The following is a 56797-nucleotide window of genomic DNA, read 5'->3' as shown; positions in this document are numbered from 1 at the left end:
GATGATGGGTGTGGACAGCCAGACCGCGGCCGATGTGCTGATGACCTACGCACGCTGATACAGCGGGCTGTTACACCAGGAACCCCGGCCAAGTGCCGGGGTTTTTTTATGCCTGTAATGGCCCTATCGCCGGCAAGCCGGCTCCCACAGTTACTGCGCACTCTTGGGGACTTGCGCGATACCTGTGGGAGCCGGCTTGCCGGCGATAGGGCAGGGCCTGAAAATATAAATCTAGAATTTTCGAGTGAACGATCTGAAATGATCTAACTAAACAGGATTTTATCCTTTACAAAATACATATTTCGGCACTATCTTCTGTTTCGGCCGCCTAAGCGGCCAGCGTCGCTCGGACGGTTCCGGGCGCTTACGTCTCCAGAGGAAACCATGGCCAATCCAGGTTCGCCGCGCCGTTTCGCGCGCATCGATCGTCTGCCCCCTTACGTCTTCAACATCACCGCCGAACTCAAGATGGCCGCCCGCCGCCGTGGCGAGGACATCATCGACCTGAGCATGGGCAACCCCGATGGCGCCACCCCGCCGCACATCGTCGAGAAGCTGGTGCAGGTCGCCCAGCGTGAAGACACTCATGGCTATTCCACCTCGCGCGGCATCCCGCGCCTGCGCCGGGCCATCTCCAACTGGTACAAGGACCGCTACGAGGTCGAGATCGACCCGGAAAGCGAAGCCATCGTCACCATCGGCTCGAAAGAGGGCCTGGCGCACCTGATGCTCGCCACCCTCGACCAGGGCGACACCGTGCTGGTGCCCAACCCCAGCTACCCGATCCACATCTACGGCGCGGTGATCGCCGGCGCCCAGGTGCGTTCGGTGCCGCTGGTGCCGGGCGTGGACTTCTTCAACGAGCTGGAGCGGGCGATCCGCGAGTCGATCCCAAAGCCGAAGATGATGATCCTTGGCTTTCCGTCCAACCCCACGGCCCAGTGCGTCGAGCTGGACTTCTTCGAGCGCGTGGTAGCGCTGGCCAAGCAGTACGACGTGCTGGTGGTGCACGACCTGGCCTACGCCGATATCGTCTATGACGGCTGGAAGGCGCCGTCGATCATGCAGGTACCGGGGGCCAAGGACATCGCGGTGGAGTTCTTCACCCTGTCCAAGAGCTACAACATGGCCGGCTGGCGGATCGGCTTCATGGTCGGCAACCCGGAGCTGGTCAGTGCCCTGGCCCGCATCAAGAGCTACCACGACTACGGCACCTTCACCCCCTTGCAGGTGGCGGCCATCGCCGCCCTGGAAGGTGACCAGCAGTGCGTGCGCGACATCGCCGAGCAATACCGCCAGCGCCGCAACCTGCTGGTCAAGGGCCTGCACGAGATGGGCTGGATGGTCGAGAACCCCAAGGCGTCGATGTACGTCTGGGCCAAGATCCCCGAGCAATACGCACACCTGGGGTCACTGGAGTTTGCCAAGAAGCTGCTGGCCGAGGCCAAGGTCTGCGTATCGCCGGGCGTTGGTTTCGGTGATTACGGCGATGACCACGTGCGCTTCGCCCTGATCGAGAACCAGGACCGTATTCGCCAGGCCATTCGCGGCATCCGCCAGATGTTCCGCGCCGATGGTTTGACCAACAAGTAAGCTGGCCGGGCCCTATCGCCGGCAAGCCGGCTCCCACAGGGATTGCTCTGTACCTTGTGGGAGCCGGCTTGCCGGCGATGAGGCCAGTACAGGCAACACCGATCACCTTCTTCAGACGCCGATCAGCGGCGATCTTTTTTTCATTCCCCCCCTTCTCAGCCAGTCGCGCCTGGATTACAAATAGCGCCGCGGGCGCTCGCCCCGATAACAACAACCTCCCTCCCTGGTCATCATGTCCGAACAGAACCCTTGCCTGACCTGCGGCGCCTGCTGCGGCTACTTTCGTGTGTCTTTCTTCTGGGGTGAATGCCAATCGGCCGGCGGCCTGGTGCCTGACGACCTGGTGGTGCAGATCAACCCGACCCGCGTCGCCATGATCGGCACCGACGCCAAGCCTTGCCGCTGTACCAGCCTGGGTGGCGAGATCGGCAAGCAGGTCGCCTGCGGCATCTACGAGAACCGCTCCAGCCCCTGCCGCGAGTTCGACGCCTCGTGGGAGAACGGTGTGCACAACCCCAGTTGCGACGATGCCCGTGCGGCCTATGGCCTGCCACCACTCACCCCGCCCGGCGCGAACGAACCCCACTGGCCGGAGGAAGGCGCCGAGGTTGCCTGAGGCGCAAGCGCAACGGTAAGGCCGTCACATTCTGGCGATAGGCCATGACCGTCTGTCGGCTGGATCCAATTCCGTGAGGCCTGTAACCCGCGAATCACGTGGCGCTTTGAAAAAGTATTAACACCATTTGACCGCCCCACACGGCGCGCTGCCTGGCCCTGAGCGGCTACACATTCCCTCAAAGGAACTTGTAGCCAGGGTCAGGCCGTTCGGTCGTCGCGTGTTTTCATCCTAGCAACGCCGCTGCACACGCATTCAGGGACTGAGTGACCTGATCCACGAAGGAGCTCTCCGTGGACAGAAGTGTTGCCGCCCGTTTTCCCGCTCGTTTCCATCAACTCTCCCTGGCCGTCAGCCTGGCCGTCGGTGCCATGGCGTTCGGCGTGCCAGGGGGGCAGGCGCTGGCCGCCTGTACCACTGCCGGAGCGACGGTCACCTGCAACGGCGCGGCCAACCCGCTCGCGCCGAGCTATTCCAACAGCGGCAACGGCCTCACGGTCAACGTCAACCCAGGCGCCACCCTGGGCACGCTGCTGGGCGTGGGCGGCACCTCGTTGTCGCTGGCCGGCAACAACAACACCTTGAACAACAACGGCACCATCGACCCGACCTTGCTGGGGCTGCTGAGCATCCAGTCCAGTGCCGTGCTGATCGGCAACACCGGCACCGGCAGCACCCTCACCCTCAACAACAACGCAACGGGCGTGATCAAGGGCACGGGCGCTTTGCTCGGCGCGAACCTGCTCAACCTCACGGGCATGGCGCTGGATGCGCGCAACGGTGCCTCGGGCACCACCACCATTACCAACGCCGGCAGCATCGGCTCCTCGGCTTTGGCCAGCCTCACCCTGGTGAGCGAGGACACCCCGGTCATCGCCGTGACCGGCGGCAGCACGGTGAACTTCACCAACACCGGCACCATCCTCGGCCGTGCAGCCTTCGAAGCGTCTGCGGCGGGCAATACCTTCACCAACGCCGGGACCCTCACCGGCAGCCTGTCGATGGGCGCCAACAGTACCAACCGCTTCAACGCCATCACCGGTTCCAATGTCGGCGCGGGGTTGGGCATCGGCGTGGCCCTGCTGGTCACCAGCAACCCCAACCTGGCCTTCGCGGCGGCGGGCAAGATCGATGGCGGCGCCGGCGGCACCAACACCCTGGCCCTGCAGAACGCCATCGGCGGCGGCAGCGGCACCAGTGGCAGCGGCACCATCAACGCCAGCAACTACATCAACTTCAGCCGGCTGATCGTCGACAGCGGCACCTGGAGCCTGATCGGCCAGGTGCTCAACGGCACCACCCAGACCACCCTCAACGGTGGCCAGCTCAACTTCGACAACGCCAGCGCGTTCGGCACTGGCGGTATCACCGTCAACGGCGGTGGCCTGGCAGGCACTGTTGGCGGGCTGAGCTTGAGCAACGCGCTGACCCTGAACGCCGGCCTTAACGTCGGTGGCGCCACCGACATGACCCTCAACGGCGTGATCGCAGGTGTCGGCGGGCTGACCAAGACCGGCGCCGGCCTGCTCACCCTGGGCGGCACCAATACCTACAGCGGCGGCACCACATTGGCCGCCGGCGGCCTCAACCTCACCAGCGCTGCGGCGCTGGGCAGTGGCGGGCTCACCGTCAATGGCGCCGGCAGCCTGCAAGGTAGCGTGCCGCTGGTGCTGAACAACGCCGTGGCACTCAACGCTGCCCTCAGCCTGCCTGGCAGCAACGCCTTGACCCTGGGCGGCGTGCTCAGCGGCACCGGTTCGCTGGTCAAGAGCGGCAGCGGCAACCTGACCCTCAACGGCATCAACACCTTCAGCGGCGGCACCACCCTGGCCACCGGCACCCTCACCCTGGGCAACAGCAACGCCCTGGGCACGGGGGCCCTGGGCCTCACCGGCAACGCCAGCCTGGACACCACGGCGGCGATGACCCTGGGCAACGCCATCAACCTGGGCAGCAGTGCCCTGACCTTGACGGGCAACAACGCACTCACCCTCGGTGGCGTGATCGGCGGTACCGGCAGCCTGGTCAAAAACGGCACCGCAGATCTCACCCTCAACGGCGTTAACACGTACAGCGGCGGTACCAGCCTGGCCGCAGGCACGCTCACCGTCGGCAATAGCGCCGCGCTGGGCACCGGTGCCCTGGCCCTGACCGGCAACGCCAGCCTCGATGCCAGTTCCGCGGTCAGCCTGGGCAATGCGATCAGCCTGGGCGCCAACACCCTCAACCTGCTGGGCACCAGCGCCACCACCCTGGGCGGCGTGATCAGCGGCACCGGCGCAGTGGTCAAGAACGGCGCCGCCGACCTGGCGCTCAATGGCAACAACACCTTCAGCGGCGGCCTGACGCTGAACACCGGTAATCTCACCGTCGGCCACAACAACGCCCTGGGTACCGGCGCGCTGACCCTGGGTGGCAATGCCAGCGTCGATGCCAGCACTGCGGTCAGCCTGGGCAACGCGATCAACCTGGGCGCGAACAGCCTCAACCTGCTGGGCACCAGCGCCACCACCCTGGGTGGGGTGATCAGCGGCACCGGCGCACTGGTGAAAAACGGCAGCGCCGGGCTGACCCTCAACGGCGCCAACACCTTCAGCGGCGGCACCACCCTCAATGCTGGCGTGCTGACCGTCGGTAACAACAATGCCCTGGGGACCGGCGCGCTGACCCTGGGCGGCACTGCAAGCCTCGATGCGGGCGTGACCGTCAACCTGGGCAACGCCATCAACCTCGGCGGTAACACCCTGACCCTGCCGGGCAGCAATGCCGCGACCCTGGGCGGGGTGATCAGCGGCACCGGCGCGCTGGTCAAGAATGGCAGCAGCAACCTCACCCTGGCGGGCAGCAACACCTTCAGCGGTGGCCTGACCCTCAACGCCGGCACCCTGACCCTGGCCAGCGCGGCGGCACTTGGCACCGGTGCGTTGACCGTCGGCGGCGCATCGACGCTGGCCAACACGACGGCGTTCTCCCTGGGCAACGCGGTCAACCTTGGCGGCAACCTGACGCTGGCTGGCGCCAACAACCTGGTGCTGGCTGGCAACCTCAGTGGCACCGGCGGCTTGACCAAGAATGGCAGCGCCAGCCTGACGCTGAGCGGCAACAACACCCACAGTGGCAACACCGCGCTCAACGCCGGCACCTTGGTGCTGGGCAGCAACACCGCACTGGGGAGCGGCGTGCTCAACGCTGTCGCCAACACCACCCTGGATACCAGCGTGGCCGGTTTGAACGTCGGCAACGCCATCAACCTGGCTGGCAACCTCAACCTGGCCGGCAGCAATGACCTGACCCTCAGCGGTGTCATCGCCGGTGCCGGCGGCCTGACAAAGGCCGGCAACACCATCCTGACCCTGACCGGCGCCAACACCAACAGCGGCGCCACGTTCCTCAATGCCGGCACGCTGGTTGTCGGCAGCAACACTGCCTTGGGCACTGGCATGCTCAATACCGCCGCCGGCACTCACCTGGATGCCAGCTCCCCGGTCAGTCTCGCCAACGGGGTGCTACTGGCTGGCGCGCTGACCGTCGATGGCAGTGCCAACCTCGGCCTGAGCGGTGTGCTCAGCGGTACCGGCTCGTTGGTCAAGAACGGCAACGCCAGCCTGACTCTCAGCGGCAACAACCTCTACACCAACGGCACCCAGCTCAATGCCGGCACGCTGATCACTGGCAGCGATACGGCACTCGGTACCGGGGCCCTGACATTGGGCGGCAATGCCAACCTCGACGCCACTACCGCAGTGAGCCTGGCCAACGCGGTCAACCTGGGTGCCAATACCCTCAACCTGCTGGGCAGCAACGCCACCACCCTGGGTGGCGTGATCAGTGGCACGGGCGCGCTGGTCAAGAACGGCAGCGCCGGCCTGACCCTCAATGGCAACAACAGCTTCAGCGGCGGCACCACCCTCAACGCTGGTGTGCTCACCGTGGGCAACAACAACGCCCTGGGTACCGGCGCACTGGGCCTGGGCGGCAATGCCAGCCTCGATGCCGGCGTGGCGGTCAACCTGGGCAACGCCATCAACCTGGGCGGCAATACCCTGACCCTTCCCGGCACCAGCAATGCCACCCTGGGCGGCGTGATCAGCGGTACCGGCGCACTGGTCAAGAACGGCGCCACCAACCTCACCCTGGGCACCGCCAACACCTTCAGCGGTGGCCTGACGCTCAATGCCGGCACCCTGACCCTGGCCGATGCCGCTGCGCTGGGTACTGGCGCGCTGACCGTCGGCGGCGCCGCAAGCCTGGCCAACACCGGGGCGTTCACCCTGAACAACAGCGTCAACCTGGGCGCCAGCCTGACCCTGGCCGGCGCCAACAACCTGACCCTCGGCGGCACCATCAGTGGCAGCGGCGGGCTGATCAAGAACGGCGCCGCAAGCCTGACCCTCAGCGGCAACAACACCCACAGCGGCAACACCGCGCTCAACGCCGGTACCCTGGTACTGGGCAGCAACACGGCGTTGGGGACCGGCGCGCTCAACGCTGCCGCCAACACCACCCTGGATACCAGCGTGGCCGGTTTGAACGTCGGCAACGCCATCAACCTGGCCGGCAACCTCAACCTGGCCGGCAGCAATGACCTGACCCTCGGCGGTGTCATCGCCGGTGCCGGCGGCCTGACCAAGAACGGCGCCAGCACACTGACCCTCAACGGCGCCAACACCAACGTGGGCAACACCAACCTCAACGCCGGACGCATCGTGGTCGGCAGCAACACCGCGTTGGGCGCGGGTGCGCTCAACGCCGCCGCCGGCACCAGCCTGGATGCCAGCACCGCCGTTACCCTCGGCAACACGGTCAACCTGGCTGGCGCCCTGACCCTCGGTGGCAGCGCCAACCTCGGCCTTGGCGGGTTGATCAGCGGCGTTGGCAGCCTGGTCAAGAACGGCAGCGCGACCCTGACCCTGTCCGGTGCCAACGCCTACCTCGGCGGCACCACCCTCAACGCCGGTGGCCTGGTGCTGGGCAACGGCAACGCCCTGGGTGTAGGCACGCTGACCGTGGCGGGTGCGGGCAGCCTTGATACCAGCGCCGCGCTCAGCGTCGGCAACGCCATCACCCTGGATGCCGACCTGACCCTGGCCGGCAGCAACAACCTCAACCTCAACGGCGCGATCGACGGCACCGGCCGCCTGATCAAGAACGGTGCAGCCACGCTCACCCTCGATGGGCTCAACACCTACGCCGGTGGCACCTTGCTCAACGCCGGCAGCCTGGTGCTCGGCAACAGCAGTGCGCTCGGCACGGGTGCCCTGACCGTGGCCGGCGTCGCCAGCCTGGACAACAGCAATACCATCAACCTGGGCAACGCCGTCGCCCTCAACGCCAACCTCACCGTGGCGGGCAGCAATGACCTGATCCTGGGTGGCGTCGTCAGCGGGGCAGGGCAACTGGTCAAGAACGGCGCAGCGACCTTGACGCTCAACGGCATCAACACCTACTCCGGCGGTACCAGCCTCAATGCCGGTGGGTTGGTCGTCGGCAACAGCAGCGCCCTGGGTAGCGGCACGCTCGCCGTGACCGGGGCCGCCAGCCTCGACAACAGTGCGCCGCTTGCCCTGGCCAACGATGTCAGCCTGGGTGCCAACTTGACCCTGGGCGGCAGCAACGACCTGGTCTTGGCTGGTGTGCTCAGCGGCACCGGTGGCCTGATCAAGAATGGCCTCGCCGACCTGACGCTCACTGGCAACAACACCTTCAGCGGCGCCATCGATCTGCTGGCAGGCAGCCTCAGCACCCTGAGCAGCACGGCGCTGGGCAACACCTCGGGGGTCAATGTCGGCGCCGGCGCAAGCCTTAACCTCGGCGCCAATGCCAGTGTCGGCGGCCTGACCGGCGCCGGTGCGGTCAACGTTGCCGGCGGCAGCAACCTGACCGTGGGCGGCAACAACCTCAACAACGTGTTCAGCGGCGTGCTGGCGGGCGCGGGCGGCCTGGTGAAGAACGGCACCGGCAGCCTGGAGCTGTCGGGCGTCAACGTGCTGGCGGGCAACACCACGGTCAACGCCGGCCTGCTCAATGTCACCGGTACCCTGGCCAGCGCCAACGTGCAGGTCAATACGGGCGCCAGCCTCGGCGGCAGCGGCAGCCTGCTCGGTGCGGTGGACATCGCCGACGGCGCGCACCTGCTGGCCAACAGCGGCGCGACCTTGGCCACCGGCGCACTGACCCTGCACAACGGCTCGATCCTCGATTTCGGCCTGGGGTCGCCGTCCACCGGCGGTACCGCGTTGGTCAACGTCAACGGCAACCTGACCCTCGACGGCACCTTGAACGTCACCGATATCGGCGGCTTCGGCACCGGTATCTATCGCCTGTTCGACTACACCGGCGCCCTGGTCGACAACGGTGTGCTGTTCGGTTCGATTCCCGGCAGCGTGCTGCCGGGCGACCTGCAGGTGCAGACGTCGATCGGCTCCCAGATCAACCTGCTGGTCGGCGGCGCCAGTGGCACCGTGCAGTTCTGGGATGGTGCCCAGTCCGTGCCCAACGGCGTCATCGACGGTGGCACCGGCACCTGGAATGCCGGCAACACCAACTGGACCGATATCAACGGTGTGCTCAACAACACTTGGGCCAGCGACTTCGCCGTGTTCCAGGGCACCGCGGGCGACGTGACCCTGGTCGGCACCCAGAGCGCCAGCGGCCTGCAGTTCGTCACCAACGGCTACCGCCTGATCGGTGCCGGCGGGTTGAACCTGGTCAATGGCAGCAACGGCGCCTTCGCTGTGCGTGTCGACCCAGGCGCCACCGCCACGCTCAACGTTGGCCTGTCCGGCAGCGGCCAGCTGGCCAAGATGGACAGCGGCACCCTGGTGCTCAACGGCGCCAACAGCTACACCGGCGGCACCCTGCTCAACGGCGGGGCGCTGGTGGTCGGCAGCAACACCGCCTTGGGCACAGGCGCAATCAGCACCGCGGCGGGCACCAGCCTGGATAGCAACACGGCCGTCACCCTGGGCAACGCCTTCGCCCTGAACGGCGCGCTGACCGTGGCCGGCAGTGCCGACCTTGGCCTGGCCGGTATCGTCTCGGGCAATGGCAGCCTGAGCAAGAACGGTGGCGCCAACCTCACCCTGGGCGGTGCCAACACCTACAGCGGCGGCACCACGCTCGGCGCCGGCACCCTGACCCTGGGCAATGCCCAGGCACTGGGCACCGGTGGCCTCACGGTCAACGGGGCTGCCAGCCTGACCAGCACGGGCGACTTCAGCCTGGCCAACAGCGTTGCCCTGAATGCCAGCCTCACCCTGCCGGGCAGCAGCAACCTGACCCTCAACGGCGCGGTGAGCGGCAACGGCGGGCTGATCAAGGCCGGCAGCGGCGTGCTCACCCTCAACGCCAGCAACAGCTACCAGGGCAACACCAGCCTCAACGGCGGCACCCTGGTGGTGGGCAGCAACACCGCGCTGGGCACGGGCGCGCTGAATGCCGCAGGCGGCACCACCCTGAGCAGCAACGCCGACGTGATCCTGGCCAACCAGATCACCCTGGCCGGCAACCTGACCCTTGCCGGTGCCCAGAACCTGACCTTGGGCGGCAACATCACCGGCGTCGGCGGCCTGACCAAGACCGGCAGCGGCACCCTGACCCTGAACGGGACCAATGGCAACCTGGGCAACACCAACCTCAATGCCGGCACCCTGGTGCTCGGCAGCGCCAGCGCGCTTGGCCTGGGCCAGCTCAACGCGGCCGCCGGCACCACGCTGGACAGCAACACCGGGTTGAACATCGGCAACACCGTCAACCTCGGCGGCAACCTGACCATCGCCGGCAGCAACGACCTGGGCCTGGGCGGCCTGGTTACCGGCGCCGGCAGCCTGACCAAGAACGGCGCCAGCAACCTGACCCTCAGTGGTGCCAACACCTTCATCGGCGGAGTGACCCTCAACGGCGGCACCCTGACCCTGGGCAACAACCAGTCGCTGGGCATTGGCAACCTGACCGTCGGCGCCGCCGCCAACCTGGCCACCCTCGGCCCGCTGACCCTGGCCAACCAGCTGTTGCTCAACGACACCCTCAGCCTGACCGGCAACAATGACCTGGCACTGAACGGCGTGATCAGCGGCACCGGTGGCCTGAGCAAGGCCGGCAGCGGCAACCTCACCCTTGGCGCCGCCAACACCTACCAGGGCACCACCACCCTGGGCGGGGGCACCCTGACCCTGGGTAACAACACCGCACTGGGCCTGGGCAACCTGTCGGTAACCGGCAACAGCACCCTGGCTACCACCGGCGTGCTGCAGGTGGCCAACGCCATCGGCCTTGGCACCGGCAACACCCTGAGCATCACCAACAGCCAGGCCCTGACGCTCGGCGGCGTGATCAGCGGCGCCGGTGCCTTGGGCAAGCTCGGCAGCGGCCAGTTGATCCTCAATGGCAACAACACCTACAGCGGCGGCACCACCCTGCAGGCCGGCAGCCTGCTGCTGGGCAATGCCGGCGCCCTGGGCAGCGGTGCGCTGACCGTCAACGGCGCCGCAGGCCTCGACAGCAGCCTGGCGCTGGCGCTGGCCAACGCCGTCAACCTGGCCGGGGGCAACCTCACCCTCGGCGGCAGCCAGGCGCTCACCCTCAATGGCGTGGTCAGCGGCAACAACGCCCTGGTCAAGAACGGCGCGGCCAGCCTGACCCTCAACGGCAACAACACCTACAGCGGCGGCACCACGCTCAACGGCGGCACCCTGGTGGTGGGCAGCAACACCGCCCTGGGCAGCGGTGCCCTGAGCACCGGCGCCAATACCAGCCTGGACGCCAGCGGTGCCGGTGTCACCCTGGCCAACGCCGTGCACCTGGGCGGCGCGCTCAATGTGCCGGGCAGCGCCGACCTCACCCTCGACGGCGTGCTCGACGGCGTGGGTGGGCTTGCCAAGTCCGGCGCCGCCACCCTGACCCTCAATGGCGCCAACAGCTACTTGGGCGGCACCACCCTGAACGCCGGCCGGCTAGTGGTCGGCAACGACAATGCCTTGGGGCAGGGCGGCCTGACCGTGGCTGGGGCCTCGACCCTGAGCGCCGGCAGCAACGCCACCCTGGCCAACAACCTCACCCTCAATGCCGGCCTGACCGTCGACGGCAGCAATGACCTCACCCTCAACGGTGTGATCAACGGCACCGCCGGCCTGAGCAAAAGCGGCAGCGGCAACCTGACCCTCAACGGCAACAATGGCTACCAGGGCGGCACCCAGCTCAGTGCCGGGCGCCTGACCCTGGGCAGCAGCGGCGCCCTGGGCACCGGCACGCTCGCAGTCACCGCCGATGCCACCCTGGCCAACAGCTCGCCGATGGCCCTGGGCAATACCATCGCCCTGAGCAACAACGCCAACCTGACCTTCGACGCCGCCAACGCGCTGATCCTCAGCGGTGACCTCAGCGGCACCGGCAACCTGATCAAGACCGGCGTGGACGACCTGACCCTGGTCGGGGTCAAGACCTTCACCGGCGACATCGACATCCAGGCCGGCTCCCTCACCACCCTGGGCAGCGGTGTGCTGGCCAACGTCGACACCCTCAATGTCGGCGCCAGCGGCCAGCTCAACCTCAATGGCAACGCGAGCCTGGGCAGCCTGACCGGCAGCGGCCTGGTCGATGTCGGTATCGGCAGCGTCCTGAGCCTGGGCGGCAACAACCTCAGCAACACCTTCGCCGGCGGCCTCAACGGCCTCGGCGGCCTGACCAAGGTCGGCACCGGTACCTTGACCCTGACCGGCACCAGCAACCTGGCCGACAACACCCAGGTCAACGCTGGCACCCTGAAGGTCGACGGCACCCTGGGCAGCAACCTGCTGACCGTCGGCAACGGCGCCACCCTGACCGGTGGCGGCAACGTCAACGCCACCGTCATCGTCAGCAATGGCGGGCACCTGGCCGGGCAGAGCGGGAGCACCCTGGGCCTGGGCGCGCTGGTGTTGAACAGCGGTTCGGTGGTCGATGCCGGCCTCGGCGCGCCTTCCACCGGCAGCAACGCGCTGTTCAACGTCGGCGGCAACCTGACCCTCGACGGCACGCTCAATGTCAGCAATATCGGCGGCTTCGGCAACGGCGTGTACCGGATCTTCGACTACACCGGTGCCCTCACCGACAATGGCCTGGACTTTGGCAGCCTGCCACTGGGCGTCGGCCTGGGTGACGTGAGCCTGCAGACTGCCCTGGCCAACCAGGTCAACCTGCTGGTCAGCGCCGCCGGGCTGAACATCCAGTTCTGGGACGGCAGCCAAAGCGTGCCCAACGGCACTGTCGATGGCGGTGCCGGGGTATGGAACGGCGCCAACACCAACTGGACCGACCTCAATGGCCTGACCAACGGCACGTGGGGCAGCACCTTCGCCGTGTTCCAGGGCACTGCCGGTGACGTCACCGTCGACGGCAGCCAAAGCCTTACCGGCATGCAGTTCGTCAGCAACGGCTACCGCTTGCTGGCCGGCACCGCCGGGGCACTCAACCTGGTCAATGGCAGCAGCGGCGACACCAGCGTGCGTGTCGACCCGGGCGTGATCGCCACCCTCGACCTCGGCCTGACCGGCAGTGGCAAACTCAACAAGCTCGACAGCGGCACCCTGGTGCTCAACGGCAGCAACAGCTACAGCGGCGGCACCGCCCTGAGCGGCGGCACCCTGGTGTTGGGCAATGACAGTGCCCTGGGCAGCGGCGTGCTCGATGCCGCCAGCGGCACCACCCTGGATACCAACCAGAGCGTGACCCTGGGCAACGCCATCACCCTGGCCGGCCCGTTGAACCTCAGTGGCAGCAACGACCTGGCGTTGGACGGTGATATCAGCGGCAGCGGTGGCCTGGTCAAGGCCGGTAACGCGCGCCTGGCGCTGGCCGGCAACAACACCTTCGCCGGCAACACCGCACTCAATGGCGGCACCCTGGTGGTCGGCTCCGACAGCGCCCTGGGCAGCGGCGCACTCAACGCCGCCGCTGGCACCCGCCTGGACAGCAGCCAGGCGGTGACCCTTGGCAACAACGTCAACCTGGCGGGCGCCTTCAACGTGCTGGGCAGTAACGACCTTATCCTGGGCGGGACCGTCGCCGGTTCCGGCCGCCTGCTCAAGTCCGGTGCCGCGCGCTTTGCCTTGATGGGGGCCAACACTTACAGCGGTGGCACCGAACTGCAATCCGGCACCTTGGTGGTGGGCAACAACGCCGCCCTCGGCAGCGGCGGGCTGGATGTCACCGGCAACGCCAGCCTCGACAGCAGCAGCGCCGTGACCCTGGCCAACCCGGTCAATGTCGGCGGCGTCCTCAACGTACTGGGCAGCAACGACCTGCACCTGGCCGGTGTGCTCAGTGGCGCCGGCACCCTGAACAAGAGCGGCCTGGCCGACCTGACGCTGTCGGGCAACAACACCTTCAGCGGTATCCTCAACCTCCTCAGCGGCAGCCTCAGCACCATTGGCACCACCGCCCTGGGCACCCAGAGCCAGCTCAACGTCAGCAGCGGCGCCAGCCTCAACCTCGACGGCAACACCAGCCTGGGCGATATCGGCGGCACCGGCGCGATCCAGATCGCCGCAGGCAACAGCCTCAACGTCGAAGGCGGCGTGTTCGACGGCAGCATCAGCGGCACCGGTACCCTCAACAAACTGGGCAGCAGCCTGCTGGCCCTCAACGGCACCAACAGCCACAGCGGCAGCACCAACGTGCAGGCCGGGGGGCTCAAGGTCGACGGCAGCCTGGCCAGCAGCACGGTCAACGTCGCCAGCGGCGCCACCCTGAGCGGTGGTGGCAGCCTGGGTGGTGCGGTGACTGTCGCCAGTGGCGGTAGCCTGGCCGCCATCAGCGGCGCCACCCTCGATGCCGGCAACCTGGCGCTGGACAACGGCTCCAGCTTCAATGCCGCCCTTGGCGCAGCGAGCAGCAGTGCCGGGGCGCTGGTCAATGTGGCCAACAACCTGACCCTTGGCGGCACCCTCAACGTCACCGACATCGGCGGCTTTGGCGCCGGCGTGTACCGCCTGTTCGCCTACGGCGGCAACCTGGTCAACAACGGCATGGCCATCGGCAGCACACCGTTGCCGCCCAGCGACCTGACCGTGCAGACCGCCGTTGCCAACCAGGTCAACCTGGTGGTCGGCGGCGCCAGCAACGTGCTGTTCTGGGATGGCAGCCAAACCGTCGCCAACGGCCTGATCGAGGGCGGCAGCGGCGTGTGGGATGCCACCAACACCAACTGGACCGACGTCAACGGTGTGCTCAACACGCCGTGGAACGACACCTTCGCCGTGTTCCAGGGCACCGCGGGGACCGTCACCGTGAACGGCAGCCACAGCACCACCGGCCTGCAGTTCGTCACCGATGGCTACGTGCTCAATGCCGGCAGTGCGGGCGAGCTGCTCACCGCCAGCAGCGGTACCACCAACCTGCGGGTCGACAGCGGCGTCACCGCCACCCTCAACGTGGCCCTCAATGGCACCGGCACCGTGGCCAAGTACGACACTGGCACCCTGGTGCTCAACGCCGCCAACGGCTACAGCGGTGGCACCGCGCTCAACGGCGGCACCCTGGTGGTGGGCAACGACAGCGCCCTGGGCAGCGGCAGCCTGACCGCCGCCGCCGGCACCACGCTGGACAGCAACACCGCGGTGACCCTGGCCAACAACGCTGTGCTCAACGGCGCCCTGGCCATCGGCGGCAGCAACGCCCTGGCCCTCAACGGGGTCATCAGCGGCAGCGGCGGCCTGGTCAAGAACGGTGCCGGCCAACTGACCCTGGGCGGTGCCAACAGCTACAGCGGTGGCACTCAGATCAACGCTGGCAGCGTGGTGGGCAACACCAGCAGCCTGCAAGGGGCGATCCTCAACAACGCGGCGCTGACTTTCGAGCAGAACAGCAACGGCAGCTACACCGGCAACCTCACCGGCAGCGGCAGCCTGACCAAGAACGGCAGCGGCGAGCTGCTGCTGACCGGGGTCAATGGCCTGACCGGCGCCACCGTCGTCAACGCCGGCAGCCTGCAAGTCAACGGCCGCCTCGACAGTGCCACCGTGCAGGTTGCCACCGGCGCCCGCCTGGGGGGCAGCGGCACGCTCTCCGGTGCGGTGCAGATCGCCAACGGCGCCACCCTGGCCGCCGGCCAGAGCAGCACGCCGCTGACCCTGGGCAGCCTCGGCCTGAGTTCGGGCAGCGCCCTGGACTTCAGCCTGGGCGCACCCGCCGCCTCCACCACCGTGGTACGGGTGAATGGCAATCTGGTCCTCGACGGTACGCTGAACATCACCGACGCCGGCGGCTTCGGCACCGGGGTCTACCAACTGTTCAGCTACGGCGGCACGCTCACCGACAATGGCCTGATCCTTGGCGCCATCCCTGGCAGCGTGGCCCTGGCCGACCTCAGCCTGCAGAGCGCCATCGCCAACCAGATCAACCTGGTGGTGCAAGGCGCGGGCGACACCCTGCAGTTCTGGAACGGCGGCAAGACCAACCCCGATGGCAGCATCGGCGGCGGCAGCGGTACGTGGGGCCCAGGCACCAACTGGACCAACGCCGGCGGTACCAGCGGCGACAACTGGGGCAACCAGTTCGCCGTGTTCGGCGGCGCGCCGGGCACCGTCACCGTGGTCGGTAACCAGTCCTTCACCGGCATGCAGTTCCTCAGCGATGGCTACCAGGTAGTGGCAGGTACAGGCGGCAGCCTGACGCCGGTCAATGGCGCCGGGGGCAGCCTGGCCCCGGTACGCGTCAATGCCGGTGCCACCACCGTGGTCAGCGCGCCACTGGTGGGCAGCGGTGGGATCGAGAAGCTCGATGCCGGCACCCTGGTGCTCAGTGGCGCCAACACCTACAGCGGCGGCACCACGGTCAGCGGCGGTACCCTGGTGGGCAACACCACCAGCCTGCAAGGCAACATCCTCAACAACGCCAGCCTGGTGTTCGCCCAAGGCAGCAATGGCACCTTCAACGGCACCCTCAGCGGTACCGGCACCACCACCAAGCAAGGTGCCGGCAGCCTGCTGCTGACCGGCAACCAGCCGTTCAGTGGCGCGTTCAACGTCAACCAGGGCGTGTTGCAAGTGGGCGATGCCGCCCACCCTGGCACCAACCTCGCCGCCCAGGTGACCGTGGCCAACGGTGCCGCGCTCACCGGCAACGGCACCGTCGCCAGCCTGAGCAACAGCGGCACCGTGCTGCCAGGGCCGGGCGGTAACCTCAACGTCACCGGCAACTTCACCAACACCCCCAGCGGCACCCTGGTGATCGACCTGGGCACGGCGCCGGTGAACTACCTCAATGTGGGCGGCACCGCCAACCTTGGCGGCAGCCTGCAGGTGCTCAACCTCGACGGCGACAACGGCCAGTACACCGTGGTCAATGCCGCCGGTGGGGTGAACGGCACCTTTGCCAGCACCAACCTGAGCAATTCGGCGTTCCTCAACAGCTCGCTGGACTACGGCGCCAACCAGGTCACCCTGTCGGTCAGCCGCAATGCCACGGGCTTCACCGACGTGGCGGCCACCAGCAATCAGCGTGGCGTGGCGGCGGCGCTGAGCAGCGCGGGCGCGCCGGCAGCATTGAGCAACAACGTCCTGGCGATGAACCAGCAGCAGGCGCGCGAAGCCTTCGACAGCCTGTCCGGCGAGATCCACGCCAGCACCGCCAGTGTGCTGATCGAGGATTCGCGCTACATCCGCGACGCGGTCAACGACCGCCTGCGCCAGGCCGACTGCAGCCGCCAGGACGACCCACGCCGCACCTTGGCACCGACCGCCAACCAGCAGCTGACCAGCGAAGGTTGCCAGGGCCAGGCGGTGGGCTGGATCCGCGCTATCGGCGGCTGGGGCGACTACGACGGCAGCAGCGGCCACGCCAGTGTCGACCGCGACCTGTCCGGTTTCATGCTCGGTGTGGACCGTGCCTTGGATGATGAGTGGAAGGTCGGTATCGCCGCGGGCTACACCCGCGACAGCATCGACGCCCACCGTCGCCGCTCCGATGCCACGGTCGACAGCTACCACCTGACCACTTACCTGGGTTACCAGCTGGACGCCTTCGCCGCCCGTATGGGCGTGGCCTACAGCTGGCACGACATCGACACCAAGCGCGATGTTTCGGTGGGCAGCTATGACGACCGCCTGAAGGCCAAGTACAAGGCGCGCAGTGCCCAGGTGTTCGGTGAGGTGGGGTATGCCATCGATGCCGGCGGCATTGCCCTGGAGCCGTTCGCCGGGCTGGCCTACGTCAACTACGACAGCGACACCGCCCACGAGAAGGGCGGGGCAGGGCGGCTGGAGGGCAAGGTCGATCAGGACGTGACCTACTCCACCCTGGGCGTGCGCGCCGGCAAGCGCATCGTGCTGGACAACGGCAGTGCGATCACGCCACGGCTGTCCGTGGGCTGGCGGCATGCCTTCGGCGATGACAAACCGGATGCCGACCTGCGCTTTGTCGGTGGGGGGGCCGGGTTCAGCACCGAGGGCGTGCCGATTGCCAAGGATGCGGCGGTGGTCGAGGCCGGGCTGGACCTGGCGGTGGGCGAGAGCGGCAAGCTGGGGGTTGGGTATTCCGGGCAGCTGTCCAACGAGGCTCGGGATCATGGGGTGACGCTGAGCTTCAGCATGGGGTTCTGAGGTAGATCGTCGGGGCCGCGTCGCGGCCCTTTCGTTGGCGAGGCGCAGCGGCAACTGGATACCGCGCCTTGTTGGCATGACGCGGTTTCGGTGTGGGCGTTGCCGCCGCTCCACATGACTCAAGACATGCACCAAGGCAGGCGCCGGTACTTTCACAGGAGTAACTGGCCCGAAACAAACTGTGGGACCTGGCTTGCCAGCGATGCGCCGCGCGGGCGGCGCTCGATCTGATAGGCGCTGCAAGGCTATCGTCGAACACCTGGTGGCCGTGATGCGGTCCTGTGCCAGGCTGTGTGCTCTGGCCAGGTGCCCCATATCGTCCAGGGATCGTGTCGGGGCCGCCTGGTGCTTGGCAGTCGATTGCATCAGGGCATGCAGGTGCCTGCCACAGCCCTTGCAGCGCCTATGAGATCGAGCGCCGCCCGCGCGGCGCATCGCTGGCAAGCCAGCTCCCACAGTTTGTTTCGGGCCAGTTATGCCTGTGAGGTCTCCACTGTCCGCCTTGTTGGCATGACGCGAAATCGCGTTGGCGCAGTAAGGCTGGGAGCAGGCCCGAGGGCGTAAGACATTTCCGAATCTGAAACCAAATACTTCAATCGGCCAGTGCTTGGGACCTATCCTACGCGCCTGTCGGAAGGCTCTGCATTGGCTGGGAAATACCTCGGGGGTAACGTCGCTGGGTCGTCACGAATGGCGACCGGGTGTGAGAAGCCCGCCGTGTTTTCAGTAGCAGGCCGCCTGTCATGGCAGCCGTGCGCGTGCAGACTACGGTCTGGCCGTGGTGCTCTGAACACGGTCTTCTCACCTCGCGTACGGCTGCCACCCTTGTCTGTGAGAAGGATGTCGGTGGTCGCTCATGAAAACTACTTTCAGAGAGTGACAACTATGAAAAAGATCGTCCCAGATCCTCCGTATCCGATTCCTTTCATCACCATCATCCACGACCTCACCGCCGACCAGGCCATGGCCCATGTCGCCACGCTGATGGACACCCTCGTCGATACCGTCCACGCCTACGCCGATTGCCCACCCGACCTACGCTCGGACATCCTGCTGGACAACGCCTCGGTTCTATCGCAACTGGTGATCGCCCTGATCAACCATGCCAAGTCCAAGAGGGCCACGTCATGACCGAAGCCGAACTGGGTACGACCAAAGGCAAAACCACCTGCCTCGAAATCTTCCGCATCCAGCCGGGCATCCCGTTTGAGCACGCTTTCAGTGAGCTGTCGGTGCTGCTGGGCTGTGTACGGCACCTGACTACTGAAGCCGTGATGGAGGGTGACCTGCTGGCCGGCAGCGCCGCGCGGATTCTGAGCGGGCTGGCCAAGGGGTTGATTGACGATATGGAACTGGGGATGAGCCAAGGCTGATGAGGTACGCGCTATTGGGGCTGAAAATCAGCACCGATAGCGCCGTTTGGCTACAAGGCAATCCCAACATGTGGTGCTGCCCGGGTTCGCATCTGAGTTACTGAAAGCGACGATGAAGGTCCGGGAATATGTCCTGTGCGAACCAGGCTGGAAGCCCCGGCTCCACGATTCGAGATTTGGGGGTTGGGCTTACCACTACGCCCGTTTTGATGAGCCGGGAAAGCTCGTCTGTGGCAAGGCGTGATGACAGCCCTGTGAACGTTTTGAATTCCGCACGTGGAATCGCACCTTGCATGATCAGGGCAAGCACCGCAGGTGCGGACTCCGGGCGGATACCGGCTTCCAACAGACGTTCATTGGTTTTGAATGCCCTGATCACGCGTTCACGCAGCTTGTCACGGTCCAATGCCTGAATCATGTAATCCACCTGGTCGTGGCAAACATCCAACATGAATTCGATAAAGGCAAAATAGTGCTTCTGTGACATCTGCCCCCGTCCATCCAAATCCCCCTCTCTAGGCCGATCGGCCATGGCCAGGACTCTGTAGTAGTCCACATGCTTGCGGGCCAATCCGCGAGAGAGTGACCAAAGCGAAGGTTGTAGCCCAAGCTGTACCAATTGCAGGTGGGTAACCATACGGGCGACGCGGCCATTGCCATCTAGAAACGGGTGTACCCACGCCAGACGGTGATGGTAGGCCAAGGTAGAAATGAGTCGTCTGCGGGGGTCGTTGTTGACACCGAAACCCGTCTGGAGGTGTTCAAGCATGGGCACAACAGCCATAGCCGCTGGCGCTGCGTGGTTGCCGACCATGACTTCTTCATCAGGAGCTATCCGCAGTGCGCCAGGCACCAGCAGCCGCCCATCCGAAAGTCGTCGGCTATTTTCATCCGCGCCTTCAAAAAGGCGCTCGTGCACGGCGCTGATGAATCGAGGCGAAAACATGTCGCGAAAATCTATGGGATATCGGCTAAGTACGCGCTCGAACAGACGCTGGACTTCCATATGCTTGAAAGCCAAGTCGCGCAGTAGCTCGCGCTCCTTCTTCGGCGCATTTTGAGCCCGCTGCATGGCTGCAGGCTCGGTGTACTGGCCTTCGATCAGGTTCGAGTAGTACGTATTGGTGATCCGCAGCAATTTACCCAAGCGTGCTGCGGTTTCAGGCGCAAGACGTCCAGCGAGAAAAGCCGCCTTTGCGGGGAGAGTGTCAGCCTTCTGCAGCATTGAGTGCGGCAATGCCTCAGTCAGAATCGGGTTGAGCCAGTTTCTATCGGTGATCAATGGCATAGGAATGAGTACGTCGTTGAGTCATGGCTGCAGCGTAGAACATTCACCGCAAAGAAGTTGCGTATTTTTTTTCACATTTTATTGCTCTGTAGCCTGCATGAATTCTGGGTTTTATGATTTGTAAGATACTTTTTTTGCGCATTTTATTTCTTGTTTTTTTGCGTGTTTCTGGCCTTTTTGTACATGGCCGTCGTCGAAGGATGGGATGGCCTCTGTAGCCTTAGTCTCAAATGTCAGTTAGGCAATTCAGTGTTCAACGCGTTCTTCTGCTTTTGGCTGACGTGCGTTGCAGCACTCACTGTCGCTAGACTGTCACTTCCCCACCACCGGACAGGAGTCCCGGCGTGCCCGACCCCCGCAGTTTCCCCAGCGACCTGAGCCTGCAAAGCCCACGCCTGCAGCTGCGCCCCATGCGCCATGGCGATGCGCAGCAGTGGCTGACCATCATGGCCGACCCCGAAGTGATGCGTTACTGGTACCACGCCCCCTGGCAAACCCTGGCCGAGGCCGAGAGCGCCCTGGCCGCCGACCGTGAAGCCTATGCCGCCGGCCAGTTGCTCAAGTTGGGCATGTACCGTCGCGACAACGGCGAGCTGATCGGCATGGTCCAGCTGTTCAACCTTGAAGAGGGCTCGCGCCGCGGCGAGATCGGCTACTGCCTGGCCAAGTCGGTGCAGGGCCGCGGTTACATGGACGAAGCGCTGACCTGCTTCATCGACTACCTGGCCCACACCCTGCACCTGCGCCGCCTGGAGGCGGAAATCGACCCTCGCAACCACGGTTCGGCACGCACCCTGGAGCGCCAGGGCTTCGTGCTGGAAGGCACGCTGCGCGCGCGCTGGTGCGTGGCCGGCGAGTTGTCCGATTCGGGGCTTTACGGGTTGCTGCTCGAGCCGCCTGTCGCCTGATATTCGTTAGCGCCTTCGGATGGAGCCTGCGGTTGCCTGCTTTCTATGTGAGTTTCACCCTGCTGTTGTTCTTGCTGAGCTTGTGTTTCGACGGCCTGTCGATGGGTGTCGACGGGCATATGCCGGCGCTGCAGATCCTGATCATGGGCCCGTGGGGCATTGCCTTCGGGCTCTACCAGTGGTTTGCCAACCCGCTGCTGGGCCTGGCGATACTCGCCCGCCGACGCTTTCCCCGGGTGGCGCTTGGCGCAGGGCTGATCGCCCTGGGCCTGGCGCTCAGTTGCCTGGGCATCGAGCGGCTGCCGGACAACCGCAGCTATGACTTCCTGCCACTGACCGGCTTTGGTGCCGGTTATTACCTGTGGGCGCTGGCGGTTCTGCTGTTCTGCCTGGGGCAGGGCTGGTGGTGCCGCAAGGCGCGTTCGGCGCAAGGCATGCCGGCTTGGCGCTGGTTCGATGGGCTGCTGATTGCGGTGCTGGTGGCTTTGATCATTGTTGCGACCCAGATGCCGAGCCTGGGCGTACAGATCAGCCCATCGGCCGAGGTTGTCGAACCTGCATCCGGTTTGGAATGACGCCGAGGGCTGGGTTAAGGTCGCACTTCGTCCCGCTGCCACCAGGTGCCTTACTTGCCCGCTTTTTACCTGACCACAAGCCTGGCCCTGTACCTGCTGAGCCTGGCGTTCGACGGTGCCTTGACCGGTGCCGGGCGGCATTTGCCGGCGTTGCAGATGCTGCTGTACGGGCCGTGGGGGATCCCCTTCGGGTTGTACCAGTGGTTTGCCAACCCCTTGCTGGCCTTGGCGGTCCTTGCCCATCGCCGGTTCCGCAGGCTGGCGCTGGCGTGCGGCCTGCTGGCGCTGTACCTGGCGGCCAGCAGTTTCGCGGTCGAACGGCTGCCGGATAACCAAAGCTATGCCTTCCACGACCTCAGCGGGTTTGGTGCCGGGTTTTACTTGTGGCTGCTGGCCATCCTGGTCTTTACCCTAGGGCAGGCATGGTGGTGCTGGAAGGCGAAGTCCGCAGCGGACGTGCCGGGCTGGCGCTGGCTGGATGTGGCGTTGATGGCGGCGCTTGGGGCAACGTTCTGTTACGCCACGCAGATGCCCGAGCTGCAGTTCGAAGCGCACAAGGTGCTCATGCCGCCCGAGCTACCGCAGGCCTTTTGAACCTATGAAAGGGAATGTGCGATCCCTGTAGGAGCGGCCTTGTGCCGCGAAAGGGCTGCATAGCAGCCCCGGCAATCTTGTGGTGTGGCTCAGATCCTGGGGCCGCTTCGCAGCCCTTTCGCGGCGCAAGGCCGCTCCTACAACGCCTGTGCAAGCCCCGCGATTCAACGCACCGTCCCCCACTGCACCACCAGCATCCCCGCCACGATCATCCCCACCCCCGCCAGGCGCAACAGGTTGACCGGCCGTTCCGGCAACCCCATCAGCCCGAACTGGTCGATCAACAGCGACGACAGCACTTGCCCGGCCACCACGCAGACGATGAACCCGGCAGCGCCAAGGCGTGGCGTGAGTACCAGCGCGGCGGTGATGTAGAGCACCCCGGCAACCCCACCGAACCATGCCCACCACGGGGCCTGGGCGAGGTTCTGCAACTGCGGCAGCGGCGCCCGCATCAGCAGCAGGGCGGGTACCAGCATCAGCAGGCTGACCAGCAACGACACCCCAGCGGCCCACAAAGGGTGCCCCAGCAAGCGCCCGAGGGCTGCATTGCTGCCGGCCTGAAACGGCACGGCGGCCCCCGCGAGCAGGGCGATCAGCAAGGGCAGGGCGGCAAAAAGACTGTTGGGCATGGTGTCTACTCCTTTACGAAAACCTGGCCCCAGTCTCGAATATGCATTTGAATGATGGAAATTCGAATTTCGAACAGGCTGTATTCGCACCATGGATGATTTGCGCCGCATCGACCTCAACCTGCTGCTCACCCTGCACGCCCTGCTCAGCGAACAGCACGTTTCGCGTGCTGCCCTGCGCCTGCACCGCAGCCAACCGGCGGTCAGCCACGCGCTGGCCCAGCTACGCGAGATTTTCGCCGACCCGTTGCTGGTCCGTCGGGGCGGCGGGTTACAACTGAGTGCCCGTGCCGAAGCCCTGCGCGAGCCTTTGCAGCAGGCGCTGCAACAGCTCGATGGCCTGCTCGGCAGCCCTGGCTTTGAGCCGGGCCGTGCGCGCCGCACCTTCCGCCTGGCGATGTCGGACTACGGCGCGCGGGTGGTGCTGCCGGCGTTGATGCGGCTGTTGCGCGAGCAGGCGCCGGGCATCGACCTGGTGGTGTCCCAGGGCAGCCGCGAGGCGATGCTCGGGCAACTGATCGATGGTGAGACCGACCTGGCGCTGGGCGTATTTCCCGAGTTGCCAGCCGAGGTCTGCGAGCAGGTGCTGTTCGAGGAGTCGTTCGTCTGCCTGGCCGACCGTGGCACGTTGCCGCCGCGCGGCGGGCTGGACTTTGCCCAGTGGCTGGCCCGGCCCCATGTGCTGGTGGCGGTGCGCCCGGGGATCGACAACGAAATCGACCTGGCCCTTGGCGCACTCGGTGCGCGTCGTCGCATCGCCCTTACCCTGCCTCATTGGGGGGCTGCCCAAGGGGTGCTCGCCGGTACCGATCTGGTGCTGACGGTGGCCCGCCGCAGCCTGGTGGGCGCCCGCCTGGACCCTGCCTTGCGCCAGTTCCCGCCACCGCTGGCGATTGCGCCATTCACCTTCTGCCAGGCCTGGCATTCGCGCCGCGAGGGGGATGCCGGGCACCGTTGGCTGCGCAGGCAACTTCAGACTTTGTGTACGGCCACAGCGTTGGCCGAGTGCTAGGCTGTGCGCCGATTACCCGTGAAAGGATTACCCATGCTCAAGCGTTATCTGCTCGCCGGCAGCACCCTGCTGGCCATCACTGCGGCCCAGGCCGAAGACTACTCGTCCAGCTACACCCAGTGCATGGACAAGGCTTCCAGTACCGTGGCCATGAGCGCCTGCATCCAGGCCGAGACCAAACTGCAGGATGAGCGCCTGAACCGGGTCTACAAGCAACTGATGGCCAAGCTCGAGGGCCAGCAGCAGAAAGACCTGCGCGAGGTGCAGCGCAGCTGGATCAAGTACCGCGACGGCAACTGCGCGTTCCACGGCACCTTGAGCAGCGGCAGCCTGTACCGCATCGAAGGGGCGATGTGCTTGATGGACATGAGCAAGGACCGCGCGGCGGAGCTGGAACGGGTGCTCAGCCCGGGGCAGTGATGCAGCATCAGCTTACAGATTGGGCCCCTTGTGCGGGTTTCCTCTGCGCCCTGTGAGCTGTATTTTTGTACAGCCTCGGCAGGGCAAGGATTGCCCTGTCGAAATTGCTCATCAGCCCACGGGAGGGCACCATGCCTGTCAGCATCGATGTCGCCAACCACTTCCTCACGCTGGAAGGTGAGGCCGGCGAAATCTCCAATCTCAAGCTACAGAAGCTGGTCTATTACGCCCAGGGTTTCAGCCTGGCGCTGCTGGGCAAGCCGTTGTTCGAGGACCGTATCGAAGCCTGGATGCATGGCCCGGTAGTGCCTGAACTGTATCGCTGTTTCAGCCAGCATGGTTCCAACCCCATCCCCGCTCCGGCTCTGTTCGAACCCACGATGTTCTCCCGTGAGCAGTCGCGGCTGATCGCAGAGGTGTTCGAAGTGTATGGCCAGTATTCCGCCTGGAAGCTTCGCCAGTTGACCCACGAGGAAGACCCTTGGCGGGACAACTATCAGGAGGGCGCGTTCAGCCGGGAAATACCTCGGCACGAGATGGAGCGTTATTTCAGGAGCCACCTGGTGAACTGAACCATGGCACGCAAGCGGATCAAGGACCGAGACGCACACAGCGCCCAGATCAAAGCGCGGCAGGTCGCTGCCGACGCCGATGATTCCGAATTGAAGCCCCCGGTATTCTCGTTGGAATACCTGCAACCGGGTTGGTGCATCGAGGATTGCCAGCAACTGGAGCGCGCCAAGATGCTGCAGAGGCTGCGCCAGATCAGCCAGCGCACCTGGCGGGACATTCGGCAGTTGCACCGGCACGGCTACGGAACCGAGACCATCGCCCATGGCAGCATCAAGGCTACGCTGCCGTCATTCCTCACCGAGGATGTTCGACTGCTGGCGTTCAGGGCTCATGACCTGGTGGCGATGGTCGGCTATCGCAGTGGCCGGGTGTTCCATGAGATCTGGATTGATCGTCAATTCAAACTCTACAACCACTGATGCCCCGTGCTTCAGGCGATACGTGCTGTGCGCCGGGCCCGGGCCTTGAGGTACTCGCGCACCTCCCGCGCATCCCCGGCAAATTCGATGCGCCCGGCCTTGGCGTCGCGCTGGTAGGCGTACATCGGGTCGTAGTATTCCTTGAGCAACCCTTCGATCCAGCCTCGGTGCAGGCTCACATCCCCGCTGCGCAACTGCTCGTCGAGGGCCTGGCCGAGCAGTTCGGACAACCGCTGGAACCGCTCGCCGCCCAAGCGTTTGTGGATATTGGCCATGCTCTGGCGCAAGCGCTCGGCGTACAGCCTGCGGCCATCTTCTTCACCATGCACGGCTACGAATTCGGCACACAGGTTGGTCACGTAATCACGCAGGATGCGTTCCACGCGGCTGTCGAAACTGTCCTCCAGCCACACCAGCGGGTACTGCTGCATGCCTTGGTAGAGCTCCAGTGGCACCGTGCAGCTGCCCACGATCCGGCCCTCGTCTTCCAGTACGAACTGCTCGATGCCCCGGTCGCGCTTTTTCAACACATCGATGCCCAGTGCGTTCTCGAAGTCGATCTGCGCCGGTTGCGCGGTGGCGCGCTTGCCAAAGCTGGAGCCGCGGTGGTTGGCATGGCCTTCCAGGTCCAGCACGTTGTCCAGCTGGTGCAGCACGTCGGTCTTGCCGGTGCCGGTGAGGCCGCCCAGCAGCACGAAGTCGCACTGCGCGACTGCCTGCTGGGTGGTTTCCAGCAGCAGGGTGCGCATGGCCTTGTAGCCACCGACCACTTTGGGGTACTGGATGCCGGCTTCCTTGAGCCAGCCCTGGACGATCTGCGAGCGCAGGCCGCCACGGAAGCAATACAGGTAGCCGTCGGGGTGGGCCTGGGCGAACGCCGCCCAGGCTTCCAGGCGTTGCGCTTTCACCGCGCCGTTGACCAACTGGTGGCCAAGGGCGATGGCGGCGGCCTGGCCCTGCTGCTTGTAGCAGGTGCCGACCTTCTGCCGCTCCTGGTCGGTCATCAGCGGCAGGTTGACCACGCCGGGGAAGGCGCCTTTGTTGAATTCGACGGGGGCGCGCATGTCCATCATCGGCACGTTGTCGAGGAACAGCTGTTTCAGGTGGGTGCAGTCGGGGCGCATCAGATCACCTCGACTGCGTGGCTCTGTCGCTCCACCAGTTCACCGATGGGTGCCAGTGCGAGGTTCAGTTCGCCAGCCACGGCCAGGAACTCGGCTTCGCCTTCAGGGCTGACCGCCACCAGCAGGCCTCCACTGGTCTGCGGGTCGCACAGCAGGTGTTTCTGGTCGTCGGTCAGGGCGCCGATCTTGTGCCCGTAGCTTTCGTAGTTACGCAGCGTGCCGCCGGGGATGCAGCCTTCGGCCAGGTAGTGGTCGACGCTGGGCAGGCGTGGCACGGCGGCGAACTGCAGGCGTGCGGTGAGCTTACTGCCTTCGGCGACTTCGACCAGGTGGCCGAGCAGGCCGAAGCCGGTGACGTCGGTCATGGCCTTGACGCCGTCGAGCTTGCCGAAGCGGCTGCCCGGGGTGTTGAGGGTGCACATCCAGTCGCGGGCCAGGCCACGGTCTTCGTCGCGCAGCTTGGCTTTTTTCTCGGCCGTGGTGAGGATGCCGATGCCCAGCGGCTTGGTCAGGTACAGGCGGCAGCCCACGCTGGCGGTGTCGTTGCGCTTTAGGTGGCGCTTGCTCACCACACCGGTGACGGCCAGGCCGAAGATCGGCTCGGGGGCGTCGATGGAGTGGCCGCCGGCCAGCGGGATGCCGGCTTCGGCGCATACGGCGCGGCCACCACGGATGACTTCGCGGGCCACTTCCGGCGGCAGCACATTGACCGGCCAGCCGAGGATGGCGATGGCCATCAGCGGGTCGCCGCCCATGGCGTAGATGTCGCTGATGGCGTTGGTGGCGGCGATGCGCCCGAAGTCGTAGGGGTCGTCGACGATGGGCATGAAGAAGTCGGTGGTCGAGACCACGCCGCGTTCTTCATCCAGGGCGTACACGGCGGCGTCGTCGCGCGAGGCGTTGCCGACCCACAGTTTCGGGTCCAGGGCCTGGGTGCCGCTCTCGGCGAGGATCACATCCAGCACCTTGGGGGAGATCTTGCAGCCACAACCGGCGCCGTGGCTGTACTGGGTCAGACGAATCGGCTCGCTCATACGCACCTCTGCACAAATAGTGGCGCGATTGTAGCAAAGCTGGCCTTTGCGCCAGCGGCTCTTATAATTCCTCGACACAGCTGCAACTTTGTAGCCTCAAGCTGCAAGTCGAAGCTGTCGGCACGCTGCCTTGCTTTCATCTTGCCGCTTGGCGCTCGCAGCTTGAAGCTGCTTTCAAATTCGGAGAACCCCCATGCTCAAACGCCCTCTGGCACTCGCTGCCGGCCTCGTGCTGTCCTGCTGCGCCATCGTTGCCCAGGCTGCCGATGTACTGCGGGTCAGCGCCATCCCCGATGAAGCGCCGACCGAACTGCTGCGCAAGTTCAAGCCACTGGGCGAGTACCTGGAGAAGCAGCTGGGGATGAAGGTGCAGTTCGTCCCGGTCGCCGACTACCCGGCGGTGGTCGAGTCGCTGGCCAGCAACCGCCTGGACCTGGCCTGGCTGGGCGGCTTCACCTTCGTTCAGGTGCACCTGAAGGACCCGGCCGCCACCCCGCTGGTGCAGCGTGAACAGGACGCCCAGTTCACCAGCAAGTTCATCACCGCCAACCCCGACGTGAAGAGCCTGAAGGACCTCAAGGGCAAGACCTTCGCCTTCGGCTCCATCTCGTCCACCTCCGGCAGCCTGATGCCGCGCTACTTCATGTTGAAAGAAGACAACATCAAGCCGGAGGACTACTTCAGCCGCGTCGCCTACTCCGGTGCCCACGACGCCACCGTGGCCTGGGTAGCGGCCGGCAAGGTCGACGGCGGCGTGCTCAACGCCAGCGTGTGGCAGAAGCTGGTGGATGCCGGCAAGGTCGATACCAGCAAGGTGAAAGTGTTCGCCACTACCCCGACCTACTACGACTACAACTGGACCGTGCGCGGCAACATGGACCCGGCGCTCAAGGAAAAGATCAAGCAGGCCTTTCTCGCCCTCGACCCGGCCAAGCCGGAGCAGAAGGCGATCCTCGACCTGCAGGCCGCCAGCCGCTTCATCGAGACCAAGCCCGAGAACTACCAGGGCACCGAGCAAGCCGCCCGTGAGGCCGGCCTGCTCAAGTGAGTATCCGTCTGCAAGGGGCCGGCCTGCGCCATGGCCAGGTCCAGGCCCTGAACGCGGTCGACCTGCGTATCGAAACGGGCGAACGGGTGGCGATCATCGGCCCGTCCGGGGCGGGCAAGTCCAGCCTGCTGCATTTGATGGCCACGGCCGTGCAACCCAGCGCCGGGCACCTGGAACTGCTGGCAACGCAACCCTGGGCGCTGTCGGCAGGCGCCCGCCAGCGCCTGCGCGCACGGGTGGCGCTGGTGCACCAGGCGCCACCGCTGCCCCCCCGCCAGCGGGTGGTGACGGCCGTGCAAGCCGGGCGCCTGGGGCAATGGAGCACCTTGCGTGGCCTGCTCAACCTGTTGCACCCGAGCGATGTGCCTGGCGTGCGCCAGGTGCTGGCCGAGCTGGGCCTGGCGGACAAGCTGTTCGTGCAGTGCGGGCAGTTGTCCGGTGGCCAGTTGCAGCGGGTCGGCATTGCCCGTGCCTTGTACCAGCAACCGGAGGTGTTGCTGACCGACGAGCCGGTGTCGGCGATGGACCCGGTATTGGCCGACCACAGCCTGGCACTGCTCAACCGCTACGCCGTGGCGAAGGGCGTGACGCTGGTGGCCAGCCTGCACGCCGTGGAGCTGGCGCTGGCGCACTTCCCGCGAGTGGTGGGCATCCGTGAGGGCCAGGTGGCCTTCGATTGCCCAGCCACGGCGGTGACTCAGGGCCTGCTCGATGCGCTCTATGCCAACGAACAGCTGGCCTCGCCAGTGACGCCAGGCCCGACCCTGACCGTGCAGATCCCGCGATGCTGAACACTGACGCCCGCGATCCGGCGGCGCTGCCGCGCCTGCTGGTGACGCTGCTGTGCCTGGCTTTGCTGTGGCCAGGGCTGCAACTGAGTGAACTGAACCCCGGCGTGTTGCTGCAGGCAGAAAACCGTCAGCAGATGGCAAGCTTCGTCGCGGGCTTCTGGCCGCCGGCCCATGACCGCGACTTCCTCGGCCTGCTGTGGCAGGCCACGTTGCAGACCTTGGCCGTGGCTACCGCCGGCATGACCCTGGCGCTGCTGCTGGCGATGCCGGCCAGCTTGCTGGCGAGTCGCGCGCTGTCGCTGCGCGCGGCGTCCCGGGGAGGCAGGGCGGGCGGCTGGTCGCGCACCCTGCGCCTGCCGGTGCGGGGGCTGCTGGTGTTCCTGCGCAGCGTGCCGGAGATCGTCTGGGCGCTGTTGTTCGTGCGCGCCGTGGGCCTGGGGCCGACCGCCGGGGTGCTGGCCATCGCCATCACCTACAGCGGCATGCTCGGCAAGGTCTATGCGGAAATCTTCGAGTCGGTCGACCAGCGCCCGGCCCACGCCTTGCTGCAGGCCGGCAGCGGGCGGCTGGCGGCCTTCTGCTACGGCATCCTGCCCAACGCGGCGGCCGAGGTGGTGTCGTACACCGTGTACCGCTGGGAGTGCGCGGTGCGCGCCTCGGTGGTGATGGGCTTCGTCGGCGCCGGCGGCCTGGGGCAGCAGATCGACCTGTCGATGCGCATGTTCGCCGGCGCCGAGGTGGCCAGCATGCTGCTGGCGTTCCTGGCGCTGGTGACGCTCGCCGATATCCTCAGCCGCCTGCTGCGCGGGAGGTTGGCATGAACCGGGCGATCAACCTGCTGGTGCTGCTGGCGATCGTTGCCGCGGTGCTGGCCTCGTTCACCTACCTTGAGCTGGACATGCAGGCCGTGGTCGGCAATGGCGGGCTGGCGCAGATGGGCGAGTACGCCGGGCGCTTCCTGCACCCGGACCTGACTGCCGGGCATCTGCGTGCGGTGGGTTGGGGCGCTTTGGAAACCCTGGCCATGCCCGGGTTGGGCACTCTGCTGGCGATGGCCCTCGGCATGCTGCTGGCGCTGCCCGCCGCTGGCCGCTTCGGCTGGCCGTTGCAGGGCGCGACGCGGTTGCTGCTCAATGCGCTGCGGGCAATCCCTGAACTGGTGTGGGCGGCGCTGACGGTGTTGGCCGCAGGGCTGGGGCCCAATGCCGGCACCCTGGCCTTGGCGCTGCACACCGCCGGTGTGCTCGGGCGCCTGTTCGCCGAAGCGCTGGAGAATGCGCCGCCTGAACCGGCGGCGGCGATCCGCCTGCAGGGCGGCAGCCAGGTTGCGGCGTTCTGCTTCGGTACCTTGCCCAACCTGTGGCCGCAGTTGCTGGCGTACAGCCTGTACCGCTGGGAGAACAACATCCGCATGGCCAGCGTGCTGGGCTTCGTCGGCGCAGGCGGCCTGGGGCAGATGCTCTACACCACCCTGAGCCTGTTCCAGGAGGCCCAGGCCAGCACGGTGATCATCGCCATGCTGGTGCTGGTGCTGCTGGTGGACGCCTTCAGCGACCTGCTGCGCCAACGCTACGTGCGTGCCTGAGCCTCAGGCGGCACGCGCCTGGCGTCGCGGCGCTGTTTCTACCGCGTCGGCGCCGAACAGCGCCAGTTGAATTGCCTGCTGGGCCTGGAAGGCCAGTGCGGCGCGCTCCTTGTCGGCGCTGCTGACCGGTGGCAGCAGGTGGATCACCACCTCGCCACGGTCCTGGCCGAACAGGCGCATCAGGTGCGAGACCAGGTCGTCGTCGCCAATGAAGGGGGCAATCAGGTCAGGCTCGCCGCCACGCAGGTACTGAATCGCCACGGGCTGCACTGGGGTACCGTGGTCGATGGCGCCCGCCAGCAGGCGACCATGGAAGGTACGCAGGCTACGGCCATCGGTGGTGGTGCCTTCGGGGAAGATCAGCAGCGGTTGGCGTTGCCCCAGCTGGCCGCTGATCTGTTCGCGCAGGCGCTGGCCGTCGCCACCGCCCCGGCGGATGAACAAGGTGCCGGCCTTCTCGGCCAGCCAGCCGGCCACCGGCCAGTGGCGCACCTCGGCCTTGGACAGGAACGACAGCGGGGTGAGCATGCCCAGCAGGGGGATATCGGTCCACGACACGTGGTTGCTGACCCACAGCATCGGCCGCTGCGGCAACGTGCCGACCACCCGCACCTCGAAGGGCAGGGCGCCGACCAGGCGTTGCATGAACATACGCGTCCAGCGCTGGCGGCGTTCAAGCGATGCCTTGAACCCCAGGCGTTCGCCCACGGCGATCAGGCTGGCCAGGCCCAAGCCCAAGGCCAGGACCATGAACAACCGCAGCAGGCGGGCGCTGGCCCGCAGGCGCGGCATCAGACCGCCGCCTTGAAGTGGCGGGCGTAACGCGGGCAGAGGTCGTCGCGCTTGAGCAGGATGAACACATCGGCGACCTGGAAATCCTCGTCCCAGCACGGCTCGCCGCAGATCTTCGCGCCCAGGCGCATGTAGGCCTTGAGCAGCGGCGGCATCTCGGTGATGACGTTGCCGGGGATATCCAGGCTGGGCAGCGGGTTCTTGGGTTCAGCGCGCAGGTGTTCGGTGCACAGGTAGCGGTCGCGCAGGCGCTGCATGATCGCGTGGGCCTGCACGCCGCCATCCTGCATGGGGATGCTGGCGCAGCCCATCAGGTAGCTGTAGCGGCCTTCGTTGAGCACCTCGGCAAGCTCCCCCCAGAGCACGGCGATGGTGCCGCCGTTGCGGTAGTCGGCGTCGACGCAGGTACGGCCCAGTTCAAGGATCGGGCCCTGCAGCTGCAGCAGGCCGTGCAGGCGGAATTCTTCTTCGCTGTAGAAGCGCCCCAGGCTGCTGGCGGCCTGGTGGTCGAGCAGGCGGGTGGTGGCCACCAGTTTGCCGGTGACCAGGTCACGCACGCCAATGTGGCGGCAGTGGATGTCGTAGTCGTCCATGTCCAGGCCCTGCTCGGCGCCTTTTAGCTTGGCCTTGAATTCGGCGCTGAACACCTTGTAGCGCAGGGCCTGTGCTTCCTGCAGGGCCGCCTCGCCAACCAGGCGTTCGGCTTGCAGACGGCGTTCAGGGCTGTTGTCGCCAGAGCGAGCGATCCGAGTCATTGCGAGTCTCCATAAGCCAGCCAAAGGGTTGCGGCCGGTCGGCTTTGTTGTGCAAAGTCAGCCTAGGTACGCGCGGTGTCACCCCCATGAACCTTTGGTGATGCTTGCGTGACACACCCCTTTGAAGGAGCGCCCCATGGCCTGGTTGCAACGCCTCAATGACCCGCTGCGTCATCCACTGGTGACGCCCCTGGGAGACATCTACTCAGCGGTGCTGGAGCGCCTCGGCGCAGTGGCGCCGTTTGAGCTGGCGGTGCTGGGTGGGCGCGCCATGGCCACCCCGGGCCTGGCGTTTCTGATCGGTTACCAGGCGGCGCTGCGGGTGCTTTGGCCCAGTGCGCCGGCCAGCCTCGGCGCCTTGTGCGCCACCGAACGGCGCAGCGTGCGCCCGGCCGACATGCACACCCGCCTCGACGGCCTGCGCCTGACCGGCAGCAAGGATTTCGTCACTGCCGGGCTGGATGCCGAATGGCTGCTGGTGGCGGCGCGCAGCGAAGCGCCTGGCGAGGCGGTGCGGTTGCAGCTGGCGGTGGTCTACCCCGGCGAGCCGGGGGTAGCCTTGGAGGCCTTGCCGACCCTGCCGCTGATGCCCGAGGTGGGCCATGGCCGGCTGCTGCTCAAGGACGCCGCCTGCGAATTGCTGGCTGGCGACGGCTGGGATGCCTACGTCAAACCCTTCCGCTCCCTCGAAGACCTTTATGTACTCAGCGCCCTGGTGGCCTGGCTGCATGGCGTGGCCCAGGAATGCGCCTGGCCGCAGGACCTGCGTTTGCGCCTGGTCAGCCTGCTGGCCGGTTGTGCCGAGGGTAGCCGGCAGTGTGCCGACAGTATTGCCGGTCATCTGTTGCTGGGTGGTTTGTTTGCCCAGTTTCACAGCCTGCGTGGGGAGATCGACAAGGCCTTGAGCGCAGGGCCCGAGCATTGGGCGCAGTTGTGGCAGCGGGACCAGGGGCTGCTGGCGCTGGCGAGTGCTGCACGGGAAAAGCGCCTGGGCAAGGCGTGGAGCGCTGCAGGATTGTCATGAAAGCCTGAGAGGCTGGGTGATCTGTTGGCCCCGGGGCCGCTTTGCGGCCCTTTCGCGGCACAAGGCCGCTCCTACAAGGGGTCGCGATTCCCTGTAGGAGCGGCCTTGTGCCGCGAAAGGGCTGCGAAGCAGCCCCAATCAAGGCGATCAAGATGAAGGCACTGTGGTTGATCCTGGTGATGGCCGTGAGCCCCGTCTGGGCCGAAGACTGGCCCATCCCCACCTGGCCGGTCGACCCCGCCGCGATCGACTGGCAAGCCGTCGACACCTACGCCTTCCCCGCGCGCAGCCCCGAGCGCACCGGCATCCGCACCGACGCCCTGCTGATCATCCGCGATGGCCGCATCCTCCACGAACGCTACGCCGCCCCGACCCGCGCCGACACCCCGCACCTGACCTGGTCGGTGAGCAAGAGCGTGCTGGCGACGGTCATGGGCGTCGCCTACGGCGAAGGCCGCTTCAAGCTCGATGACCCCGCTGCCCGCTATTACCCGCCCTTGCAGCAACACCCCGCACTGCGGCTGCGCGACCTGTTGCACTGGGCCAGCGGCCTGGCTTGGCAAGAGGACTATGAATACGCACCGCTGAAGTCGTCGGTGGTGGCCATGCTCTACACCCGTGGCCGCGCCGACATGGCGGCCTACACCGCGGCCATGCCTGCCGCCAGCGCGCCCGGCCAGCGCTTTGCCTACTCCAGCGGCGACAGCAACCTGCTGGCCGCCACCTTGCGTGGCATGCTCGGCGCCGGCCAGTACGACGACTATCCCTGGCAGGCGCTGTTCACCCCGCTGGGCATCGACAGCGCGGTGTGGGAGCGCGACGAGGCGGGCACCTTCGTTGGCTCCTCCTACCTTTACCTGACGGCCCGCGACCTGGCCCGCATCGGCCTGCTGATGCAGCGCGGGGGGCGCTGGGACGGGCGGCAGTTGTTGCCCGCCGACTGGGTCACCTTCAACCGCGCCTTGTTCGAACAGGCCGAGCCGATACCCGGCGAGGCCAACCCGGGCGGCCACTGGTGGCTCAACCAGCCGCTGCCCGGCCAGCCTGTGCCCTGGCCCGCCGCGCCGGTGGATACCTTCGCGGCCCTTGGGCATTGGGGCCAGGCCCTGTATGTACTGCCGGCGCAGAAGCTGGTGATCGTGCGCTACGCCGATGATCGCGACGGCAGCTACAGCCACAACGAATTGCTCAAGCGCGTGCTGGCCGCGCTGGCCGGGGAGGGTGCATGAAACGGGTCGCCCTGCTGTTGATGGTGGCCCTGTTGGCCTGGGCCTGGCACGAGCGCCAGGCGTTGGCGGACTTCCCCGGCATCCTCTCGGCCTATTCGGCCAAGGAGTACTGCTCGTGCCGTTTCGTCATGGGGTTCGACCAGGCCTACTGTCGCGGCTATGTACAGCAGTACCTGCCGCTGGGGCTGCTTGAGGAAGACAGTGCTGGCCGCCAGGTCAGCGCCGAAGGTCTGGGCCGCCGCCACCAGGCGGCCTGGCTGGGCGCACGGGCGGGCTGCCGCTTGCTGCCGTGAAACCGTGCGGGTAAGGTTGACGGCCTTGTGTAACAGGATTTCACATGTTCAAGCCGTCCCGTCTGCTGCCCTCGCTGCTGCTGCCCCTGTTCATGGCCGTCGGCCTGCCCGCTCATGCCAACTGGCACCTGGATGGGGAGTCGTCGCGGCTGTCCTTCGTCACCGGCAAGAATGGCGAGATCGCCGAGGTGAACCGCTTCCTGGTGCTGCATGGCAAGGTCGACCGCAAGGGCGCGGCCGAAGTGAGCATCGAAATGGACTCGGTCAGCAGCGGTATCCCGCTGCGTGACGAGCGCATGCGCGACGATTTGTTCGAAGTCGAGCGCTTCGCCGAAGGCAAGGTGCAGGCGCAGATCGACCTGCGCCCGATCAACGACCTGGCCAATGGCGCCCAGCTGGAGCTGCGCCTGCCGGTGAACGTCACGCTGCATGGCCAGACCCACAGCTACAACACCCTGCTGCTGGCCACGCGCCTGGACGAGCGGCGGTTCCAGGTGGTGACCCTCGAACCGCTGATCCTGCACGCCAGTGACTTCGGCCTGTTGCCGGGCCTCGAGCACTTGCGCAAGCTCGCCGGGCTCAAGTCGATCAACCCGTCGGTGCCGGTGAATGCGGTGCTGATCTTCAACGCCCGCTGACATGCCGGGGCCGGTCTTCCCCTGGCGGGATGGCAACCAGTTCGAACTGCTGATCGATGGCCCCGAATTCTTCCCGCGCATGCTGCTGGCCATCGTGCGCGCCGAGCTCCAGGTTGACCTGGAGCTGTACCTGGTCGAAGGCGGCGCTTGCGCCGAGGCGGTGGTGGATGCCCTGGAGCAGGCCGCACGGCGTGGCGTGCGGGTGCGCTGCCTGTTCGACGACTACGGGTCCTTGGCCTTCCCAACGGCCTTGCGCCAGCGGTTGCTGGCGGCTGGCGTCTACCTGCGCTGGTACAACCGCCTGCGCTGGCGCCGGGGCTTGCGCAACCTGTACCGCGACCACCGCAAGCTGCTGCTGGTGGACGAGCGCTGGGCGGTGGTCGGTGGCACCGGTGTCACCGACGAGTTCTGGCAGCCCGACGAGCCCACCAGCGAATGGCACGAAGTGATGGTGGGTATCCAGGGGCCGTTGGTCGGCGATTGGCAACTGCTGTTCGACCGTCAATGGACCGCCAACCAGCGCCGTACCGCCTGGCGCCCGCCCGAAGGCTTTGGCCTGCCGCGCTTGCCGCAGGTGCCGGCGCAGGGCCAGGGCATGGGCCGGGTGGCCTATGCCGATGCCCGCCAGCACAAGGACATCCTGCATGCGCTGGTGCGCGCGCTGAACAGCGGCCAGCAGCGTATCTGGCTGGCTACCCCGTACTTCTTGCCCACCTTCAGCGTGCGCCGCTCGTTGCGCCGCGCCGCGCAGAAGGGCGTCGACGTGCGCCTGCTGCTCACCGGCCCGCGCACCGACCACCCGGCGGTGCGCTACGCCGGCCACCGTTATTACCCCCGGTTGCTGCGCGCCGGGGTACGGATCTTCGAATACCAGCCGTGCTTCCTGCACCTGAAGATGGTGCTGGTGGACGACTGGGTCAGCGTCGGCTCGTGCAACTTCGACCACTGGAACCTGCGCTTCAACCTCGAAGCCAACGTCGAAGCACTCGACCCGCCGCTGACCGCCGCGGTGGCCGCCAGCTTCGAGCGCGATTTCGCCCAGAGCCAGGAGGTCGACCTGGCCCGCTGGCATGCCCGCCCGTTGTGGCGACGGGTGCAGCAGCGGCTGTGGGGCTGGCTGGACCGGCTGGTGGCCAACCTGCTCAATCGACGCGACTAGCGGCTTATATCGCTGGCCGGCAAAGCGGACTATCGTGCTGGGATTGATCCCAAGCAACGGAAGGAGTGGATGCGATGACGGCGAAGAAGATTCTCATGCTGGTCGGTGACTACGTCGAAGACTACGAGGTGATGGTGCCGTTCCAGGCCCTGGCCATGGTGGGCCATACCGTGCACGCGGTGTGCCCGGAGAAGATCGCGGGGCAGACCGTGCGCACGGCGATCCACGACTTCGAGGGCGAGCAGACCTACAGCGAGAAGCCCGGGCACAACTTCGCCCTGAACTACGACTTCGTCCAGGTGCGCGCCGAAAGCTATGACGCGCTGGTTATTCCGGGCGGGCGCGCACCGGAGTACCTGCGCCTGAATGACAAAGTGCTGGAGCTGGTGAGGGCGTTCGACCAGGCAGGCAAGCCGATTGCGGCGGTGTGCCATGGCGCGCAGTTGCTGGCGGCGGCCGGGGTGCTCGAAGGCCGCGAGTGCAGCGCCTACCCGGCCTGTGCGCCGGAAGTGCGGCTGGCCGGGGGCCGGTTCATTGATATCGCGGTGGACCAGGCGCATGTGGATGGCAATCTGGTGACCGCGCCGGCGTGGCCTGCGCATCCGGCGTGGCTGGCGGCGTTCTTGAAAGTATTGGGCACCCGTATCGCCTGATGTTAATGCAGGGGCTTTGATGCCCTCATCGCCGGCAAGCCGGCTCCCACAGGTACAGCGCGATCCATGTGGGAGCCGGCTTGCCGGCGATGAGGGCAGTGGGGTCAACCCACCTGCTCAACCCAATCATTGAGGTTGTAGTAATTGCTCACCCGGGCAATCTTGCCGCAGTGAATGTAGAAGAACGCCCCCGCCGCCAGTACGTACTTCTGCCCTTTGGCCGGCGGCAACCCTTCATCGTCGGCCAGGTACTCGCCATGCACGGTGAACTCCGCCGCCGCGCGGTTGCCTTCGGCGTTCTGCATCACCACCAGGTCAGCCAGCCGCTCGCGATAGCAGCGGTTCATCTTGTCCATGAAGGCGGCGAACCTGGCCTTGCCCATCTGCCGCTCGCCCTGGTTGATGTCATGGATCACGTCCTCGCTGAGCAGGGCGAGGAAGGCGGGCATGTCGCCGGCGTTGAAGGCGTTGTAGTAGGCGGTGACGAGTTCGGTAGCGGTCATGGAGAAATACCTGTCGCGCAGGGGAAAGGGAATGGCCTGGCCCCGATGATAGGGTTTCCCCTCAGGCCCGGCTTAGCCGAGCGCGTCATCCACATCGACAAAACGACCGCCCCCATGGAAATCCGCCTGCTCCATGGCGCCGCCATCGCGCCTTACATCGATGACCTCGCTCGCCTGCGCCTGACGGTGTTCCGCGAGTTTCCCTACCTCTACCAAGGCACTGAAGCCTACGAAGCCGATTACCTGGCCACTTACGCCCAGTCCGGGCGCAGCCTGGTGGTGCTGGCGCTGGACGGCGACCAGGTGGTCGGCGCCTCCACCGGCCTGCCGCTGGTGGACGAGACGCCCGAGTTCCAGCAGCCGTTCCTGGCCCAGGGCCGTGACCCGGCCTCGGTCTACTACTTCGGCGAGTCGGTGCTGTTGCCGGCCTACCGTGGCCAGGGCCTGGGCGTACGCTTTTTCATCGAGCGCGAGTCCTATGCCCACAAGCTGGCCGAGTTCGACTACTGCGCCTTCTGCGCGGTGGAGCGCCCGGCCGGGCATCCGCGTCGGCCTTCGGACTACAAGCCATTGCATGGCTTCTGGCGCAACCGTGGCTTTCTGCATGAACCCTCGCTGCGCACGACTTACAGCTGGCGCGACCTCGACGAGCAGGAACAGTCGAGCAAGATCATGTCGTTCTGGCTCAAGGCGCTGCCGGCATGATCCGTCTCGCGGCCTGCCAGTACGCCATCGAGCTGTATCAAAACTGGGACGCCTACGCCGAACACCTGCAAGGCCTGTGCGCCGAGGCGGCGGGCCAGGGCGCGCAGCTGTTGCTGTTGCCCGAGTACGCCGGGCTGGTGCTCAGCGGTCAGTTGCCCGCTGAGCAACGGGGCGATCTGCAGGCCTCGATCGCCGGCATCCAGCCGTTGATCGAGCCGTGGCTGGGGCTGTGCGAAGGCATCGCCCGGCGTTGGGGCATCTATTTGCAGCCCGGCAGCGCACCGGTGTTGGACGGTGATGGCCGTTACCGCAACCGGGCCTGGCTGTTCGGCCCAGAGGGTGTACTGGGGCATCAGGACAAGCTGATGATGACCCGCTTCGAGCGCGAGCAGTGGGATATTGCGCCAGGGCAGGGGTTGACGGTGTTCGACACTGCCCTGGGGCGGCTTGGCATTCTGATCTGCTACGACAACGAGTTCCCGATGCTGGCCCGCACCCTTGCAGAGCGCGGCGCCGACCTGATTCTAGCCCCCAGTTGTACCGATACCGAGGCCGGTTACCACCGGGTGCGCATCGGCGCCCAGGCGCGGGCGCTGGAGAATCAGGTTGCCGTGCTGCAGAGCCCGACCGTGGGGTTGGCGCCCTGGTCGCCAGCGCTGGACGAGAACGTCGGCAAGGCGGGATTGTTCGTGCCGCCGGACCATGGCATGCCGGGGGACGGGGTGCTGGCTGAAAGTGCGTCGCTGATGCGGGCGGGGAGCCTATGGCTGGTCTGTGATATCGACCTGGAGGAGGTGCGGCGGGTGCGGCAGGAGGGGCAGGTGTTCACCCGCAGGGATTGGCCGGAGCAGTTCGACAGGGTGAAGTGAAAACAGTGACGGCTCATATCGCGGGGCAAGCCCGCTCCCACGAGGTATGGGAACGGGCTCTGTTACAGCAGGTTTACTTCACTTCGACTGCCAGGCTTTCGGCAATCTTGCTCTGCCACAGCGCAGGGCCGGTGATGTGTACCGATTCACCTTTGCTGTCCACCGCGACGGTGACCGGCATGTCCTTCACTTCGAACTCATAGATCGCTTCCATGCCCAGCTCGGCGAAGGCCAGGACCTTCGATTTGCGGATGGCCTGGGCCACCAGGTAGGCGGCGCCGCCGACGGCCATCAGGTACACGGCCTTGTTGTCCTTGATCGCTTCGATGGCGGTCGGGCCACGTTCGGACTTGCCGATCATGCCCAACAGGCCGGTCTGCTCGAGGATCTGGCGGGTGAACTTGTCCATGCGGGTGGCGGTGGTCGGGCCGGCTGGGCCTACCACTTCGTCACCGACCGGGTCGACCGGGCCGACGTAATAGATGAAGCGGCCTTTGAGGTCGACCGGCAGCGCTTCGCCGCGGTTGAGCATCTCGACCATGCGCTTGTGCGCGGCGTCGCGGCCGGTGAGCATCTTGCCGTTGAGCAGGATGGTCTCGCCTGGCTGCCAGCTGGCGACTTCTTCCGGGGTGATTTCGTCGAGGTTGACGCGGCGGGCGCTTGGGCCGGCTTCCCAGACGATTTCCGGGTAGGCGTCCAGCGACGGCGCTTCCAGCTCGGCAGGGCCGGAACCGTCGAGCACGAAGTGGGCGTGACGGGTGGCGGCGCAGTTGGGGATCATGCACACCGGCAGCGAGGCGGCGTGGGTCGGGTAGTCCATGATCTTGACGTCGAGCACGGTGGTCAGGCCGCCCAGGCCCTGGGCGCCGATGCCCAGCTGATTGACCTTGTCGAACAGCTCCAGGCGGATCTCTTCGATGCGGTTCTGCGGGCCACGGGCCTTGAGTTCATGAATGTCGATGGACTCCATCAACACTTCCTTGGCCATGACCGCGGCTTTCTCGGCGGTACCGCCGATGCCGATGCCGAGCATGCCAGGCGGGCACCAGCCAGCGCCCATGGTCGGGACGGTCTTGAGCACCCAGTCGACGATCGAGTCGGACGGGTTGAGCATGGCCATCTTCGACTTGTTCTCCGAGCCGCCGCCCTTGGCTGCGACATCGACTTCGACCTTGTCGCCGGGGACGATGGAGTAGTGGATGACGGCCGGGGTGTTGTCCTTGGTGTTCTTGCGGGCACCGGCCGGGTCGGCCAGGATCGAGGCGCGCAGGACGTTCTCGGGCAGGTTGTAGGCGCGGCGCACACCTTCGTTGATCATGTCGTCGACGCTCAGGGTGGCGTCCCAGCGTACGTCCATGCCCACGCGCACGAACACGGTGACGATGCCGGTGTCCTGGCAGATCGGGCGGTGGCCGGTGGCGCACATGCGCGAGTTGATCAGGATCTGGGCGATCGAGTCACGCGCGGCGGGCGACTCTTCACGCAGGTAGGCCTCGTGCATCGCCTGGATGAAGTCGACGGGGTGGTAGTACGAGATGAATTGCAGGGCGTCGGCAACGCTCTGAATCAGGTCGTCTTGCTTGATCACGGTCATGCAGCGCGCTCCTCTTAAAGACGGGAACATTCAAATAGGCACACCGACAACGCACACCGGTATGTCGGCAGTGCCTGGCAAGGCTCCGGCTGGTCGGGCCGGGGCAAAAAGGCGCGGCAGTATACCGCGCCCCGCCGTGGGAAACACCTGCGGGTGGTCTGGACCTTGGTCGGCTGCGGGGCGGGCATCGTTTTTGCTGTGGAGGTAGGATTGAGTGGGCTGGTTGCCTTGAGAAGAGCATCCAGCTTTTGTTGAGCGTTGGAATCGATTTCGCCAACGAACCGCGTAGCCTGTGGGAGCGGGCTTGCCCGCGAAGCAAGCGACACGGTGGATGGCACCGGCTGCGCCGGTGTTCGCGGGCAAGCCCGCTCCCACAGGGACCTGCTAAGTCAAGAAGAGAACCGAACATGCCCGAACTTCGCGTGGGCGAGCGCCGCTTCACGGTACCGCCCGCCAGCAATCTGCTCGATGCGCTCAACGGCGTCGGCTGCGCCGTGCCCTACAGTTGCCGCGCCGGCAGTTGCCACGCCTGCCTGGTGCGTTGCCTGGACGGCGTGCCCGGGGATGCGAAGCCCGAGGCCCTGGCGCAGGACAAGCGCGAACAAGGCTGGCGCCTGGCTTGCCAGTGCTCGGTCAACAGTGACCTGGTCGTGGAACTGTTCGACCCTCGACGCGACGGTATTGCTGCTACGGTCAGCGAACTGACCGGGTTCGGCGACGTGCTGCGCCTGCGGCTGATGCCCGAGCGGCCATTGCGCTACCAGGCGGGCCAGCACCAGGTGTTGTGGTGCGGTGATGTTGCACGGCCCTATTCCCTGGCGAGCTTGCCGGGTGAAGAGCCATTTCTGGAATTTCACCTGGATTGCAGGCGTTCGGGGGCATTCTGCGACCGGGCCAGGCAGTTGCAGGTAGGGGATGAACTGAGGCTGGGCGAACTGCGCGGCGGCGCGTTGCATTACGACCCGGACTGGCAGGCGCGTCCGCTCTGGTTGCTGGCGGCGGGCACCGGGCTGGCACCGTTATGGGGCATCCTGCGCGAAGCGCTGCGCCAGGGGCATCAGGGGGAAATCAAGGTGCTGCATGTGGCACGCGATCGGGCTGGGCACTACCTGGCCGAACCGTTGATGCGCATGGCTGGGGTGAGTGTCGAATTGGTGCTGGCAGACCAGCTGGATGAGGCATTGGCGACGTTGCGGCCGTCATCGCGGCAAACGATGGCATTGCTGTGCGGGGCGCCGGGGAGTGTCGAGCGGTTCGCCCGGCGGCTGTTCATTGCCGGGGTGCCGCGTAATCAGGTGCTGGCGGATGTGTTCACTGAACACGCCTGAAGAATTGCAGTGGCTTCATCGCTGGCAAGCCAGCTCCCACAGGAAACTTTGTGGGAGCCGGCTTGCCGGCGATGGGGCCTGAAGCCGATCAGCCGACCAGCGGATCACCGACATGCAGGATCTTCATGCCGTTGGTGCCACCGATGGTGTGGTAGCTGTCGCCCTTGGTGAGGATGACCCAGTCACCTTGCTCCACCAGGCCACGCTTGAGCAGCTCGTCCACCGCCGCCTGGCTGACCTTGTCGGCCGGCAGCGAGGCCGGGTCGAAGGCGATCGGGTAGACGCCGCGGAACATGTTGGCACGGGCCTGGGTGGCACGGTGCGGCGACAGCGCGAAGATCGGCACGTGCGAGCGCAGGCGCGACATGATCAGCGGGGTGTAGCCACTTTCGGTGAGGGCGATGATCGCCTTGACGCCGGGGAAGTGGTTGGCGGTGTACATCGCCGCCAGGGCGATGGACTCGTCGCAGCGCTCGAAGGTGGTGTGCAGGCGGTGGCTGGACTTCTGGCTGGTCGGGTGCTTTTCGGCGCCCGAGCAGATGCGCGCCATGGCCTGGACGGCTTCGATCGGGTAGCTGCCGGCGGCGCTTTCGGCCGACAGCATCACCGCGTCGGTGTTGTCCAGCACGGCGTTGGCCACGTCGGACACTTCGGCGCGGGTCGGCATCGGGTTCTGGATCATCGACTCCATCATCTGGGTCGCGACGATCACCGCTTTGTTGTTGCGGCGGGCGTGCTGGATGATCTTCTTCTGGATGGCGATCAGCTCGGCGTCGCCGATTTCCACGCCCAGGTCGCCACGGGCAACCATCACCGCGTCGGAGGCGAGGATCAGCTGGTCGAGGGTTTCGTCGTCGGCCACCGCTTCGGCGCGTTCGATCTTGGCCACCAGCCAGGCGCTGCCGCCGGCTTCGTCACGCAGCTTGCGGGCGTATTCCATGTCGCTGGCGTCACGCGGGAAGGAGACGGCCAGGTAGTCCAGGTCCATTTCCGCTGCCAGCTTGATGTCGGCCTTGTCTTTTTCGGTCAGGGCCGGCGCGGTCAGGCCGCCACCCTTGCGGTTAATGCCTTTGTGGTCGGACAGCGGGCCACCGATGATCACCACGCAATGCAGGGCGTCGCTGGTGGCGGTCTCGACGCGCATGACCACGCGGCCGTCATCGAGCAGCAGTTCGTCTCCGACGCCGCAGTCCTTGACCAGGTCGGGGTAATCGATGCCGACGATGTCCTGGTTGCCTTCGGTGAGCGGGTGGGCGGTGGAGAAGGTGAACTTGTCACCGACTTTCAGTTCGATGCGCTTGTTGGCGAACTTGGCGATGCGGATCTTGGGACCCTGCAGGTCGCCCAGCAGTGCGACGTGGCGGCCGTTCTTGGCGGCGATGTCGCGGATCAGGCGGGCGCGGGCCTTGTGCTCGTCCGGGGTGCCGTGGGAGAAGTTCAGGCGTGCCACGTCCAGGCCGGCAAGGATCAGTTGTTCGATCACTTCCGGCGAGTTGCTGGCGGGGCCAAGGGTGGCGACGATTTTGGTACGGCGGATGGTCATGCACAGACTCCTATAGTGAAGCGCAGCGAAAGGCTACTCCTCAATTGAGCTGTAGTCATTGTTCCGTTGCACTACCTTCGTGTGTACGAAGGTAGCGTTTGAACGGTAGGCGTATGCTTGCAAAAGCCTGTGAAGATTTGGTGGAACAGGCCGATACACTGCCCATCAAAGGAGAGTTCTCATGCGCACCCTGATCATATTGACCATGGCGGCCAGTGTCGTCGGCTGCACCCGCTGGTCCATGGACCACCATTTGAACAATGCCTACCGCGCCTATGACCGTGGCGACTGCTCGCGGGTCATGCTGGAGCTGTCGCAGGTCGACCGCACCAGCCGCGCACGGCCGTTCATCCACCCGGAAGTGTCGCTGCTGCGTGGCCAGTGCCTGGAGCGGCAAAAGCTGTATGTCGATGCAGCGCAGACCTACCAGTACCTGATCCAGCAGTACCCGCGCAATGAATACGCCTATCGCGCCCAGGCCCGCCTGCAGACCCTGGAGAAGCTGGGCCATCTGCGCGGTGAATCGGCGGTGGCCAGCCCGGCAACAGGTACACCTTGGCGTTAATCCCAAGGTGTCGCCGATTTCATGGAAATGGCCCATCGGGCTGGGCTAATCTGTTAAACAAGTTGTAACGATCACTGCCAGTACCTTGTCTTCCTGGCTCCGGGTACGGGAATGCACAGCCGCCATGTTTATCGAACGCCATATACAACGCCATCAACTGCCTTGCGTACTGAAGGTCTTCAACCGCTTTACCGACCAGCAGATCGGTTACCTGGGCAACGCCTCCGAAGACGGCCTGATGCTCATCAGCCAGTTGCCGGTGCTGGTGGGGCCGGACTTCGAGCTGCAACTGCGCGTGCCACTGGCCGGCGGCGGGCATCAATTCATCAACCTTACCGCCAGTTGCCTGTGGTGCCGCGAAGACGAGACGCCGGGGCATTACGATGCCGGCTTCATGCTGCTGCAGGCGCCTCAGGAATACGATGATTTCGTGCGCTCCCTGCGCGACTACTTCAGTTTTCGCCCGCTCAACGCCTCTGCCTGAACGCTGGCCCTCGCGCCGCTACGCCCGCTAGACTCTGGTCGACCTTGTTACAGGAAGACCCCGTGAGCTCCAGCATCTTCTGGCACGACTACGAAACCACCGGCATCAACCCACGTAACGATCGCCCGTTGCAGGTTGCCGGTGTGCGCACCGACCTCGACCTCAACGAGATCGAGGCGCCGATCAGCCTCTATTGCCGCCCCTCCGATGACATCCTGCCGCACCCCGCGGCGTGCCTGGTGACCGGTATCACGCCGCAGCAACTGGCCAGCCAGGGCTTGTGCGAAGCTGAGTTCATGACGCGCATCCATGAGCAGTTGGCTCGCCCAGGCACCTGTGGGGCCGGCTATAACACCTTGCGCTTTGATGACGAAGTCACCCGCTACAGCCTTTATCGCAACTTTTTCGACCCCTATGCCCGCGAATGGCAGGGCGGCAACAGCCGTTGGGATCTGATCGACGTGGTGCGCACCGCCTATGCCCTGCGCCCTGAAGGGATTGTCTGGCCGCAGCAGGAGGGGCGCACCAGCCTACGCCTGGAGCTGCTCAGCAAGGCCAATGGCATCGACCATGGCCACGCCCACGAAGCGCTGTCCGACGTACGGGCGACCATTGCCCTGGCGCGGCTGATTCGTGAGAAACAACCGAAACTCTATGACTGGTTGTTCCAGTTGCGCAGCAAGCACAAAGTGATGGAGCAGATTCGCCTGTTGCAGCCTTTGGTACATGTTTCAGGGCGTTTCTCTGCCCAGCGTAATTACATCGGCGTGGTGCTGCCATTGGCCTGGCATCCGCGTAATCGCAATGCGTTGATTGTCTGTGACCTGGGGCAGGAAACTTCACCGCTGCTGCAGGAAAGTGCCGAGGTGCTGCGTCAGCGGTTGTACACGCGGCGCGAAGCGCTGGCTGAAGGTGAACTACCTGTGCCGTTGAAGTTGGTGCACGTCAATCGCTGCCCGGTGTTGGCACCCTTGTCGGTAGTGCGCCCTGCCGATCAACAACGGTTGGGCATGGATATGGCGCAATTGCACAAGCACGCTGAGCAATTGGCCAGCCAGCAGGCCCATTGGCGTGACAAGCTGGAGATTATTTATGGGGAGGAAGACTTCGCCCCGTGTGAGGATCCGGAACAACAGTTGTACGACGGATTCATCGGTGATCGAGACAGGCGCCTGTGTGAACAAGTACGTACCACAGACCCGACACAGTTGGGCAGGGGCCACTGGATGTTCGATGATTCACGCTTGCCCGAGCTGTTGTTCCGTTATCGTGCGCGCAACTTTTTCGACACCCTCGATGCGCAAGAGCAGGCGCGCTGGCAGGCATTCTGCCGGCTGCGCTTGAGCGACCCGACCATGGGCGCGCCGAACACCCTGGGAGACTTCGAGCAGGCGTTGCAGAGCTGCTGGAACGAAGCTGACGAAGCGGGGAGAGCGGTATTGAATGCCTGGCAGGTGCATGCTGGGCAGTTGAAAGCGCAGTTCCAGATTTGAATTGAAGCGGAAACAAAAACGCCGGCAGCAGCCGGCGTTTTTCAAGTTGTAACTGATTGCGTAATACGCGGATCAGTCCAGCAGAGTGGCCCAGCCTTCAACGACGTCGCCGCCCCATTTGGCTTTCCACTCTTTAAGGGTCTTGTGGTTGCCACCCTTGGTTTCAATAACCTCGCCGTTGTGCGGGTTCTTGTATTGCTTGACCTTGCGTGCGCGTTTGGTGGCGGTGACCTTGGCGGCGCCGCGTGGAGCCTTGCTCAGTTTGCTTTCCGGGTCGAGCAGGGCAATCACGTCACGCAGCGACTTGGAGTATTCGCCCATCAGGGTGCGCAGTTTGCCTTCGAACTCCAGTTCTTTCTTCAGCTTGTCATCCTGGGACAGGTTGGCCAGGCGGGCTTGAAGTTCTTTGATGGCTTCTTCGGTGGCGCGGTATTCGTTGATCAGTGACATGGCGTGTTCCTTAATGCATGTTCAGGGAGACAGTGCGGGCAATAATAGACAGGCAGTACTCGCAAGTAAACAATTAAAAAGTCATGAATCTATTAATAGCAGCCAATGGCCGGATCACTGTTAGGTTAAAAAAAATTTACATAGATGGCAGGTAAATCTCTATAACCCTTAGCGAAGAAGGGAGAAGGCTTGTGCGTTTTTTCCTTCATCACCGCCCGTGCAATGCCCGTCGATCAATACTGCGTTTTTCCTCCCGGGCCGCTAGAATGTGCGCCTTTGCGAAGTTCTGGAGCCCCTCTCATGCGCACCTATCGACTGGTGATTGCCTGCCCCGACCGTGTCGGCATCGTGGCGAAAGTCAGTAATTTCCTGGCCCTCTATAATGGCTGGATCAACGAGGCCAGCCACCACTCCGATGAACAGAGTGGCTGGTTCTTCATGCGCCATGAAATCCGCGCCGAATCCCTGCCGTTCGGCATCGAAGCGTTCCGCGAGGCGTTTGCGCCAATCGCCGAAGAGTTCTCCATGACCTGGCGCGTCACCGATTCGGCGCAGAAAAAGCGTGTGGTGCTGATGGCCAGCCGTGAGTCCCACTGCCTGGCCGACCTGCTGCACCGCTGGCACACCGATGAACTGGATTGCGAGATCCCTTGTGTGATCTCCAACCATGACGACCTGCGCAGCATGGTCGAGTGGCATGGGATTCCGTTCTTCCATGTACCGGTCGACCCAAAGGACAAGGCCCCGGCCTTTGCCGAGGTATCGCGACTGGTGCAGGAGCACGGTGCCGACGTGGTGGTGCTGGCGCGCTACATGCAGATTCTTCCGCCACAGCTGTGCCGCGACTTCGCGGAAAAGGTGATCAACATCCACCACAGCTTCCTGCCGTCGTTCGTCGGTGCCAAGCCGTATCACCAGGCTGCGCTGCGTGGCGTGAAGTTGATCGGCGCGACCTGCCATTACGTCACCGAAGAGCTGGATGCCGGCCCGATCATCGAACAGGACGTGGTGCGCGTCAGCCATGCCGACAGCATCGAGGATATGGTGCGTTTCGGCCGTGACGTGGAGAAGATGGTGCTGGCCCGTGGCCTGCGCTACCACCTCGAAGACCGCGTGCTGGTGCACGGCAACAAGACTGTGGTCTTCGACTGAGCATGGCGGGCCCTCGCGACAAGGCTGGCGCTTGCGTGCCCCCAACCTTGGGCGAAGGCTGCCTGGCCCGCTTCGACCCCGAAGCGCTGAGCGACGAGGACGGCACCGAGTTCCCGGGTGCCGCCGCGTTGTGGCGGGCGCTCAACCCTTCTGATCCCGACAGCGCACCCGCTGTGGACACCCCTCAGGCTGACGAACAGTAACCTCCTCTCGTCTACGCTCTGCACAAACCACTCCCTGGCCGTCTTGGGGCCTGCCATCCGTCGGCAGCAGGCTGCGTCAACGCGCCTGGAGGTTGATCGTCGTGAGGGAGGGTTGGTTCGGTCGGGCTAGGGCGGGGTGGCGAACCGTGGGCCTTCATCGCCAGTTCAAGTCGGCCCCCACAGGGTGTGGGGGCGGCTTGCTGGCAATTGGGCCTTCAGATCAGATGCGGAAGCTGCCGACCAGGTGCTTCAGGCGGCCGGCCTGCTGCTCGAGATCCGAGCAGGCGCGCAGGGTGGCCTGCAGGTTCTCGACGCCTTCCTGGTTGAGCATGTTGATTTCGTTGATGTCCATGTTGATCGAGTCGACCACGGCGGTCTGCTCTTCGGTGGCGGTGGCCACCGACTGGTTCATGCCGTCGATCTCGCCGATACGCTGGGTCACGCTGCCCAGGCGCTCACCGGCCTGGTTGGCGATGTCCATGCTGTCCTGGCTGTGGCGCTGGCTCTGGCCCATGGTATCGACCGACTCGCGGGCGCCGATCTGCAGCTCTTCGATCATGGTCTGCACCTGCTGCGCCGACTCCTGGGTACGGTGGGCCAGGTTGCGAACCTCATCGGCGACCACGGCAAAGCCACGCCCGGCTTCGCCGGCACGCGCGGCCTCGATGGCAGCGTTGAGCGCCAGCAGGTTGGTTTGCTGCGAGATGCTGGTGATCACTTCGAGAATCTGACCGATGTTGACGGTCTTGTTGTTGAGCGTCTCGATGTGCGAGCTGGAGGTGACGATCAGGTCCGACAGGCGGTTCATCGCATCAATGTTGCGCTGCACCACGTGCTGCCCTTCCTCGGCCAGCAGGCGTGCGGAGCTGGCGTGCTGCGACGCCTGGGCGGCGTTGCCGGCGATTTCCTGGGCGGCGGCCCCCAGCTGGTTGATGGCGGCGGCGACGCTGTTGGTGCGGTTGGATTGCTCGTCGGAGTTGGTCATCGACGAGTTGGAGGCGCTGATCACCCGCAGTGCCACTTCGTTGACCTGCTCGGTGGCCGAGGACACTTCGCGGATCGAGGTGTGGATGCGTTCGACGAAGCGGTTGAACGCCGTGCCGAGGATGCCGAACTCGTCGTGGTTGTCGATCTGCAGGCGGCGGGTCAGGTCGCCTTCGCCCTCGGCGATGTTCTCCATGGCGCGGGTCATGGTGTGCAGCGGCTGCAGCAGCACGCGGATCAGCAGGCCGAGCAGGGCGATGATGATCACCACCGCCACCAGGGTGGCAATCACCGCCGAGGTGCGGAAGTTGCTGAGCATGGTGAAGGCCTTGTCTTTGTCTACCGACAGGCCGATGTACCAGTTGGCCGAAGGCAGGCCCTTGACCGGGGTGAAGGTCAGCAGCCGGGTCTGGCCATCGAGTTCGACTTCGGTCAACTCACGGGACAGTTTCGGCGTGTGCTGCGGGAACAGGTCGGACAGCGACTTCATCACCAGGTTCTTGTCTGGGTGCACCAGGATCTTGCCTTGGTCGTTGACCAGGAAGGCGTAGCCCATGCCGCCGAAGTTCAGCGAGTTGATGATCTCGACCAGGCCGTCCAGGGCCAGGTCGCCACCCACCACGCCGACCGAGCGCGAAGCGGTGCTGATGATCGAGATGACCATCTTGTTGGTGGCCATGTCGATGTAGGGTTCGGTGAGTATCGGCCCGTTGGCGTTAATACCGTCCTTGTACCAGGGGCGCACGCGTGGGTCGTAGCCATCGGGCATCTTGGTGTCCGGGCGCACGGTGAAGGTGCCGTCGGGCTGGCCCAGGTAGATGGTCAGGAAACTGGAAGTGAGGGCGTTCTGGCCCAGCAGGGTGCCGATGTTCTGTGGGTACTGGGCAAGGTTCTGGGCGACGTTCTCGACCAGCTTGATGCGCCCTTCGAACAGGTTGCGGATGTTGGTGGACGTGGATTCGCCCATCTCAGCCAGGTAGTTCTCCAGGTTCTCGCGAATGGCATTACGCTGGAGGTAGTCGTTGTAGAGGGTGAACAGGCTGAAGGCGAGGATCACGATGAGTGATGCCGCCATAAGAATCTTGTGGCTGAAACGAAGGCTTTTATTCATGACGTGATCGCGTCCGCTAAGGTTTTTTTATCGGGTCGTTCGCACAAAGCACGGTGGGAAAACAGTGCAACAGGTCCCGTGGGTCCTTTTCGGGTTGTATCTGTCTTTCTGTTTGGAATCATTTTGAAATATCGGCCGTCACCTCGAAGAACTTGAGCAAAGGATGAAGAAGATGTCGGATTCTTTTCAAATGCTTGTAGGCGCTGGCCCGGACGGTCAGCCGGTGTCCCAGGCCATGCGCCTGGCCAATCGTCACGGGCTGGTGGCAGGTGCCACCGGTACCGGCAAGACCGTCACCTTGCAGCACCTGGCCGAGCTGTTCAGCGATGCCGGTGTGGCAGTGTTCGCCGCCGATGTGAAGGGTGACCTGTGCGGCCTGGGCGCGGCCGGCGCGCCGCAGGGCAAGGTGGCCGAGCGCATCGCCGGGATGCCTTGGCTGAACCATCGGCCCCAGGCCTACCCGGTCACGTTGTGGGATATTGCCGGCCTCTCGGGGCACCCGCTGCGTACCACCCTGAGTGAAATGGGCCCCTTGCTGCTGGGCAACCTGCTGGAGCTGACCGACAGCCAGCAGGCGGCCCTGTATGCGGCGTTCAAGGTGGCCGACCGCGAGGGGCTGTTGCTGCTCGACCTCAAGGACCTCAAGGCTTTGATGGCGCACCTGAAGGACAACCCGCAACTGCTGGGCGAGGACAGTGCGCTGATGACCAGTGGCTCGACCCAGGCCCTGTTGCGCCGGCTGGCCACCCTGGAGCAGCAGGGCGCCGAGGCGCTGTTCGGCGAACCGGCGCTGCAACTGGAAGACCTGCTGCAGCCGGGCAGCGATGGCCGTGGCCGCATCCATCTGCTGGACGCCAGCCGCCTGGTGCATGAGGCGCCCAAGGTTTATGCGACCTTCCTGCTATGGCTGCTTGCCGAGCTGTTCGAGCAGTTGCCGGAGCGCGGTGATGCCGACAAGCCAGTACTGGCGTTGTTCTTCGATGAAGCCCACCTGCTGTTCAACGGTACGCCCAAGGCATTGCAGGACCGCCTGGAGCAAGTGGTGCGGTTGATCCGCTCCAAAGGCGTGGGGGTGTATTTCGTCACCCAGTCGCCCGGCGACCTGCCGGACACCGTGCTGGCCCAGTTGGGGTTGCGCATCCAGCACGGCCTGCGGGCGTTCACGGCCAAGGAGCAGAAGTCATTGCGCGCCGTGGCCGATGGCTTCCGCCCCAATCCTGCATTCGACAGCCTGACGGTGTTGACCGAGCTGGGCATCGGCGAGGCGCTGGTGGGAACCCTGGAAGACAAGGGCACCCCGGCCATGGTGCAACGGGTACTGATTGCCCCGCCGCAGTCGCGGATCGGGCCGTTGAGCGCGGCTGAACGCAGCGCGCTGATTGCGGGGGCGCCTTTGTTGGGCCGTTACGACAAATCGATCGACCGCGAATCGGCCTATGAAATGCTCACCCAGCGCAAAGGCGAGGCGGTGGAGCCGGCGCCCCAGCCCCAGCCCAAGGCCGACGAGGAAAGCCTGGCCGACAAGGCCGGCGAGTTCCTGCAGAGCGCGGCCGGGCAGGCGATCAAGTCGGCGGTGCGCCAGGCGGCCAACCAGTTGGGGCGCCAGTTGGTGCGGGGGTTGATGGGGTCGTTGCTCGGCGGCAAGAAGCGCTGAGCAGGTCGGTAATGAAAAAGAGCGCCAATCGGCGCTCTCTTTCTATCTATTAAAGCCGCGGGTAGTCGATGTACCCCACCGGCCCCTTGCCATGGAAGGTTTCTGGATGCGGCGCATTGAGCGGTGCATCTGTGGCCAGCCGTGCCGGCAGGTCGGGGTTGGCGATGAACGGGATGCCGAAAGCCACGGCATCGGCCTTGCCACTGGCCAGGGCAGCATTGGCGCTGGCTTTGTCGAAGCGCTCGTTGACGATGTACGTGCCGCCAAAGGCTTCCTTTATCAGTGGGCCGATACTGTCGTCGGCTTCCTTCTCCCGTGAACAGATGAAGGCGATGCCGCGCTTGCCCAGTTCCCGTGCCACATGGGTGAAGGTCTCGGCGCGGTCGGCATCGCCCATGTCATGGGCATCGGCGCGTGGTGCCAGGTGTACGCCGACGCGGCCGGCGCCCCACACCTCGATGGCCGCATCGGTCACTTCCAGCAGCAGGCGCGCACGGTTTTCCAGCGAGCCGCCGTAGCGGTCGGTGCGCTGGTTGGTGCTGCTCTGCAGGAACTGGTCGAGCAGGTAGCCGTTGGCGCCGTGGATCTCCACACCGTCGAAACCGGCGGCCTTGGCGTTCTCGGCACCGCTGCGGTAGGCCTCGACGATATCGGCGATCTCTTCGGTTTCCAGGGCGCGTGGGGTGGGGTAGTCGCTGAGTGGGCGCACCAGGCTCACGTGGCCTTTGGGCTGGATGGCGCTGGGGGCAACCGGCAGTTCACCGTTCAGGTACAACGGGTGGGAGATGCGCCCGACGTGCCACAGTTGCAGGAAGATGCGCCCGCCGGCGGCATGGATGGCCTTGGTGACGTTGTGCCAGCCGCGTACCTGCTCGTCGTTCCAGATGCCTGGGGTGTCGGGGTAGCCGACCCCCATCGGGGTGACCGAGGTCGCTTCGCTGAGGATCAGGCCGGCGCTGGCACGTTGCGCGTAGTACTCGGCCATCAGCGCGTTGGGTACCCGGCCTTCGTCGGCTCGGCAACGGGTCAACGGGGCCATGATGATGCGGTTGGGCAGCGCCAGGTCGCCCAGTGTGATTGGATCGAACAGCGTGGTCATACCGATTGCCTCGCAGTTATCAGTTGGAAACCGTGGCCAGTTCGGCGTCGTTGCCGCGCTGGTTGAAGGTGATCAGGGTGACGATCAGCGCAAGCACCGCCAGGGCCGCCGCTGCCAGGGGCACGCGGGTCAGGCCGAAGCCATGGGCGATGACGCTGCCGCCCACCCAGGCGCCGAGGGCGTTACCCAGGTTGAAGGCGCCGATATTTAGGGTCGACACCAGGTTCGGCGCGGCCTTGCCGTAGGTGACCACGTTGACCTGCAGTGCCGGTACGGCGGCGAAGGCGGCGGTGGCCCAGAGGAACAGGGTGATCTCGGCCGGCACCAGCGCCGTGCTGGTCCAACTCAGCGCGGTGGATACCACGGCCATGGCGGTGAACACCCCCATCAACGTGGCGCCCAGGCGCTTGTCGGCGAGCTTGCCGCCGACAATGTTGCCCAGGGTCAGGCCAAGGCCGATCAGCAGCAGGGTCCAGGTGACGCCGCGTGGCGACACGCCAGTGACATCACCGAGCAGCGGCGCAACGTAGGTGAACAGGGCAAACATCGACGCCGAAAACAGCACGGTCATGCTCAGCGACAGCCAGATACCGGCGCCTTTGAGCGCGGCCAGCTCGGCACGCATGTTCACACTCTGCTCTTCGGCCTGACGCGGCAGGTAGCGCAGCAGGCCGATGAGCGCGACCACGCCGATGCCGGTCACCGCCCAGAACGTCGAACGCCAGCCGGCAGCCTGGCCCAGCGCGGTGCCCAGCGGCACACCCAGTACATTGGCGAGGGTCAGGCCGGTGAACATCAGCGCGACGGCCGAGGCGCGGCGGTTGGCCGGCACCAGGCTGGCCGCCACCACCGAGCCGATGCCGAAGAATGCACCGTGGCACAACGCGGTGACCACTCGGGCGAACATCAGCAGGTTGTAGTCGCTGGCCACCGCGCACAGCAGGTTGCCGACGATGAACACGCCCATCAGCGCCACCAGCGCGGCCTTGCGCGGCAGGCGGGCGGTGGCCAGGGCCATGAACGGCGCGCCGATGGCCACGCCCAGGGCGTAGCCGGTCACCAGCCAGCCGGCACCGGGGATGCTGACACCCAGGTCCCGTGCGACATCGGGCAGCAGGCCCATGATGACGAACTCGGTGGTGCCGATGGCGAAGGCGCTGAGCGCCAGGATGATTAATGAAAGGGGCATAGCAAGGTCCTTGTCAGAGCTCTTGGCTCATCTGCGCGAGGAACGCCTGGATGGTGGCCTCGTTGCGTTTGAAGAAGTGCCATTGGCCGATCTTCTGGCTGCTGATCAGGCCGGCGCGCTGCAGGGTCGCCAGGTGGGCCGAGACGGTCGACTGCGACAGGCCGCAGCGTTGGTCGATCTGCCCGGCACACACACCGTGTTCGGTACTGTGGTGCTGGTCGGGGAACTGCGCGGCCGGGTCCTTCAGCCAGGTGAGGATTTCTCGCCTTACCGGGTGGGACAGGGCTTTTATTATTTCGTCGAGATCGAGTGGCATGGTTGGGCTCGTGGTGTGTAGCGGTATATCGCGATGGAGCGAAATATAAATCGGTATTTCGCGATACACAAATATGAAAAGGTTCTGAGCTGATCGGGAAACGCTATATCGGGTTATGACGATATAGGTTGGCGCGGTGCTAGACTGCGGCCATGAACTATCTCGCACACCTGCATCTGGGCGGCCCGGCGCCGCAACAACTGCTCGGCAGCCTGTACGGCGATTTCGTCAAGGGCGCGCTGGAAGGGCGCTTTGCACCTGAGCTGGAGGCTGCGATCCGCCTGCATCGGCAGATCGACGGCTACACCGACAGCCATCCGTTGGTGTTGGCCGCGCTAGCGCGCTTCCCTCGTGAACGCAGACGTTATGCCGGGATCGTCCTGGATGTGTTCTTCGACCACTGCCTGGCGCGGCACTGGGAGGAGTACGCCGACCAGCCGTTGGCGCAATTTACTGGCGACTTCTATCGGGTGCTGCTGGCCGAACCGCAGCTGCCTGGGCGGTTGGCACGGATTGCGCCGTTCATGGCGGCGGACGATTGGCTTGGGGCCTATGGTGACTTCGCCACGCTGGAGCACGTGTTCAGCGGTATCGGCCGGCGTTTATCCCGGCCGGAAGGGCTACAGGGCGTCATGCAGGAACTGGAGCGCCTGTATGAGCCGCTGCTGACGGATTTTCGGGCGTTTTATCCACAGCTCCAGGCGTTCGCAGCGGCGGGGCGGTGAGGCGGGCAATCAGCCCAGCACCTGCTTCATCTGTACCAGGGCAACCCGGCTGTGATCCGGCGCCTGGCGTTCTTCTATATGGAAGGGGGTGAACCCAAGCTGTGGATAGAGCAACAAACCGGCAGTGTTGTGGTTGAAGCAAGACACCCAGACTTCCCGTGCGCTGAACTGCTCGCGGGCCAGTGTGATCATGCACTGCACCAGATAGCGTGCCACGCCCTTCCCGCGTGCCGCGGGTGCGACCACGACGTTTCCGAGTGCACAGATTCCGCCCTGTTCTGCTTTATAGAAGTTGGCGAAGCCCAGTAGTACGCCGTCCTCCTCGACCACTGTCGAACCGCTGCGCTGGGCGATGGCCTCGGTCAGTTGGACGGGTGTCAATGGGTAGGTGGCTTTGGGGAACATGTAGAACAGCTCGTCCGGGCCCTGGGGGAAGCAGCAGATGGCGGGGATGTCGGTGGTTTGGACAGGGCGGTGGGTCAATGGCATGGGGCTTCATCCTGAAAGGGGTAGGTAAGCTTTAGGGTAATGCCTTGTGTGGGCCTTGGAAGCGCTTGAAGTGAGCGCGGGGGCTTTGCGAGGCATTTATTTATCAGGCAGGGTTGACGGCCTACTTTAATACTGTATTATTCGCCTCCCGCAGCGAGACATCGCAGCGGGATAGGCAGCAAGTTGTTGAAATTAAAGGTGTTTTGAAATAAGCAGCTTTAAAAAATTTCAACGAGGTGGTTGACAGCAGGTTGTAACGCTGTATGATTCGCCTCCCGCTACGAGAGATCGCAGCGAGTTAAGCGGTTGAAGCTAAGCGAGTTTCTCGGAAAAAACTTCAAAATAAACGCTTGACAGGCAATGAGGAAAGCGTAGAATGCGCGCCTCGGTTGAGACGAAAGGCTCTTAACCAAACGCTCTTTAACAAATTGAATCAAGCAATTCGTGTGGGTGCTTGTGAGTACGGACTGATAGTCAAAAAGATTATCAGCATCACAAGTGGCCATGCGAGAAATCACATAGTCATTTGAGATTGCTGAGCCAAGTTTAGGGTTTCTTAAAAACCCAAGCAGTATTGAACTGAAGAGTTTGATCATGGCTCAGATTGAACGCTGGCGGCAGGCCTAACACATGCAAGT

At 65.1% G+C, this 56797-nt stretch carries 48 protein-coding genes and 1 pseudogene (1 of these 49 cut by a window edge); 33 read left to right on the top strand and 16 right to left on the bottom strand.

Annotated elements, in window-relative coordinates; genetic code table 11:
- From cyoE to L6D77_RS01845, 6 genes are all read left to right on the top strand, one after another.
- Positions 1-58: the 3' end of a heme o synthase gene (cyoE, locus tag L6D77_RS01870; protein ID WP_125465460.1), read on the top strand. It extends 830 nt beyond the left edge of the window; only the last 58 of its 888 coding nucleotides appear in the window; its start codon lies beyond the left edge, outside the window; it ends in the stop codon at positions 56-58.
- A 326-nt stretch (positions 59-384) separates the two neighbouring features.
- A complete protein-coding gene (alaC, locus tag L6D77_RS01865) occupies positions 385-1593 on the top strand; it encodes an alanine transaminase (protein ID WP_232882080.1) in 1209 nt (402 codons plus the stop codon).
- 232 nt (positions 1594-1825) lie between these two features.
- Positions 1826-2209, top strand: coding sequence for a YkgJ family cysteine cluster protein (locus tag L6D77_RS01860; RefSeq protein ID WP_232882081.1), 384 nt, complete (start codon positions 1826-1828; stop codon positions 2207-2209).
- Between the two features lie 293 nt (positions 2210-2502).
- Positions 2503-17784: an autotransporter-associated beta strand repeat-containing protein gene (locus L6D77_RS01855; protein ID WP_232882082.1), complete on the top strand. Its 15282-nt coding sequence runs from the start codon at positions 2503-2505 to the stop codon at positions 17782-17784.
- Between the two features lie 885 nt (positions 17785-18669).
- Entirely contained in the window at positions 18670-18915 is a 246-nt protein-coding gene (locus tag L6D77_RS01850) for a hypothetical protein (RefSeq protein ID WP_232882083.1), read from the top strand.
- Positions 18912-19157 (top strand): DUF3077 domain-containing protein, encoded by a 246-nt coding sequence (locus tag L6D77_RS01845; RefSeq protein ID WP_232882084.1) that lies wholly within the window; start codon positions 18912-18914, stop codon positions 19155-19157. Before L6D77_RS01850 ends, L6D77_RS01845 begins: the two co-directional genes overlap by 4 nt.
- Before the next feature lie 97 nt (positions 19158-19254).
- Here L6D77_RS01845 and L6D77_RS01840 read toward each other — a convergent pair whose 3' ends face one another.
- Positions 19255-20445: a Fic family protein gene (locus L6D77_RS01840; RefSeq protein WP_232882085.1), complete on the bottom strand. Its 1191-nt coding sequence runs from the start codon at positions 20443-20445 to the stop codon at positions 19255-19257.
- Positions 20446-20789: 344 nt separating this feature from the next.
- Here L6D77_RS01840 and L6D77_RS01835 point away from each other — a divergent pair, with 344 nt between their 5' ends.
- From L6D77_RS01835 to L6D77_RS01825, 3 genes are read left to right on the top strand one after another with little or no spacing between them, the layout of a single operon-like run.
- Positions 20790-21353 (top strand): GNAT family N-acetyltransferase, encoded by a 564-nt coding sequence (locus tag L6D77_RS01835; RefSeq protein ID WP_232882086.1) that lies wholly within the window; start codon positions 20790-20792, stop codon positions 21351-21353.
- Positions 21354-21385: 32 nt separating this feature from the next.
- Positions 21386-21928 carry a hypothetical protein gene (locus L6D77_RS01830; RefSeq protein ID WP_232882087.1) on the top strand — a complete coding sequence of 181 codons (543 nt, stop codon included), beginning with the start codon at positions 21386-21388 and terminating at the stop codon, positions 21926-21928.
- A gap of 54 nt (positions 21929-21982) precedes the next feature.
- Positions 21983-22522, top strand: a complete 540-nt coding sequence (locus L6D77_RS01825; protein ID WP_232882088.1) for a hypothetical protein — start codon at positions 21983-21985, stop codon at positions 22520-22522.
- A 164-nt stretch (positions 22523-22686) separates the two neighbouring features.
- On the opposite strand, the gene L6D77_RS01820 is transcribed toward L6D77_RS01825, so the two are convergent.
- Positions 22687-23154, bottom strand: a complete 468-nt coding sequence (locus tag L6D77_RS01820; protein WP_232882089.1) for a DMT family transporter — start codon at positions 23152-23154, stop codon at positions 22687-22689.
- 91 nt (positions 23155-23245) lie between these two features.
- On the opposite strand from L6D77_RS01820, the gene L6D77_RS01815 reads away from it, so the two are divergent.
- The 4 genes from L6D77_RS01815 (at position 23246) to L6D77_RS01800 (ending at position 25578) form a co-directional block, all read left to right on the top strand.
- Positions 23246-24166, top strand: a complete 921-nt coding sequence (locus L6D77_RS01815) for a LysR family transcriptional regulator (protein WP_232882090.1) — start codon at positions 23246-23248, stop codon at positions 24164-24166.
- Positions 24167-24199: 33 nt separating this feature from the next.
- The gene (locus L6D77_RS01810) at positions 24200-24586 is read left to right on the top strand and encodes a lysozyme inhibitor LprI family protein (protein WP_232882091.1); all 387 of its coding nucleotides are present in this window, start codon (positions 24200-24202) and stop codon (positions 24584-24586) included.
- 131 nt (positions 24587-24717) lie between these two features.
- Positions 24718-25158 carry a Panacea domain-containing protein gene (locus tag L6D77_RS01805; RefSeq protein ID WP_232882092.1) on the top strand — a complete coding sequence of 147 codons (441 nt, stop codon included), beginning with the start codon at positions 24718-24720 and terminating at the stop codon, positions 25156-25158.
- 3 nt (positions 25159-25161) lie between these two features.
- A complete protein-coding gene (locus L6D77_RS01800; protein ID WP_232882093.1) occupies positions 25162-25578 on the top strand; it encodes a hypothetical protein in 417 nt (138 codons plus the stop codon).
- An 11-nt stretch (positions 25579-25589) separates the two neighbouring features.
- Here the strand turns inward: L6D77_RS01800 and mnmH are convergent, their stop codons facing one another.
- Together mnmH and selD are read right to left on the bottom strand one after the other, a co-directional pair.
- Positions 25590-26702, bottom strand: a complete 1113-nt coding sequence (gene mnmH, locus L6D77_RS01795) for a tRNA 2-selenouridine(34) synthase MnmH (RefSeq protein ID WP_232882094.1) — start codon at positions 26700-26702, stop codon at positions 25590-25592.
- Positions 26702-27736: a selenide, water dikinase SelD gene (selD, locus tag L6D77_RS01790; RefSeq protein ID WP_232882095.1), complete on the bottom strand. Its 1035-nt coding sequence runs from the start codon at positions 27734-27736 to the stop codon at positions 26702-26704. Before selD ends, mnmH begins: the two co-directional genes overlap by 1 nt.
- Positions 27737-27929: 193 nt before the next feature.
- Between selD and L6D77_RS01785 the strand changes: the two genes are divergently transcribed.
- The 4 genes from L6D77_RS01785 to phnE are packed head-to-tail and all read left to right on the top strand — an operon-like array spanning position 27930 to position 31160.
- Positions 27930-28784, top strand: coding sequence for a putative selenate ABC transporter substrate-binding protein (locus L6D77_RS01785; RefSeq protein WP_232882096.1), 855 nt, complete (start codon positions 27930-27932; stop codon positions 28782-28784).
- Positions 28781-29575 carry a phosphonate ABC transporter ATP-binding protein gene (locus L6D77_RS01780; protein ID WP_232882097.1) on the top strand — a complete coding sequence of 265 codons (795 nt, stop codon included), beginning with the start codon at positions 28781-28783 and terminating at the stop codon, positions 29573-29575. Before L6D77_RS01785 ends, L6D77_RS01780 begins: the two co-directional genes overlap by 4 nt.
- Positions 29569-30396, top strand: a complete 828-nt coding sequence (locus L6D77_RS01775) for a PhnE/PtxC family ABC transporter permease (RefSeq protein WP_232882098.1) — start codon at positions 29569-29571, stop codon at positions 30394-30396. Before L6D77_RS01780 ends, L6D77_RS01775 begins: the two co-directional genes overlap by 7 nt.
- Complete coding sequence (gene phnE, locus L6D77_RS01770; RefSeq protein WP_232882099.1) at positions 30393-31160, top strand: phosphonate ABC transporter, permease protein PhnE; 768 nt, start codon at positions 30393-30395, stop codon at positions 31158-31160. Before L6D77_RS01775 ends, phnE begins: the two co-directional genes overlap by 4 nt.
- A 3-nt stretch (positions 31161-31163) precedes the next feature.
- On the opposite strand, the gene L6D77_RS01765 is transcribed toward phnE, so the two are convergent.
- Positions 31164-31952 carry a lysophospholipid acyltransferase family protein gene (locus tag L6D77_RS01765; protein ID WP_232882100.1) on the bottom strand — a complete coding sequence of 263 codons (789 nt, stop codon included), beginning with the start codon at positions 31950-31952 and terminating at the stop codon, positions 31164-31166.
- Positions 31952-32707: an L-ornithine N(alpha)-acyltransferase gene (gene olsB / locus L6D77_RS01760; RefSeq protein WP_232882101.1), complete on the bottom strand. Its 756-nt coding sequence runs from the start codon at positions 32705-32707 to the stop codon at positions 31952-31954. The genes L6D77_RS01765 and olsB overlap by 1 nt, the downstream gene beginning before the upstream one ends.
- A gap of 136 nt (positions 32708-32843) precedes the next feature.
- On the opposite strand from olsB, the gene L6D77_RS01755 reads away from it, so the two are divergent.
- The 6 genes from L6D77_RS01755 (at position 32844) to L6D77_RS01730 (ending at position 37703) form a co-directional block, all read left to right on the top strand.
- The gene (locus L6D77_RS01755) at positions 32844-33731 is read left to right on the top strand and encodes an acyl-CoA dehydrogenase middle domain-containing protein (protein WP_232882102.1); all 888 of its coding nucleotides are present in this window, start codon (positions 32844-32846) and stop codon (positions 33729-33731) included.
- Between the two features lie 152 nt (positions 33732-33883).
- Positions 33884-34960 (top strand): serine hydrolase domain-containing protein, encoded by a 1077-nt coding sequence (locus L6D77_RS01750; protein WP_232882103.1) that lies wholly within the window; start codon positions 33884-33886, stop codon positions 34958-34960.
- Positions 34957-35253, top strand: a complete 297-nt coding sequence (locus tag L6D77_RS01745) for an amidase (protein WP_232882104.1) — start codon at positions 34957-34959, stop codon at positions 35251-35253. The genes L6D77_RS01750 and L6D77_RS01745 overlap by 4 nt, the downstream gene beginning before the upstream one ends.
- A 44-nt stretch (positions 35254-35297) precedes the next feature.
- Positions 35298-35891 (top strand): YceI family protein, encoded by a 594-nt coding sequence (locus L6D77_RS01740; RefSeq protein ID WP_232882105.1) that lies wholly within the window; start codon positions 35298-35300, stop codon positions 35889-35891.
- 1 nt (position 35892) lies between these two features.
- A complete protein-coding gene (locus L6D77_RS01735; RefSeq protein WP_232882106.1) occupies positions 35893-37050 on the top strand; it encodes a phospholipase D-like domain-containing protein in 1158 nt (385 codons plus the stop codon).
- A gap of 74 nt (positions 37051-37124) precedes the next feature.
- A complete protein-coding gene (locus tag L6D77_RS01730; protein ID WP_232882107.1) occupies positions 37125-37703 on the top strand; it encodes a DJ-1/PfpI family protein in 579 nt (192 codons plus the stop codon).
- Between the two features lie 104 nt (positions 37704-37807).
- Here L6D77_RS01730 and L6D77_RS01725 read toward each other — a convergent pair whose 3' ends face one another.
- A complete protein-coding gene (locus L6D77_RS01725; RefSeq protein ID WP_232882108.1) occupies positions 37808-38206 on the bottom strand; it encodes a nuclear transport factor 2 family protein in 399 nt (132 codons plus the stop codon).
- A 114-nt stretch (positions 38207-38320) separates the two neighbouring features.
- Between L6D77_RS01725 and L6D77_RS01720 the strand changes: the two genes are divergently transcribed.
- Positions 38321-38911 (top strand): GNAT family acetyltransferase, encoded by a 591-nt coding sequence (locus L6D77_RS01720; RefSeq protein ID WP_232882109.1) that lies wholly within the window; start codon positions 38321-38323, stop codon positions 38909-38911.
- On the top strand, positions 38908-39780 hold the full coding sequence (locus tag L6D77_RS01715) for a carbon-nitrogen hydrolase family protein (RefSeq protein ID WP_232882110.1): 873 nt from the start codon (positions 38908-38910) through the stop codon (positions 39778-39780). Before L6D77_RS01720 ends, L6D77_RS01715 begins: the two co-directional genes overlap by 4 nt.
- A gap of 73 nt (positions 39781-39853) precedes the next feature.
- Here L6D77_RS01715 and L6D77_RS01710 read toward each other — a convergent pair whose 3' ends face one another.
- Entirely contained in the window at positions 39854-41374 is a 1521-nt protein-coding gene (locus L6D77_RS01710) for a fumarate hydratase (protein WP_232882111.1), read from the bottom strand.
- 407 nt (positions 41375-41781) lie between these two features.
- On the opposite strand from L6D77_RS01710, the gene L6D77_RS01705 reads away from it, so the two are divergent.
- The gene (locus L6D77_RS01705) at positions 41782-42702 is read left to right on the top strand and encodes an iron-sulfur-binding ferredoxin reductase (RefSeq protein ID WP_232882112.1); all 921 of its coding nucleotides are present in this window, start codon (positions 41782-41784) and stop codon (positions 42700-42702) included.
- A gap of 88 nt (positions 42703-42790) precedes the next feature.
- Here L6D77_RS01705 and pyk read toward each other — a convergent pair whose 3' ends face one another.
- Positions 42791-44245 (bottom strand): pyruvate kinase, encoded by a 1455-nt coding sequence (pyk, locus tag L6D77_RS01700; protein WP_217841968.1) that lies wholly within the window; start codon positions 44243-44245, stop codon positions 42791-42793.
- Between the two features lie 181 nt (positions 44246-44426).
- Here pyk and L6D77_RS01695 point away from each other — a divergent pair, with 181 nt between their 5' ends.
- The 3 genes from L6D77_RS01695 to sbcB all read left to right on the top strand — a co-directional run bounded on the left by L6D77_RS01695 (position 44427) and on the right by sbcB (position 46787).
- Positions 44427-44810 (top strand): tol-pal system YbgF family protein, encoded by a 384-nt coding sequence (locus tag L6D77_RS01695; protein WP_232882113.1) that lies wholly within the window; start codon positions 44427-44429, stop codon positions 44808-44810.
- Positions 44811-44934: 124 nt separating this feature from the next.
- Positions 44935-45294, top strand: a complete 360-nt coding sequence (locus tag L6D77_RS01690) for a PilZ domain-containing protein (RefSeq protein ID WP_232882114.1) — start codon at positions 44935-44937, stop codon at positions 45292-45294.
- Positions 45295-45356: 62 nt separating this feature from the next.
- Positions 45357-46787: an exodeoxyribonuclease I gene (sbcB, locus tag L6D77_RS01685; protein ID WP_232882115.1), complete on the top strand. Its 1431-nt coding sequence runs from the start codon at positions 45357-45359 to the stop codon at positions 46785-46787.
- 72 nt (positions 46788-46859) lie between these two features.
- On the opposite strand, the gene mvaT is transcribed toward sbcB, so the two are convergent.
- Positions 46860-47237 (bottom strand): histone-like nucleoid-structuring protein MvaT, encoded by a 378-nt coding sequence (gene mvaT / locus L6D77_RS01680; RefSeq protein WP_232882116.1) that lies wholly within the window; start codon positions 47235-47237, stop codon positions 46860-46862.
- Positions 47238-47537: 300 nt separating this feature from the next.
- Between mvaT and purU the strand changes: the two genes are divergently transcribed.
- Together purU and L6D77_RS01670 are read left to right on the top strand one after the other, a co-directional pair.
- Positions 47538-48389, top strand: coding sequence for a formyltetrahydrofolate deformylase (purU, locus tag L6D77_RS01675; RefSeq protein ID WP_232882117.1), 852 nt, complete (start codon positions 47538-47540; stop codon positions 48387-48389).
- A gap of 2 nt (positions 48390-48391) precedes the next feature.
- On the top strand, positions 48392-48592 hold the full coding sequence (locus L6D77_RS01670; RefSeq protein WP_232882118.1) for a hypothetical protein: 201 nt from the start codon (positions 48392-48394) through the stop codon (positions 48590-48592).
- Between the two features lie 220 nt (positions 48593-48812).
- On the opposite strand, the gene L6D77_RS27405 is transcribed toward L6D77_RS01670, so the two are convergent.
- Both L6D77_RS27405 and L6D77_RS27400 read right to left on the bottom strand, forming a co-directional pair.
- Entirely contained in the window at positions 48813-49577 is a 765-nt protein-coding gene (locus L6D77_RS27405) for a methyl-accepting chemotaxis protein (RefSeq protein ID WP_373870560.1), read from the bottom strand.
- A 93-nt stretch (positions 49578-49670) separates the two neighbouring features.
- A pseudogene (locus L6D77_RS27400) lies at positions 49671-50651 on the bottom strand (HAMP domain-containing protein); the annotation flags it as partial.
- A 208-nt stretch (positions 50652-50859) separates the two neighbouring features.
- Here L6D77_RS27400 and L6D77_RS01660 point away from each other — a divergent pair.
- A complete protein-coding gene (locus L6D77_RS01660; RefSeq protein ID WP_232882120.1) occupies positions 50860-52341 on the top strand; it encodes a helicase HerA-like domain-containing protein in 1482 nt (493 codons plus the stop codon).
- Between the two features lie 49 nt (positions 52342-52390).
- Here L6D77_RS01660 and L6D77_RS01655 read toward each other — a convergent pair whose 3' ends face one another.
- Genes L6D77_RS01655 through L6D77_RS01645 form a run of 3 tightly spaced genes read right to left on the bottom strand, consistent with a single transcriptional unit; the run spans position 52391 to position 54945 of the window.
- Positions 52391-53440 (bottom strand): alkene reductase, encoded by a 1050-nt coding sequence (locus tag L6D77_RS01655; protein WP_232882121.1) that lies wholly within the window; start codon positions 53438-53440, stop codon positions 52391-52393.
- 19 nt (positions 53441-53459) lie between these two features.
- Entirely contained in the window at positions 53460-54629 is a 1170-nt protein-coding gene (locus tag L6D77_RS01650) for an MFS transporter (RefSeq protein ID WP_232882122.1), read from the bottom strand.
- Positions 54630-54642: 13 nt separating this feature from the next.
- Positions 54643-54945: an ArsR/SmtB family transcription factor gene (locus tag L6D77_RS01645; protein ID WP_194788962.1), complete on the bottom strand. Its 303-nt coding sequence runs from the start codon at positions 54943-54945 to the stop codon at positions 54643-54645.
- Positions 54946-55097: 152 nt separating this feature from the next.
- On the opposite strand from L6D77_RS01645, the gene L6D77_RS01640 reads away from it, so the two are divergent.
- A complete protein-coding gene (locus L6D77_RS01640) occupies positions 55098-55670 on the top strand; it encodes an acyl carrier protein phosphodiesterase (RefSeq protein ID WP_232882123.1) in 573 nt (190 codons plus the stop codon).
- Between the two features lie 9 nt (positions 55671-55679).
- On the opposite strand, the gene L6D77_RS01635 is transcribed toward L6D77_RS01640, so the two are convergent.
- Positions 55680-56159 carry a GNAT family N-acetyltransferase gene (locus tag L6D77_RS01635; protein ID WP_232882124.1) on the bottom strand — a complete coding sequence of 160 codons (480 nt, stop codon included), beginning with the start codon at positions 56157-56159 and terminating at the stop codon, positions 55680-55682.
- Positions 56160-56797: the final 638 nt, after the last annotated feature.

Origin of the sequence: Pseudomonas parasichuanensis (genome assembly GCF_021601385.1) — a bacterium.
In the GTDB taxonomy this organism is placed as follows: Bacteria; Pseudomonadota; Gammaproteobacteria; order Pseudomonadales; family Pseudomonadaceae; genus Aquipseudomonas; species Aquipseudomonas parasichuanensis.
The sequence above is the reverse complement of the archived record's forward strand: the minus strand, read 5'-3'. Positions and strand labels throughout refer to the sequence as shown.

What these genes read in the sequence shown, in the direction of transcription:
- alaC (WP_232882080.1), top strand. Translation starts at nt 385, where the DNA reads ATGGCCAATCCAGGTTCGCCGCGCCGTTTCGCGCGCATCGATCGTCTG.
- L6D77_RS01860 (WP_232882081.1), top strand. Translation starts at nt 1,826, where the DNA reads ATGTCCGAACAGAACCCTTGCCTGACCTGCGGCGCCTGCTGCGGCTAC.
- L6D77_RS01850 (WP_232882083.1), top strand. Translation starts at nt 18,670, where the DNA reads ATGAAAAAGATCGTCCCAGATCCTCCGTATCCGATTCCTTTCATCACC.
- L6D77_RS01845 (WP_232882084.1), top strand. Translation starts at nt 18,912, where the DNA reads ATGACCGAAGCCGAACTGGGTACGACCAAAGGCAAAACCACCTGCCTC.
- L6D77_RS01840 (WP_232882085.1), bottom strand. Translation starts at nt 20,445, where the DNA reads ATGCCATTGATCACCGATAGAAACTGGCTCAACCCGATTCTGACTGAG.
- L6D77_RS01820 (WP_232882089.1), bottom strand. Translation starts at nt 23,154, where the DNA reads ATGCCCAACAGTCTTTTTGCCGCCCTGCCCTTGCTGATCGCCCTGCTC.
- L6D77_RS01815 (WP_232882090.1), top strand. Translation starts at nt 23,246, where the DNA reads ATGGATGATTTGCGCCGCATCGACCTCAACCTGCTGCTCACCCTGCAC.
- L6D77_RS01810 (WP_232882091.1), top strand. Translation starts at nt 24,200, where the DNA reads ATGCTCAAGCGTTATCTGCTCGCCGGCAGCACCCTGCTGGCCATCACT.
- L6D77_RS01805 (WP_232882092.1), top strand. Translation starts at nt 24,718, where the DNA reads ATGCCTGTCAGCATCGATGTCGCCAACCACTTCCTCACGCTGGAAGGT.
- L6D77_RS01800 (WP_232882093.1), top strand. Translation starts at nt 25,162, where the DNA reads ATGGCACGCAAGCGGATCAAGGACCGAGACGCACACAGCGCCCAGATC.
- mnmH (WP_232882094.1), bottom strand. Translation starts at nt 26,702, where the DNA reads ATGCGCCCCGACTGCACCCACCTGAAACAGCTGTTCCTCGACAACGTG.
- selD (WP_232882095.1), bottom strand. Translation starts at nt 27,736, where the DNA reads ATGAGCGAGCCGATTCGTCTGACCCAGTACAGCCACGGCGCCGGTTGT.
- L6D77_RS01785 (WP_232882096.1), top strand. Translation starts at nt 27,930, where the DNA reads ATGCTCAAACGCCCTCTGGCACTCGCTGCCGGCCTCGTGCTGTCCTGC.
- L6D77_RS01775 (WP_232882098.1), top strand. Translation starts at nt 29,569, where the DNA reads ATGCTGAACACTGACGCCCGCGATCCGGCGGCGCTGCCGCGCCTGCTG.
- phnE (WP_232882099.1), top strand. Translation starts at nt 30,393, where the DNA reads ATGAACCGGGCGATCAACCTGCTGGTGCTGCTGGCGATCGTTGCCGCG.
- L6D77_RS01765 (WP_232882100.1), bottom strand. Translation starts at nt 31,952, where the DNA reads ATGCCGCGCCTGCGGGCCAGCGCCCGCCTGCTGCGGTTGTTCATGGTC.
- olsB (WP_232882101.1), bottom strand. Translation starts at nt 32,707, where the DNA reads ATGACTCGGATCGCTCGCTCTGGCGACAACAGCCCTGAACGCCGTCTG.
- L6D77_RS01755 (WP_232882102.1), top strand. Translation starts at nt 32,844, where the DNA reads ATGGCCTGGTTGCAACGCCTCAATGACCCGCTGCGTCATCCACTGGTG.
- L6D77_RS01750 (WP_232882103.1), top strand. Translation starts at nt 33,884, where the DNA reads ATGAAGGCACTGTGGTTGATCCTGGTGATGGCCGTGAGCCCCGTCTGG.
- L6D77_RS01745 (WP_232882104.1), top strand. Translation starts at nt 34,957, where the DNA reads ATGAAACGGGTCGCCCTGCTGTTGATGGTGGCCCTGTTGGCCTGGGCC.
- L6D77_RS01740 (WP_232882105.1), top strand. Translation starts at nt 35,298, where the DNA reads ATGTTCAAGCCGTCCCGTCTGCTGCCCTCGCTGCTGCTGCCCCTGTTC.
- L6D77_RS01735 (WP_232882106.1), top strand. Translation starts at nt 35,893, where the DNA reads ATGCCGGGGCCGGTCTTCCCCTGGCGGGATGGCAACCAGTTCGAACTG.
- L6D77_RS01730 (WP_232882107.1), top strand. Translation starts at nt 37,125, where the DNA reads ATGACGGCGAAGAAGATTCTCATGCTGGTCGGTGACTACGTCGAAGAC.
- L6D77_RS01725 (WP_232882108.1), bottom strand. Translation starts at nt 38,206, where the DNA reads ATGACCGCTACCGAACTCGTCACCGCCTACTACAACGCCTTCAACGCC.
- L6D77_RS01720 (WP_232882109.1), top strand. Translation starts at nt 38,321, where the DNA reads ATGGAAATCCGCCTGCTCCATGGCGCCGCCATCGCGCCTTACATCGAT.
- L6D77_RS01715 (WP_232882110.1), top strand. Translation starts at nt 38,908, where the DNA reads ATGATCCGTCTCGCGGCCTGCCAGTACGCCATCGAGCTGTATCAAAAC.
- L6D77_RS01710 (WP_232882111.1), bottom strand. Translation starts at nt 41,374, where the DNA reads ATGACCGTGATCAAGCAAGACGACCTGATTCAGAGCGTTGCCGACGCC.
- L6D77_RS01705 (WP_232882112.1), top strand. Translation starts at nt 41,782, where the DNA reads ATGCCCGAACTTCGCGTGGGCGAGCGCCGCTTCACGGTACCGCCCGCC.
- pyk (WP_217841968.1), bottom strand. Translation starts at nt 44,245, where the DNA reads ATGACCATCCGCCGTACCAAAATCGTCGCCACCCTTGGCCCCGCCAGC.
- L6D77_RS01695 (WP_232882113.1), top strand. Translation starts at nt 44,427, where the DNA reads ATGCGCACCCTGATCATATTGACCATGGCGGCCAGTGTCGTCGGCTGC.
- L6D77_RS01690 (WP_232882114.1), top strand. Translation starts at nt 44,935, where the DNA reads ATGTTTATCGAACGCCATATACAACGCCATCAACTGCCTTGCGTACTG.
- mvaT (WP_232882116.1), bottom strand. Translation starts at nt 47,237, where the DNA reads ATGTCACTGATCAACGAATACCGCGCCACCGAAGAAGCCATCAAAGAA.
- purU (WP_232882117.1), top strand. Translation starts at nt 47,538, where the DNA reads ATGCGCACCTATCGACTGGTGATTGCCTGCCCCGACCGTGTCGGCATC.
- L6D77_RS01670 (WP_232882118.1), top strand. Translation starts at nt 48,392, where the DNA reads ATGGCGGGCCCTCGCGACAAGGCTGGCGCTTGCGTGCCCCCAACCTTG.
- L6D77_RS27405 (WP_373870560.1), bottom strand. Translation starts at nt 49,577, where the DNA reads ATGACCAACTCCGACGAGCAATCCAACCGCACCAACAGCGTCGCCGCC.
- L6D77_RS01660 (WP_232882120.1), top strand. Translation starts at nt 50,860, where the DNA reads ATGTCGGATTCTTTTCAAATGCTTGTAGGCGCTGGCCCGGACGGTCAG.
- L6D77_RS01655 (WP_232882121.1), bottom strand. Translation starts at nt 53,440, where the DNA reads ATGACCACGCTGTTCGATCCAATCACACTGGGCGACCTGGCGCTGCCC.
- L6D77_RS01650 (WP_232882122.1), bottom strand. Translation starts at nt 54,629, where the DNA reads ATGCCCCTTTCATTAATCATCCTGGCGCTCAGCGCCTTCGCCATCGGC.
- L6D77_RS01645 (WP_194788962.1), bottom strand. Translation starts at nt 54,945, where the DNA reads ATGCCACTCGATCTCGACGAAATAATAAAAGCCCTGTCCCACCCGGTA.
- L6D77_RS01640 (WP_232882123.1), top strand. Translation starts at nt 55,098, where the DNA reads ATGAACTATCTCGCACACCTGCATCTGGGCGGCCCGGCGCCGCAACAA.
- L6D77_RS01635 (WP_232882124.1), bottom strand. Translation starts at nt 56,159, where the DNA reads ATGCCATTGACCCACCGCCCTGTCCAAACCACCGACATCCCCGCCATC.